The 48,884-nt window shown below is 46.0% G+C and carries 40 protein-coding genes and 1 pseudogene (1 of these 41 cut by a window edge); 10 read left to right on the forward strand and 31 right to left on the reverse strand.

The window, feature by feature from the left end:
- From B7991_RS08695 to B7991_RS08705, 3 genes are all read right to left on the reverse strand, one after another.
- Positions 1 to 789, reverse strand: partial view of a LysR family transcriptional regulator gene (locus B7991_RS08695; RefSeq protein WP_088630467.1) — the 5' portion only. Its footprint begins 93 nt before the window's first position; 789 of the gene's 882 nt are visible here — the first part of the coding sequence; its start codon is at positions 787 to 789; the stop codon falls past the left edge of the window.
- A 71-nt stretch (positions 790 to 860) separates the two neighbouring features.
- Positions 861 to 1,169, reverse strand: a complete 309-nt coding sequence (locus B7991_RS08700) for a type II toxin-antitoxin system RelE/ParE family toxin (protein WP_088630468.1) — start codon at positions 1,167 to 1,169, stop codon at positions 861 to 863.
- Positions 1,170 to 1,415: a type II toxin-antitoxin system prevent-host-death family antitoxin gene (locus tag B7991_RS08705; protein WP_088630469.1), complete on the reverse strand. Its 246-nt coding sequence runs from the start codon at positions 1,413 to 1,415 to the stop codon at positions 1,170 to 1,172.
- A 197-nt stretch (positions 1,416 to 1,612) separates the two neighbouring features.
- Here B7991_RS08705 and B7991_RS08710 point away from each other — a divergent pair, with 197 nt between their 5' ends.
- The 3 genes from B7991_RS08710 to B7991_RS08720 all read left to right on the forward strand — a co-directional run bounded on the left by B7991_RS08710 (position 1,613) and on the right by B7991_RS08720 (position 4,175).
- Complete coding sequence (locus B7991_RS08710) at positions 1,613 to 2,152, forward strand: flavodoxin family protein (protein WP_088630470.1); 540 nt, start codon at positions 1,613 to 1,615, stop codon at positions 2,150 to 2,152.
- Between the two features lie 35 nt (positions 2,153 to 2,187).
- Entirely contained in the window at positions 2,188 to 2,799 is a 612-nt protein-coding gene (locus tag B7991_RS08715; RefSeq protein ID WP_072827658.1) for a DUF1349 domain-containing protein, read from the forward strand.
- A 161-nt stretch (positions 2,800 to 2,960) separates the two neighbouring features.
- A complete protein-coding gene (locus B7991_RS08720) occupies positions 2,961 to 4,175 on the forward strand; it encodes an alpha/beta hydrolase (RefSeq protein WP_088630471.1) in 1,215 nt (404 codons plus the stop codon).
- An 83-nt stretch (positions 4,176 to 4,258) separates the two neighbouring features.
- Here B7991_RS08720 and B7991_RS08725 read toward each other — a convergent pair whose 3' ends face one another.
- Positions 4,259 to 4,924 carry an MmcQ/YjbR family DNA-binding protein gene (locus B7991_RS08725; protein ID WP_176421788.1) on the reverse strand — a complete coding sequence of 222 codons (666 nt, stop codon included), beginning with the start codon at positions 4,922 to 4,924 and terminating at the stop codon, positions 4,259 to 4,261.
- A gap of 205 nt (positions 4,925 to 5,129) precedes the next feature.
- On the opposite strand from B7991_RS08725, the pseudogene B7991_RS15125 reads away from it, so the two are divergent.
- Positions 5,130 to 6,289 (forward strand): annotated as a pseudogene (locus B7991_RS15125) (multidrug effflux MFS transporter).
- Positions 6,290 to 6,328: 39 nt separating this feature from the next.
- The gene (locus B7991_RS08740; RefSeq protein ID WP_254917903.1) at positions 6,329 to 6,811 is read left to right on the forward strand and encodes a cyclophilin-like fold protein; all 483 of its coding nucleotides are present in this window, start codon (positions 6,329 to 6,331) and stop codon (positions 6,809 to 6,811) included.
- Between the two features lie 371 nt (positions 6,812 to 7,182).
- Here the strand turns inward: B7991_RS08740 and B7991_RS08745 are convergent, their stop codons facing one another.
- Positions 7,183 to 7,752, reverse strand: a complete 570-nt coding sequence (locus B7991_RS08745; protein WP_073423837.1) for a sugar O-acetyltransferase — start codon at positions 7,750 to 7,752, stop codon at positions 7,183 to 7,185.
- Between the two features lie 599 nt (positions 7,753 to 8,351).
- Between B7991_RS08745 and B7991_RS08750 the strand changes: the two genes are divergently transcribed.
- A complete protein-coding gene (locus B7991_RS08750) occupies positions 8,352 to 8,651 on the forward strand; it encodes a hypothetical protein (RefSeq protein ID WP_254917904.1) in 300 nt (99 codons plus the stop codon).
- Between the two features lie 72 nt (positions 8,652 to 8,723).
- Here the strand turns inward: B7991_RS08750 and B7991_RS08755 are convergent, their stop codons facing one another.
- Together B7991_RS08755 and B7991_RS08760 are read right to left on the reverse strand one after the other, a co-directional pair.
- Entirely contained in the window at positions 8,724 to 9,887 is a 1,164-nt protein-coding gene (locus tag B7991_RS08755) for a hypothetical protein (protein ID WP_088630475.1), read from the reverse strand.
- A complete protein-coding gene (locus B7991_RS08760; RefSeq protein ID WP_088630476.1) occupies positions 9,884 to 10,732 on the reverse strand; it encodes a TIGR02147 family protein in 849 nt (282 codons plus the stop codon). The genes B7991_RS08755 and B7991_RS08760 overlap by 4 nt, the downstream gene beginning before the upstream one ends.
- 166 nt (positions 10,733 to 10,898) lie before the next feature.
- Here B7991_RS08760 and B7991_RS08765 point away from each other — a divergent pair, with 166 nt between their 5' ends.
- Positions 10,899 to 12,554: a glycosyl hydrolase gene (locus B7991_RS08765; RefSeq protein WP_088630477.1), complete on the forward strand. Its 1,656-nt coding sequence runs from the start codon at positions 10,899 to 10,901 to the stop codon at positions 12,552 to 12,554.
- Positions 12,555 to 12,628: 74 nt separating this feature from the next.
- Here B7991_RS08765 and B7991_RS08770 read toward each other — a convergent pair whose 3' ends face one another.
- The 3 genes from B7991_RS08770 to B7991_RS08780 all read right to left on the reverse strand — a co-directional run bounded on the left by B7991_RS08770 (position 12,629) and on the right by B7991_RS08780 (position 15,558).
- A complete protein-coding gene (locus B7991_RS08770; protein WP_088630478.1) occupies positions 12,629 to 14,128 on the reverse strand; it encodes an ABC transporter ATP-binding protein in 1,500 nt (499 codons plus the stop codon).
- 73 nt (positions 14,129 to 14,201) lie between these two features.
- Positions 14,202 to 14,933, reverse strand: a complete 732-nt coding sequence (locus B7991_RS08775) for an energy-coupling factor transporter transmembrane component T (protein ID WP_088630506.1) — start codon at positions 14,931 to 14,933, stop codon at positions 14,202 to 14,204.
- Positions 14,934 to 14,952: 19 nt separating this feature from the next.
- Positions 14,953 to 15,558 carry an MptD family putative ECF transporter S component gene (locus tag B7991_RS08780; protein WP_072829718.1) on the reverse strand — a complete coding sequence of 202 codons (606 nt, stop codon included), beginning with the start codon at positions 15,556 to 15,558 and terminating at the stop codon, positions 14,953 to 14,955.
- A 174-nt stretch (positions 15,559 to 15,732) separates the two neighbouring features.
- On the opposite strand from B7991_RS08780, the gene B7991_RS08785 reads away from it, so the two are divergent.
- Positions 15,733 to 18,090 (forward strand): RND family transporter, encoded by a 2,358-nt coding sequence (locus B7991_RS08785; RefSeq protein WP_254917906.1) that lies wholly within the window; start codon positions 15,733 to 15,735, stop codon positions 18,088 to 18,090.
- Between the two features lie 203 nt (positions 18,091 to 18,293).
- Here the strand turns inward: B7991_RS08785 and B7991_RS08790 are convergent, their stop codons facing one another.
- From B7991_RS08790 to B7991_RS08845, 12 genes are all read right to left on the reverse strand, one after another.
- Positions 18,294 to 19,229, reverse strand: coding sequence for an Rpn family recombination-promoting nuclease/putative transposase (locus B7991_RS08790; RefSeq protein WP_072829722.1), 936 nt, complete (start codon positions 19,227 to 19,229; stop codon positions 18,294 to 18,296).
- A 202-nt stretch (positions 19,230 to 19,431) separates the two neighbouring features.
- On the reverse strand, positions 19,432 to 20,499 hold the full coding sequence (locus tag B7991_RS08795) for a hypothetical protein (RefSeq protein WP_072829724.1): 1,068 nt from the start codon (positions 20,497 to 20,499) through the stop codon (positions 19,432 to 19,434).
- A gap of 17 nt (positions 20,500 to 20,516) precedes the next feature.
- Complete coding sequence (locus B7991_RS08800) at positions 20,517 to 21,503, reverse strand: fibrobacter succinogenes major paralogous domain-containing protein (protein WP_175545456.1); 987 nt, start codon at positions 21,501 to 21,503, stop codon at positions 20,517 to 20,519.
- 71 nt (positions 21,504 to 21,574) lie between these two features.
- Entirely contained in the window at positions 21,575 to 22,537 is a 963-nt protein-coding gene (locus B7991_RS08805; RefSeq protein ID WP_072829728.1) for a hypothetical protein, read from the reverse strand.
- 535 nt (positions 22,538 to 23,072) lie between these two features.
- Positions 23,073 to 25,172: a heavy metal translocating P-type ATPase gene (locus B7991_RS08810; RefSeq protein WP_088630479.1), complete on the reverse strand. Its 2,100-nt coding sequence runs from the start codon at positions 25,170 to 25,172 to the stop codon at positions 23,073 to 23,075.
- Between the two features lie 13 nt (positions 25,173 to 25,185).
- On the reverse strand, positions 25,186 to 25,413 hold the full coding sequence (locus tag B7991_RS08815; RefSeq protein ID WP_088630480.1) for a DUF1490 family protein: 228 nt from the start codon (positions 25,411 to 25,413) through the stop codon (positions 25,186 to 25,188).
- A gap of 235 nt (positions 25,414 to 25,648) precedes the next feature.
- Positions 25,649 to 26,077 carry a flavodoxin gene (locus B7991_RS08820; RefSeq protein WP_088630481.1) on the reverse strand — a complete coding sequence of 143 codons (429 nt, stop codon included), beginning with the start codon at positions 26,075 to 26,077 and terminating at the stop codon, positions 25,649 to 25,651.
- Positions 26,078 to 26,176: 99 nt separating this feature from the next.
- A complete protein-coding gene (locus B7991_RS08825; protein ID WP_088630508.1) occupies positions 26,177 to 26,737 on the reverse strand; it encodes a DUF3793 family protein in 561 nt (186 codons plus the stop codon).
- Positions 26,738 to 27,020: 283 nt separating this feature from the next.
- On the reverse strand, positions 27,021 to 28,139 hold the full coding sequence (locus B7991_RS08830) for a hypothetical protein (protein WP_088630482.1): 1,119 nt from the start codon (positions 28,137 to 28,139) through the stop codon (positions 27,021 to 27,023).
- Positions 28,140 to 28,421: 282 nt separating this feature from the next.
- The gene (gene feoB / locus B7991_RS08835) at positions 28,422 to 31,331 is read right to left on the reverse strand and encodes a ferrous iron transport protein B (protein ID WP_088630483.1); all 2,910 of its coding nucleotides are present in this window, start codon (positions 31,329 to 31,331) and stop codon (positions 28,422 to 28,424) included.
- Positions 31,331 to 31,615, reverse strand: coding sequence for a FeoA family protein (locus B7991_RS08840; RefSeq protein WP_015732083.1), 285 nt, complete (start codon positions 31,613 to 31,615; stop codon positions 31,331 to 31,333). Before B7991_RS08840 ends, feoB begins: the two co-directional genes overlap by 1 nt.
- 2 nt (positions 31,616 to 31,617) lie before the next feature.
- Entirely contained in the window at positions 31,618 to 32,052 is a 435-nt protein-coding gene (locus B7991_RS08845) for a metal-dependent transcriptional regulator (RefSeq protein WP_085491381.1), read from the reverse strand.
- A gap of 255 nt (positions 32,053 to 32,307) precedes the next feature.
- On the opposite strand from B7991_RS08845, the gene B7991_RS08850 reads away from it, so the two are divergent.
- Together B7991_RS08850 and B7991_RS08855 are read left to right on the forward strand one after the other, a co-directional pair.
- Positions 32,308 to 32,889, forward strand: a complete 582-nt coding sequence (locus B7991_RS08850; RefSeq protein WP_014546335.1) for a xanthine phosphoribosyltransferase — start codon at positions 32,308 to 32,310, stop codon at positions 32,887 to 32,889.
- A 12-nt stretch (positions 32,890 to 32,901) separates the two neighbouring features.
- A complete protein-coding gene (locus B7991_RS08855) occupies positions 32,902 to 34,209 on the forward strand; it encodes a nucleobase:cation symporter-2 family protein (RefSeq protein ID WP_088630484.1) in 1,308 nt (435 codons plus the stop codon).
- Positions 34,210 to 34,397: 188 nt separating this feature from the next.
- Here the strand turns inward: B7991_RS08855 and B7991_RS08860 are convergent, their stop codons facing one another.
- The 9 genes from B7991_RS08860 to B7991_RS08910 all read right to left on the reverse strand — a co-directional run bounded on the left by B7991_RS08860 (position 34,398) and on the right by B7991_RS08910 (position 48,807).
- Entirely contained in the window at positions 34,398 to 35,939 is a 1,542-nt protein-coding gene (locus tag B7991_RS08860) for an RNA-binding domain-containing protein (RefSeq protein WP_088630485.1), read from the reverse strand.
- 184 nt (positions 35,940 to 36,123) lie between these two features.
- Complete coding sequence (locus tag B7991_RS08865) at positions 36,124 to 37,311, reverse strand: deoxyguanosinetriphosphate triphosphohydrolase family protein (protein WP_254917907.1); 1,188 nt, start codon at positions 37,309 to 37,311, stop codon at positions 36,124 to 36,126.
- Between the two features lie 213 nt (positions 37,312 to 37,524).
- Complete coding sequence (gene leuS, locus B7991_RS08870) at positions 37,525 to 40,218, reverse strand: leucine--tRNA ligase (protein ID WP_088630487.1); 2,694 nt, start codon at positions 40,216 to 40,218, stop codon at positions 37,525 to 37,527.
- Positions 40,219 to 40,334: 116 nt separating this feature from the next.
- Positions 40,335 to 41,264, reverse strand: coding sequence for a hypothetical protein (locus B7991_RS08875; RefSeq protein WP_141099859.1), 930 nt, complete (start codon positions 41,262 to 41,264; stop codon positions 40,335 to 40,337).
- Positions 41,265 to 41,312: 48 nt separating this feature from the next.
- The gene (locus tag B7991_RS08885) at positions 41,313 to 42,899 is read right to left on the reverse strand and encodes a hypothetical protein (RefSeq protein WP_088630490.1); all 1,587 of its coding nucleotides are present in this window, start codon (positions 42,897 to 42,899) and stop codon (positions 41,313 to 41,315) included.
- 28 nt (positions 42,900 to 42,927) lie between these two features.
- Entirely contained in the window at positions 42,928 to 44,241 is a 1,314-nt protein-coding gene (locus tag B7991_RS08890) for a hypothetical protein (protein WP_088630491.1), read from the reverse strand.
- The gene (locus B7991_RS08895; protein WP_088630492.1) at positions 44,235 to 45,815 is read right to left on the reverse strand and encodes a hypothetical protein; all 1,581 of its coding nucleotides are present in this window, start codon (positions 45,813 to 45,815) and stop codon (positions 44,235 to 44,237) included. The genes B7991_RS08890 and B7991_RS08895 overlap by 7 nt, the downstream gene beginning before the upstream one ends.
- A gap of 16 nt (positions 45,816 to 45,831) precedes the next feature.
- Positions 45,832 to 46,977: a hypothetical protein gene (locus B7991_RS08900; protein ID WP_088630493.1), complete on the reverse strand. Its 1,146-nt coding sequence runs from the start codon at positions 46,975 to 46,977 to the stop codon at positions 45,832 to 45,834.
- A 318-nt stretch (positions 46,978 to 47,295) separates the two neighbouring features.
- Positions 47,296 to 48,807 carry a hypothetical protein gene (locus tag B7991_RS08910; protein ID WP_088630495.1) on the reverse strand — a complete coding sequence of 504 codons (1,512 nt, stop codon included), beginning with the start codon at positions 48,805 to 48,807 and terminating at the stop codon, positions 47,296 to 47,298.
- Positions 48,808 to 48,884 lie beyond the last annotated feature (77 nt).

Here is a 48,884-nt window from a genome sequence, read left to right on the forward strand (position 1 = left end):
GGTGAGTTCGGGCATGAGAGGCCTGAAGCACAGGCGCGAAGTACGGCTCGTATCCACAAGGCCGTCGAAAGTGAGCAGGTAGCCCGTGCCCTCTTTGGCAAGCACCGAACCGTTGTACGAAAGATCGAGCCCCACAATTACGTTCAGCTTCGAAATATCGTCGCCGAACCATTTCGGCAAATCCGCCACCATCGCCTGGCGCGACGCCATCAGCGGCTTGTCGAGCAAGTCCCTCGGCTCGATGAAATCCCGCTTGGCCAAAGGGTCGTCGCGACGCATCACCACGCCCCAGCGATCCACCGAACGCACCGCAAGGCAGTTGTACTTTTCCAAATCAACGTTATCTACAACCACCGCGAAATCAAAAATGCCCTTGTCCAACTTTTCCAGGGCGCGCTCGCTGTCGCCCGAATATAAGTTGTACTTAATCTTCGGATAGTCGTCCCGGAGAATCGCGATGCATTTCGAAAGAAAGTTCACGTTCCGCGATTCCGCGCAGGCAATGGCGATTTCACCCACCACCTCGTCTTCCTTAAGCGACTTGAAATCCTGCACCGTCCTGTCCGCCATCGAAAGGATATCCTCCGCACGCTCCCGCAAGAGTTCCCCCGCAGGCGTCAGCCGAATCGCGTAGTTCGTGCGCTCGAAAAGCTTCTCGCCCAGTTCCTCCTCCAACTCCTTGAGCTGGCGACTCACCGTCGGCTGCGTCACGCAAAGATTATCCGCCGCGCGCGAGACATTCCCCAACCGCGCCGCCTCCAGAAAATACCGCAAAACTCGAAGTTCCATACCCGAAAACTAATAAAATTCAAGCCCTGCGGGTATGAAATTGCAAAATAATGCCCGGAAGGAATAACTGATTACAATCTCAAAATCCTCAGATAGTCCATCCGGCTATTCAAAATTCGAATGACAAAAACTTTATCACGTTCGTTCCGGTAAAAGACCAAATACCCGCTGACAGAAAGGCAACGATACTTCGTCAAGCTATTTACCTTACCTCTTAACGAAGGGCCGATCTCGGGGAAAACGGCTAGGTTGTCAATGGCGTCAAGAATTTCAATGATTTTTTCATTTGCCACTTTAGGGCTGCCTAGCTCGGATTCTATATAAGCGTTGATGCCGTCTAAATCTTCGACGGCTTTTGGCGAAAATACGATGGAGGGCATCTAGACCTCGTATTTTTTCCGCACATCAGCGGCGGAAAGCCATCGTTCCTGTTCGGCGGAGCGTTCGCCTTCGGCAAGAGCCTTCTGTAACTTCAGTTCGGCGACCATGCGTTCGTATTCCTTGATGTCTATTACAACGTAACAACCGCGACCGTTCTTGGTCAAAAAGACTGGAGAATCTTCGGTCACGTTCTGAAGAACTTCGTTATAATTGCGCAAATCAGAAACTGGCAAAATACAGGGCATGGGGAACCTCCTTTCCTAAAATACAAAATTTTAAGAATAATTGCAAGTAAAATTCAACGAAGTATGCGCCGTATTGCGAGTTTTCCGCCTTAAATCTATGCCTAATAAGCATATCTAGTTATGAAAACAAAGTATTTGCAATATCTGAAAAATGGAGGTATATTTGAACATGTAAAGACTTCAACCGAGAGGAACCTATGAAAAAAGTATTGGTCTTGTCCAGCAGCTTGCGCAAGGGGAGCAACTCCGAAACTCTGGCGCAGGAGTTCGCGAAGGGTGCCGCCGAGGCGGGCAACAAGGTGGAATTCGAGTCGCTACGCGGCAAGAAGATCGGTTTTTGCATGGGCTGCCTCGCTTGCCAGAAGAAGGGCAAGTGCGTCATCAAGGACGACGCTCCCGCCATCACCAAGAAGATGGAATCGGCCGACGTCATCGTGTTCGCGACACCGATTTACTATTACGAGATGAGCGGCCAGCTCAAGACGATGCTCGACCGCGCGAATTCCCTCTATTCCAGCGATTACAAGTTCCGCGAAATTTACCTGCTCACTTCTGCCGCCGACACCGACGCAAAGGCTATGAACATTGCGAAACGCGGCATTGGCGGATGGATTGCCTGCTTTGACGGCGTGAAGCTCAAGGGCGCTCTCTGCGCCACAGGTGCCGAAAGCGCCGGCGATGTCAAGAAAGATTCCGCGCTCCTGAAAAAAGCGTTCGCCATGGGAAGTAAAGTTTAATAAAGGGTGATCAGCTATGAAAAAAGGTATTCCTCATGAAGCAAGTTTTTGACACTGCCGACCTGAAATGGACTCGCGAACCTGCAACTTACAAAGTTGGCGAGGATGAAATTTGCATCGTGACCGATCCGCATACGGATCTCTGGCAAAGAACTTATTACCGTTTTCGCAACGACAATGCGCCGGTTCTTCAGATTGAAACGGAGGAAAAATTTTTCTCGTTTGTCATGAAAACAGATTTTTCTGGAAGCCATCATCGCTTCGATCAGTGCGGAATCGCTATGTATCTTGATTCTGAAAATTGGCTGAAAGCATCTGTTGAATACGAAAATGAAAAATTCCAGCATCTTGGTTCGGTTGTAACCAACCACGGTTATTCCGACTGGGCTACGACTGCTATCAGTGCCGAAATTAAAACGATGTGGTTCCGCTTTAGCCGTCGAGAAAGTGACTATTGCGTAGAATGCTCGCAAGATGGAAAAAACTTCACGCAAATGCGCATTTGCCACATGTGGGAAGGTGCTGGAAAAATCCGCTTTGGTATTTACGCTTGTAGCCCTGAAGATTCCTCGTTCTTGGCAAAATTTTCAGACTTTGCATTGACGGAATGCCTGTGGAAAGCTCACGACGGCCAGCAACCTGATTGAATTTGTTTATTAAATATCCATGCCTAAAAAGCATAACAAACCATAGTAAATAAGCAATTGCTATTGTACAGGGAATAAATAATATTAAAAATGTAAAAGGAGATGCCCGCTCGGAGACGGGCATGACAAATTAAGTCGAAATTTTTATTAGGAGATAAATCATGAAATCCAAATTCTTAAAAGCAGCGTTCGCCGTGGTTTCCGCATGCACCCTGATGGCATGCACCCCCGAAAAAGCCCCTTCGGCTGGTTCGACAGGCTCACCAACCTTATCAGGGACCTTGTCGACAACAAAGTCCGCAACAGAAGCAGCACAACAGACAAAGGAAGAAAATATGAACAAGCTCACGCTCACCGCCGAATGGGACAAGGTATTCCCCAAGAGCGACAAGGTCGAACATTCTAAGGTCACTTTCAAGAACCACTTTGGCATTGAACTCGCCGCCGATATGTTCGTGCCCAAGGACACGAGCCTCAAGGTGAACGGCAAGTTCCCCGCAATCGCAGTCTCCGGCCCGTTCGGAGCCGTCAAGGAACAGTCCAGCGGCCTTTACGCCCAGCAGATGGCGGAACGCGGATTCCTGACCATCGCATTCGACCCGAGCTTCACTGGCGAATCGGGCGGCGAGCCGCGCTACATGAACAGCCCGGACATCAACACCGAAGACTTCATGGCGTCTGTAGATTTCCTCTCGACCCGCGACAATGTTGACCCGGAACGCATCGGCATCATCGGCATTTGCGGCTGGGGCGGCATGGCGATTAACGCTGCCGGCATCGATACCCGCGTAAAGGCGACGGTCGCCTCGACCATGTACGACATGAGTCGCGTAACCGCGAACGGCTACTTCGATTCCGCAAACAACGCCGACGCCCGTAACGAAGCCCGCAAGGCTCTGATGGCCCAGCGCACCAAGGATTTCAAGAACGGCACGTATGACCTGGCCGGTGGTGTTATTGACCCGCTCCCGGACAACGCTCCTTACTTTGTCAAGGATTACTACGCTTACTACAAGACCCCGCGCGGCTACCACAAGCGCTCCCTCAACAGCAACAAGGGCTGGGCCGCCTCCGCAGGCACCTCGCTCATGAACACGAAGCTCCTCGCGTATGCCGACGAAATCCGTAACCCGGTGCTCATCATCCACGGCGAAAAGGCCCACAGCCGCTACTTCGGCGAAGGCGCATTCGAAAAGATGACCGGCAAGAAGGCGAACGTCCCCGCAAAACTCGACGCCACCAAGAACTGGAGCAAGACCGTCGGCAACAAGGAACTCCTCGTTATCCCCGGAGCCTCCCACGTGGACCTCTACGACAACCTGGAAAAAATCCCCTTCGAAAAGCTGAACGAATTCTTCAAGACGAACTTGAAGTAAAAATGATCGTTTAAACAAAACGTTATTCCGGCCTCAGAGCCGGTATCTGAACAAAAGCGGCCTGCGAATTGCGGGCCGCTTTCTCACGCCAGCGTATAGCTTTTATCCAGCAATTTTTTGATTTCGGTTAGCGACACAGTCCCATCAAGAATGACCGTTACCCAGCTTTTCTTGTTCATATGGTATGCGGGGAGGTAGCCGGGCTTTTTCAGGAGTTCCGGCAATTCCTTCGGGACTATCTTGAAGTTCGCCACTTCGATAATCTCGTCGCCTTTGAGGCCAACTTTTGATTTTTCGACAGTCCCCAATAGGCAATACCATTTCTTGTTTTCGTGCTTGCGGATGGCGGCGAATTGCGGAAACCGTTCCCACAGATATTCGGGCTTGTCTCCATATTTTTGCACCGCGTAGCCAATCAGGTCGTTTGCTGATTTTCTTTTGAAAATCTGCGTTTCGAAACATTCGCCGATAAATTTATCCGTAATAGTGAAAACTTCTTTGCGGATGCGGCCCACGAGGGGTCCCTGCACTGACAGCACCGAAAACAGTAGGTATTCTTCGCCGGAATCGTTGTCGAACACCTTGACAGAAACTTTCTTGCCCCGTTCCACTCTGATTTCTAGACGGAATTGCCCGCCAAGTATTTCGCGGACGAGTGCATAGTTGGAGCCTTCCTTCGTGAACCCGAACGGAATGAGCTTCTTGACAAGGAGTTTCTTGCCGTTGAATTGTTCTTCGATGCCTGTCACAAACGAAAAGATAGATAAAATTATTTTTTTGCCTTTGTCAAGAACTTGCCAACGGAAAAATTTTTTCCTAAATTCGCTTGCGAAATCAACGTGTAGCGGTCCCGCATAAGTCCAGTTGTAAGGCTTTGCGGGCTTTTTTTATGGCGATTCCGTGCGGTTTCGTCAAGAGGAATTTATGAGCGGAAAACAGAAATTCACTTTCCTTATGCTGCTGCTTGGACTGCTTTCGGCATTTGGCCCCTTCGTGACGGACCTTTACTTGCCGGCCCTCCCGAGCCTAGCAGACTACTTTGCAGCAAGCCCCTCGATGGCTCAGCTGAGCCTCACCATGAGCATGCTCGGGCTTTCGGTGGGGCAACTCTTTGTAGGCCCGCTGAGCGACAAGTACGGCCGCAAAAAGTTGTTGCTAGTTTGTCTGTTGCTTTTTGTTTGCGGGACTGTTGCCTGCATTGTCGCGTCGAACATCGTAACCTTCAACGTGTTTCGTTTGTTGCAGGGCATGGCGGCATCCGGCGGAATCGTGATAGCACGTTCCATTTCGGCAGATTCCTACCGTGGCCCCGTCCTCACCAAGTTCCTTGCGATGGTGAGCGCTGTGAACGGAGTCGCCCCGATTATAGCCCGGTGCTAGGCGGATTCTTGCTTAATTTCATGAGCTGGAAGGGAACTTTCGCTGTGTTGCTCCTGTATGGAGCGCTGTTGCTCTTTATGTCAGGGAAATTCCAGGAATCGCTCCCGGTAAAACGCCGCAGCAAAAAAACTGTCTTTGCTAGTTTTAGCTTGTATGTAAAAATATTCAAGAACCGCGCCTACGTATCGTATTTCTTGGTATGCACATTTCCAATGATTATCTTGTTCGGGTATATCGCGTCTTCGCCCTTTATCTACCAAAAAATCTACGGTCTTTCGCCCGTCGGCTTTAGTCTGTGCTTTGCGCTGAACGCCGTTTTCACGGCCATCGGTTGCGCGTTGTCGGGTAAAGTCGGCAACGAATTCAAGGCCCTTAAAATCGCGGGTACGGGAATGTTCGTTTTCGCAATTGCTGTTGCTGCCGCACTCATGACGCACGCTTTACTCCCGCTTCTGCAGGTCGCCTTCATGGGGCTTACGTTCATGTTCGGCATGAGCCAGCCCCCCGCAAACGCATTGGCTTTGAATGCGGAACGCGCAAATGCAGGCACCGCAGCCGCAGCCATCGGGGCATCGGGCTTCTTGATGGGCGGAATCGTTTCTCCGCTGGTCGGCATGGGCGACATTGCCACAAGCGTCTCGATCGTCCTAGTTGTGGGTGCCGTTTTGACGCTTGTTTCGGTTCTCGCCATCGGTTCACTATGCGCAAAAGGCATAGTGAGTCATAGCAAATAAGTATTTTGAATCGCTCGCACAATTATTTATATTGTATGTATGCGAAACATTGTCCTTATAGCGTTGTTCTTTCTCGTGGCCTGCAGCGATGCCGCGAGCCATTCGTCGCAGCCCGAAACCCAGACGCCGAAATCATCCGCAAGTTCATCTGCCCAAACGGAGGCTCCCGTGAAACTCAAGATCCATGTGAACGACACCACCTTCACGACAACGCTCGAAGAAAATTCCTCGGCCAAGGCCTTCGCCGAATTCCTCGCGCAGGGCGACATGACGCTCGACATGCACGACCACGGCAGCTTCGAGAAGGTGGCTGACCTGCCGCGCAGTTTCCCACGCAACGACAAGCAAATCGACACCGACGCAGGCGACATCATCCTTTACCAGGGCAACTCCATCACCATCTACTACGACAAGAATTCCTGGAATTTCACGCGCCTTGCCCGTATCGACAACGTAAACAAGAAACGCCTCCAGCAGATTCTCGGCAAAGGGAACGTGAAGGCTACATTTTCGGTGGAATAGATATATATTTAAGCACATGCCTGGTACACAACCTTGTGTACCGATGAAAGAGAAAAAATGCATAAACCTCTTGACAATCGCGTTCTGGCAACTTATATTTAGTGCACAAGTGTGTAGTGGTTACAGGGCGATGTAGAACTTTGGTGTTGAAGTCCCCAGTAATGTTTAAGATTTTAAACACAAGTCCTTTATGATGGTCAAAATCGCCATTCTAAGCCACGGACTTATCCACAACACGAAAGTCATACTTTCCCGATTCATCGTTATACATACGGGCACTCATCATACCGGTGCCATTATCTATGCCTGGAAACGTCATGGATGCAATCTCATTGAAATCTATGCGCATGTTCTCCTCCAAAAACTGGAAGTTATTCTTCAATATTCTTTATGATTTTTGCTGGGTTTCCTGCAATCACCACATGATCAGGAAAAGATTTAGTTACTACAGAAGCAGCAGCGATTACCGTGCTATCTCCTATGGATACACCCGGAAGAATCGTGACTCCACCGCCGATCCAGACATTATCGCCAATGGTGACCGGCTTAGGGATACCAATCTTTTCTCTTCTTGATTCTGCGTCCAACGGATGACCGATTGCATATATACAGGTTTTAGGTCCGATCATACAATGTTCTCCAATCCGAATCGGAGCTGCATCCAGGAACACGCAGTCAAAGTTTATGAACAAGTCATCGCCCGCAAAGATGTTATATCCGTAATCACAATGGAACGGGGGCTTGATGGCTATCCTCTCCCCGCAGTGCCCGAATAGTTGTTTTAACAATGCTTTTCTTAAGGACTCATCTTCCGGAGAACTATTAAAACGAGAACAGAGGATACGAGCGTTTTTCTTATCCTCCATGAGCTGCGGGTCATTTGTAAAAAAAGATTCTCCATTTGTCATTCTTTCTCGTTCAGTTTTCCTGCAATTTTCCATCATTCCCTCCACAAATCCCGATTTGTCTTAGTCTATTACTAGTCGATTATATTCAAGATTTTGTAATTTTAGTTACTTTTGTATGTGATACCCGCCGTCTGCAAATACAACACATCACTATCTTTCAGCATCTGCTTGAATTCTTGTGAAATCACTCGCATAATAGACCTCCAATAACAAATATATACTAATACTAATTGGCGATAAAAGGCAAGTCGCCGAACTCAAAGGCAAAGTCCAAAAGAAGGCTATAGAAGCATTCATCTGACAAATACATTTTTACAGAAAAAGATGTTCCCTTTTGAATCCATCTTTTCATATTTTACTCCAAATCAACGACAACTTCATCATTTTGATAGAATTTTAAAGGTTGAAGATGTTTTACTTCAATGTTTATTTCCGCAGTTTCATAGGCAAAATTGTTTACAAAAGTGCGGTGCTTGATTGCCTAAACAGTCATGTATAACATCTTCTAGGGGAATCAATCCCCTTGGCAGGCTTCACTATGCGCTTCGTGCATACTGAGCATGAAAAAATGGTATTTTGCGGGAATTGCGCATTTGTTTATATTAAAGGTGTAGATAAAAAAGGAACAAACCATGAAACTAGGGACGATTATGACGATGCTTGGTATGGGTGCGGTGCTTGCCGCATGTGACTGCTGTCCGCAGGGCGAGGCGAAGGCGCTTTCGCAGGACAAGGAACTGCGTGCCGTGATGGACAACTTCACGCAGAACGAGGTTCCGGCGGCGACTCCGCTTGTGGAAAAGCGCGAGGTGGAGTTGATTCGCCTGGTGTCGCTTGTGACGCAGCAGTCGGGCGCTCTTTTGCAAGAAGAAGTGGCGACGGCGCTTGCGCAGGGGATTACTCCCGAAGAAATTCTCGAGGCGATTTACTGATGCACATTGTGATGACGGCAATGGTCAAACACTCGCGTTTAAAAGACCAGCCTTTACAGCATCATTAATCGCTTATTTGAAATCAATTCCTTCAAACACGATTTTGTCAACTTCTAGATAAGTTCCGCTTCTCATAAAAATGCTAAACAGACCGATTTCGTGGGAAATCTCCTTCCATTCCACTTGATAGGAGCTTTCTTCAAGAACTTCCTTGCCGGGGTGCAGAATGATTTCATTCCAGTTTTCAGTCGCTTTGGCCTTCCATAACGATTTTTTAAAGGTATTTTCTCCAACTTCACGGTAATGTTCCAAAGCGATATTCAATTCACAGTCGCCTCTTACCGTAAGGCGAATCGCCGTGAGATTGCTCAGGTCGAAAAATCCTGTATCAAGTCCTAGATGAGTTCCGAGCAAAACGAAGCCTGTATCTATTGCGAATTTAACAGCGAGATACTTTCCATGATCTTTATCTTCTTTTAATACGGATGAGAAACTTTCAGCACTATCAGGTATTGCAAAATTCGCTTTGCCAACAGCATTAAAATACCATCCGTAGTTAGGATAAGTTTTGGCAAGGTTATTCAAACTATCTCCATCGTCAAAGTCTTCGAAAACATACTCAACAGACTTTCCTGGAACAGGAACGAGCGTATCTGCGGATTCGTTTGGCGCAAGCGCCACTTCTGCGACGGTCGAATCTCCAGCAACAATAGTAAAGGACCCTGCCGGCACATGCGCAAACACATACTCGCTACCGAAGCGGTTTGCAAAATAGGGGGTCGATTCCAGTTGAACATTTTCTAACAGGCCTTCGATTTCTTGGGTCGAAACGCCAGTACGTACAATGAGCGAAGCCGAAGGCAACAATGCAATTTTCTGAACCGAGGTATCTGCAAAATCGACCGGCGACCAACTCATGAATGCGGAATCTTTGCCCGCAAGGGCTTCTACAAAACAGCCTTGGTCTGTGCAGATGCCAAGTTTGTCATTAAAAGAAACTCGTCCGTTTGAATCCGAAAGGGCGCTATCAATGACCGAGAAGGCGTCTTTCGAATATACCTTCATTTGTGCGCAAGCGAACGGCTTATTTAAACTGTCAACGACTTTGAAGGCAATTCCATTTGTCGTTTCACTTGTGGCACCTGCGGTATTGCTTTCTGAACAACCTAAAAACAGCGACAGGCAAAGCAAGGCGCAAAACGAAACACAAAACGAAGTTTCCATACCTTTTTTCATTGTTCTTCCTTTTTCATCATCGGAAACAACTGAAAGTTTAACTGATAAACGCTATCGCAAATTTGCGGAGGCATCGCATTGACTACGTTTACGATGGCTTTTCTCGTTTTGGCGAGGATTTCACGAATTTTATCAATTTGTCGCGAATCAAGAGCCATCGTGAGCGTGCTGATATCGCGCTTTTCTTTGGGAGTATTCTGGATGGATTTGCCGGCCAGTTCCGCAATGCTGCTTTGGTAATCGCTGATACAGGCACTCAGCCAGTGTTCCATAGTCTTGAGATGAGCTTCGGTCGGAACCACGCGACCGTCATTGCGGGCATGCGCAAGTCCGAGCTGCAACAAAGCATCGACAGCGTTTTCTACTTGCGAAGCGGAAAGCTTTGGAATGCAGCATTCCCCAAGGGCGGCAGCATCTTGTGTACCGCGATAATTGAATACATCGAGCGCCGAGCGGATCATCGGATAATACCATTGCTGAAAATAGCGGTACCGGGCTTCGTCGAGTTCTCGGCAAGCTGCAGGTCGCATTTTTTGAAGCGTTTCAAAATGGCTACGCACATCCTCATCGTTTTTCGCCTTGCCGTAAGCAATCATTTCGCGGAAGTATTCCGCCTTGGCATCCTTGAAATGGAAAAAATTAACGAAAACATCTATGCATTTCGGAGAAATGTGGCGTTTACCCTGCAATATTTTCAAAAGCAGGCTTGCGTCCATGCCAACCGCCGCAGCAAACACTCGATAACTGAACGAGGAATCCAGCGATTTTTCGAGTTCATAGAACTCTTGCAGGAACTTACGGTAGTCCGAATAGTCGTAGATGTTGATTTTGTTTTTTGCAAACATAAAGCTCTCGCCGGATATAAAATGACCCTATTTGAAAAATCGTTTCATTTCCTGACGTCTTGTAAAAAAAATATACAATTCGTGGACATTTTTGTCCACACCATTCGAAAAAAACAATTGATAAATATACTTGGGGAATATAATTTCGTAAAATGGAGGAACCCTTATGATTAAAAGAAAAAACTTCCTTATTTTGATTCTTGCTCTTTCGAGTATGGCATTTGCAACTAAGTACGAAGCTGAAGCAGCGACTCTTTCCGGAGGAGCAAAAAATGTCAACGCATCCGGAGTTTCGGGAACGGGTTATGCCGACTTGCAAGAAGGAAATATTTCTTTTAATGGTGTCACCGCAGAGAGTGCGGGCAAGTACCAAGTAACCATCCATTACAAGGCTGGGGATTTCAAAGCAAACTACTTGAAAGTAAACGGTGCAACCGCAGGCACCATCGACTTTAACGCCACTACTTCATGGGCGGATGTCACGACAGTCGCAACACTTAAAGCTGGGACAAACACAATCTCTATCGAGAAATACTGGGGCTGGATTAGCGTGGACTATATTGAGGTTGAGCCTTATCAATCCTCCCCTTTCAAAATATCAGCAATGCCAGTTACCCCGAACGCCACCGAAAGTGCCGTCAAACTCTACAGTTTTTTGCGAGAAAACTTTGGCAAAAAAACGATTAGCGGTATGATGACCGGCGACATGAGCGGTTACACCATGGGAGCCGACTTCAAGACGCACGACGATGTAAAATACACATTCACACGTACGGGAAAGTACCCGGCTCTTGTCGGTTTAGATTTCTTGTTTGCAAGCGGTCCGAAGGCAAATGAAAGTTGGAACAAGGAATACACGGACAAAGCAATTTCCATCGCGAAAGGCCTTTGGAAAGCGGGCGGCATCCCGGCATTCACTTGGCACTGGAAAGATCCGCTAGACAAAAAAGATGCCTTCTACATTCAAAGCGCTGCGAACGGAGGCGAATACACCGATTTCGATTTCTCTACAGGTTTCAAGCCAGGCACCACCGAATGGAATACCGAAAGTGCTGCTTACAAAGGAATCGTAGCCGACATTGACCACATCGCCGATTACTTTCTTGAATTGCAGAAAGAAGGTGTAGCGGGAATCTTCCGTCCTTTGCATGAAGCGGGTGGAAAGTGGTTCTGGTGGAGTATCAATTCCGGTGAACAGTTTGCAGCCCTCTATCGCCTCGTCTATGACCGCATGGTCAAAGTCAAGGGTGTAAAAAACATGATTTGGGTCTATAACCCTGAAGGAAGCACCGTAAACTCTTGGGATCCGGGTAGCGAATATTACGATGTACTCTCCATCGACATCTACAATAGCGCAAACGACCATTCCAGTAACGCAAGCGCCTTTGACAAATTCAAAAACGCATCGAAAAGCACGAAAATTATCGCACTCAGCGAAAACGGCCCCATTCCCGATGTGAACAACATGCATACCGACGAAGCCGTATGGAGTTGGTGGATGCCGTGGTACAGCACCTGGAGCGGAACTTGGCCCGGCCAAACAAAAGATGGTGTATGGAAAAGCAACATGAATGACGAGCGTATCATTACTCTCGAAGACATGCCCGGTTGGGACAAGTACATAGCAACAATCAAGCCTGACACAAGTACCACCAGTATCGCAACCACGCCACGCATGGCCGGGACCGCAACCACCGTTGGGATTTTTGACATGAACGGTCATTATTTGGGCGTCACCACGCAAGGACTTCCGCAAGGACGGTATGTTGTGCGTAAAAAGATTCAAGGCCACACCGTGAACATGGTGTATTTCAAGAAATAAGTTTACTGGGCGGCGCGACAAAAAAACATTACGCATTCACGCTAAATCGGATGTCGAAAACTCGGCATCCGTTTTCATTCCACCATTGCCTTGACAAGCTGTTTCTCATTCCCTAACAGCGGATACTGTTCTACGACTTTTCCGTGTTCCATGCGAACCACGGATTGACAACTATTCAAAATAAATTCAGGGTCATGCGTAATCACGAGTAGCGTTTTTCCGCTTGCAGCAAGTTTTTTAAGCGTTGCAGAAACAGCAAGCATTTGCCTATAATCAAGGCCACTTGTCGGTTCATCGAAAACAACAATTTCGCAGCCGCTTGAAATTCCGCTCGCTACAGCGACACGCTGTTTTTGCCCGCCCGAAAGAGCCATCGGATGATTGTCCGCATATTGCTTGAGATTGAGCCCCTCAAGAATTTCAAGAGCAAGTTTTTCATTTTGCGGTTTCATGCCCAGCAAAACCTCGTCCAGAACGCTTTCAGTAAAAAGCTGGTGGTTCACGTCTTGCATAATTAGGTATGCGCCGCGTTTGCGTGCTGCACGCTTTTGACGCCAGCACCCCTGCAAGCCGCACAGCACTTGGGCAAGCGTCGATTTGCCCGCACCATTATGACCAATCAGCGCTGTAATTTGTCCACATGGGAGTTCAAGACGGTCAATATCCAAAATCGGATGCTTGCGATGGTAAGAGAAAGTGAGATTGGTGAATGTTATGGATTCGGTCGAAGAAGGAGATTCCCGGTCGAGCCGGGAATGACAATTTTGAACATCCATCACAATCTTGTCATGCCCGTGAAAACGGGCATCTCCATTTTCACTCAACATCCCTAGATTCATGCAGCGTAGTCCGAGGCTTGCCGCATATTCCGGGCCTTTGGCTTCAAGTTCTGCGGGAGTCCATTCGTACGCAATTTGCCCGTTTTTCACATAACAAATTCTGTCGGCGACATCACGCAAATAGTAAAGGCGATGCTCCACGATAACGACCGTCTTCCCCGCCTTTTTCCATCGCGAAACAATTTCCTTCAAATCCGCAATCGTCTTGAGATCCAGATTTGCAGAAGGTTCATCGAGCACAAAAATTTCAGGTCCTGTCGCCGAAACAGACGCACACGCGATTTTCTGCTTTTCGCCGCCCGAAAGGTTAAAGATGCTACGGCCCAGCAAATGCTCTAAATGAAATTCCTGAACAACATTCTCCACGCGCTGTTTGATTTCTTCGGGATTCATTCCCAAATTTTCGCAACCAAACGCAAGCTCGCAATCCGTGTCAATGTTGAAAAACTGCGAACGCGGATTCTGGAAAACGGAACCCACAACCCTTGAGATTTCGGCAAGCGTCATATCGGCAGTATTCTTGTCGCCGAGCAGCACATCGCCATCCATCGTTCCCGAATGGTAATGCGGGATCAAACCGTTAATGAGTTTTGAAATTGTCGTCTTTCCGCAGCCCGATTCACCCGCCAGCACAACGCACTCGCCCGAACAAATCTCCAAATTCAAGTTCTTGAGAATCGCATCGTCAAGGGAATCAGAGTAAGAAAAGGAAATATTTTTTAGGGAGATGTTCATTTTTCCACCTTGTCATGCCCGCCAGAGCCTGTGCTGAGCAAAGCCGAAGTAAGCGGGCATCTCCTTTTCAATGCTATACGGAAGGGAGATTCCCGGTTAAACCGGGAATGACATAAAACAAAACAACAGCAACACAATACGCAATTACAACAAAATCCACCCAGCGGAATCCAATCGTTGCAATGCAGGTGCGTTTCGTATCTGCCGAGAGTCCACGCGTCACCGCCGCAATCGAAAGTTCATCACCAATTTTCGTAACAGAAACCAAAAGTGGAACTAGTCGATATTCAAGAAACGCCACCGGATTTTTCAGCGTTCGCAAACTGAACAAGCGAATTCCGCGCATTCTCATGGCATTGCCAATCGCACGGGATTCATCATACACCGTCGGGAAAAATCGAATCATCACAATCAAGGGTATCGTCACCTTGTTCGAAACATGCATTCGCGACATGCATGCCAAAAATTCATTGACCTTGGTAGTTGTTATCACATAATAAAGCACAGCGCAGGCCGGCATAATACGGTACATCAAAAACAACGACGCAAGAATTATCGTACCCGAGGTACCAATATCCAAATTTTTCACAAAATCAAAGAAAAAGCCAGCAGTCAAATAAACAAAAAAGAAAGTGCAAACAAATTTCCACTTTCCCTCAAGCAACAGCAAAATAGACGCTACAACAACCATCAACAAGCTATAGACTAGCGGAGCGGAAAAAATCATCCCATTCGCCACCGCCGCTAAAAACAATTTTGTACGCGGATCTAATGCAAACGCTAGATTCCTAGATTGCTTCGTCACTTCGTTCCTCGCAATGACGCTATTTTGCAAGTCCGATGCGTTCAAAATGCTTTTTCATCATGCGACGAGCAATAAAGCCACCCACCACAGCACCTGCGGCACCAAATCCAAAAAGACCAATCAAAGGCCAATAGCTGCTAGAAAGCTCCGCCAAATGAGCAATATAAGCCTTATCACAAATAGAACTGCAATACGCCAAATATTCTTCGGTCGAAGACCAAAGTGGAATCATCATCGAAGAAGGTACAAAACTTATCATCACATTAGCAAGCAGGCAACCGACAAAATTTTTATGGAACAGCTTTAAGCAAAGGCCCGCCAAAACGCCATATATCACACAAAGTAAACCAAAAGAAATTCCATGACCAGAGATTGTCATGACAACGCCGAAAAGCGTGCAAAGTAGCACACAGCAAAGTAAAGGTCTTTCGACTTTCGAAAAGAAAAGGAATAGCGGGACGCTCGTCACCAAGCTCACTACGCATGTGGAAACCACAATAAACGCAGGAATAAAACCGATACTCGCTCCAAGTCCAGAAAGAACAAGGTAAAGTGCACCAAAAATGCCCACATTCACGAGGTCACGCACCAATGTATTCGAAGATTTTTTACCAGTAGTTCTCATAGCCGCCAAAACTTGAAAAATCCCACAAAAAATGCTACTCCATTTAGACGCAGTTTAGCCCCGTTTAACATTTTCCACACATACTATATCATCACTTGTTCCTAACGCGTCCGATTGGAGTAGAAAAACAAAACTCGTTATGTTATTTTCGGGCAAAATTTTTGGGGAGGAAACATGCAAGTTTCTCGCGTTAATAAAGTTTTCGCCCGTCTGGGGCGTTTTCAAATCAAATTCCGTTGGCTGATTTTACTTGCAACAATTCTTGTAACTTTCATTGCATGCCTCGGACTTCCGCAACTGCAAATGACCAGCAGCGAAGAAGAATGGTTCGACGACTGGGATAAAGTCAAAATCGATCAAGCTCACTTCAACGAGATTTTCGGCAGCGATGACGGCTATATGGTGATGGTCCGTGCTAACGATGTTTTTGCGCCCGAAGTTTTAAGCGCCATCGACCGACTTTCAAAACGCCTCGAAAATGAAGTCCCTTACGCAGACCGCGTCGTTTCACTCACGCATAACTTATCCATCCCCATCGCAAACAACGAGGGCTTTGAAGTCATCGACCCGTTCGAAAGCGGCATCCCGACAGATTCAGCACAACTCGCCGCCAAGAAATCGCTCATCATGAGCCGCGAATCGCTCGTGAACAACATCGTCTCTGACGACGCCAAAGAAACCTGGGTCATTCTCTCGTTAAAATCGTACGAAGGCGGCGTTGATTTCGGCAAAGACAGCATTGCACCATTTGCTCGCAACGTCATTCTCTCCGAAGAATTCCAAAGCGATAAATTCCAGTTCTTGCCGACCGGTATGAGCTACACCGAAATGGAAGAAAACGAAGTCATCTCGCGTGAATGCGCTATGCGCATTATCTTCGGCTTCGCCGTCATGCTCGCATGCCTTATTTTATTCGTACGCTCTTTGCGCGGAGTCATCGTCCCCGCCATAGCAACCGTCGGAGGAATCGCCTCAGTGCTCGGCGTAAACGCTTGGTTCGGCATCATCGGCGACGAAAGCATGGTCGCACTCCCCGTACTTTTAGGCATGGCACTTTCGGTCGGCTACTCCATCCATTACATTAATTCGTTCCGCATGCACTTTAGGCGCACGGGCAACCGTCGTGAATCCGTGATAAACGCCGTCGAAGAAACAGGCTGGCCGATCCTCTTCACTGTTATCACTACAGTCGCCTCGCTGATTTCGTTCCTGTTCGCAGGCATCCGCCCGATTCGCTGGATTGGCGGCATTTCGGCAGGCATCGTGTTCATGGTTTATTTATACGTAATCATCTTGATTCCGATTCTCATGAGCTTCGGTAAAAATACAAAGCCCGACCCAACGCAGGTGAAAACGGCAGGCGCCACCAAGGCCGACATTCTCTTTGAATTTTTCGGTCGCAAAGTTTGCAGACACAGCGGTATCGTATCCGCCATTTCTGCCGCAATAATGTTGTCGCAAATTCCAGGCGTGATGAACATTGATGTAAACATGGACTACACAAAAACGATGGGCGAAAAAATTCCATTCGTCACAAGGCTCATGGACATGCTCAGCGGAAAACTCGGAAGCCTTTACGATTTCAACGTGATGGTTGAATTCAACGACAACGACGCACTGAAAGATCCCGCCAACATGAAACGTATCGAAGCGCTAGAGCAAAAGCTCGGCACGCTCCAGCTTACAAAAATTTCAGGCGACAAGCCCCGCGTGCAATCCGTTACGAGGCTCGTAAAAGAAATGAACCGCACGCTAAACGCCGACAGCACGGAATACTACAAAATTCCCGACGCACAAGACATGCTCACGCAACTGCTGTTCCTCTACGAAATTTCAGATGCCGACGCGCTCTTTGAACGCATGGACGAAGATTACAAAACAACATTTATCCACATAGAACTTTCTGGATACGACGCCAAGAAAATCGTTGAAGACCTCGATTCTGCAAAATCGTACGCAGCACAAATTTTCCCGGACGCTAAAACTTCAATCGTCGGTGAAGTCGTGAACTACGCTGAAATGAACGGCAAGCTCGTAAATGGACTGTTGCGTTCGTTCGGAGGTTCATTTGTCATCATCGCCATCATGATGATTCTCGCATTCGGGAGCATCAAGGCAGGCCTCATCGGCATGATTCCAAACGTCGCCCCCGTGCTTTTAATCGGTGGCGTCATGGGCTATTCGGGAATGCCGCTCGACATGATAACGATGATCGTGATGCCGATGATTTTGGGCATCGCCGTTGACGATACCATCCACATGAACAATCACATCAAATACGGCTACGAACGCACCGGCAGCTACAAAAAAGCGCTACTGCTCTCTTACCGCGAAATCGGAAAGACGATGGGCATGACGACATTCATTCTCTGCGCGATGTTCTTCGTGTTCATCTTTAGCCCAATGGGCGCACTGCACAATGTCGGATTACTCTCCATCATCGGCCTTGCCGCCGCCCTCGTCGCCGACTACACGCTCACCACCGCTCTCGTGTACGTCACCAAGCCCTACGGAAAAGAGAAGCGCAAATAAGCAAGTCCGCTAACGCAATGTCATCCCCGACGTCATTCTCGACCGAAGGGAGGGAATCCATTATTCTTTCAGCAAAGGTGGTATAACACCACCATTACGCCACTTTTTCTTAAAAATTTCCATAAAAAGGTAGTCTTTCGACTACCTTTTTGTAAACATTTTTGAATTTTAGAGCTATAGACTTAATAAACCCTACAAAAAAATCACTTTCCGTGAATTTGTTCTTCCGTAAGATTGAATCTACGAACGAGAGTCTCTAAGGGAACCCCATCTTCATAAAGTCCCCTAGCCGTTTTAAGCTTTTCTTCTTCAGCTTTTTTCCGTTCTTCATCCACTTCCTTGCGAGCATCAGCAAGCCTTTGACGAAAAACATCACCGGCACTCACAAAACCGTATTTTTGTCCAACACTTACAAAAGCCATGTCAAGCTCCTTGAGAAGTTCTTCATCAACATACTCCTTCAAATATATGTTTATTTTCTGCAATAAACAAGACACCTCGTTGCGTGGCATTTTTCGCAAGTTTTCACGGAATTTAGGCAAAACATCTAACATTTTTTCCTTATTGTACGCATACTTCATTGCGACAACGCCCATTCCAGCAGCAACGTCTTCGCAAGTCAAACAATCGCTATCGGGTATATCAGCCATATTCACAAAAGCGCAATGGAAAGGCAAGACAGAACCACGAAAAAACTCTGGATAACCATCTTCAAGGCTCTTGAGCGGATTCCAATTTTCTCGGCCATTATAAAAGATAATCGCCATCGTTGGAATTCCGCGGAATACATGATTCTTATCATAAATTTTCATCACAGAATTCACATAACGAGCAATCTGATCAAGAACATTTGGGTCCCGTCCCGATTTATGTTCTAACAGAATTCCTACCAAAATCGGAGCACCTGTCGACACATTCACACGAAACGCCAAATCCGCTTCACCCGTATCGTCAACCTCTGAATACGAATCTGGAATACGGACAAGAGTGTCCATATTTATAGCCGATATGAATACGCCAACATCAAAATTTACTTTGCTAGCAAGTTCTAACAGATTTCTAAGATGTCCAACATCAGAAAACAGCCAACGAAAAAATGGATCGTGGTTTCGCCTCGTCACATTATTTCCTTCGCTCATATAATTCCTTTCTCAAGAAGAGAATCAACACAAACACCTGAGTAAAAACTCAGACTTCATTTAGCAAAGGATATAAATAACGATATAATAAAAATCAGCCGCATTTAATCGGCTGAAATCAATGTATAAAACTAAACAGATAAAAACAAGAGGTCAAAGAGATTATCGTTCATTTTGCAAACAACCGTTTGCAAAAGATTCTTCAATCATGATCTTTCCAAAAATTTTTGCAGTTAATACCACAAAGACTTAAATCCTCTATATTTGACCTAATTTCAAAAGAACACGTTTCACATTTAAGCTTTTCAGGAATATAATGAGGATAGCAATCGTTTTCATCAAAAGATGTATCATCTAATTCATATTTCAAAAATGTGTTCTGCCCACAAACAGGACAATCATAAACTTTTAACAATAATTCATTACAAGCACCCTCTACTTTTGCATTCACAAACTTCATTTTTTCATAATTACAATTTACTTTGGCCCCCCTTTCTAAAATAGAACAATTATCATCTATTTGAATTATTGGATTATGATAAGCAGCACGTCCCATTTCCTTCAACAGTGCTATTTTTTCGTAATTTACGGGAGGATTATCAATTTCATTAATCAAAGAAGCAATCGGATCAACACCACATTTCAGATTCTTATAAATCCACTCTTTATTTTCCGAATACCAATCTAAGTCCGTTACCTGTTTAACAAGGGGAAGAATTTTCCCGCAAATAAAACAATCTAATTTTGGATAAAAAAGATAATACAAGCCCCTATGCCATATACGATTTCTTAAATCATTCAAAAAATCCAGAGTTTCATCATTTTCTTTAACCAAAAGAAACTCTATTTTCTTGATAACATCATCCTTCGGATTTTCTTTTTGAATAATTTTTAATCTTTTCAACGCCTCAGAAAACTCAATTGATTGACAAAAGACATCAGAACAAAGTTCTTTACTTTTTATTTTCCTGTACAAAGATGATGTAAACTTTTCATTCCATTTCACAGCTAGTAATTCATCAATTTTTCTAAGAAAATCTTTTAAAATCAATTCAAAGAAATTCTGAAAATGAGTTATTGTTGTAAAGTAGAGTGACTTGTATAGATTACTATCAAACTTTTCTGGTTTGGCCAATTTGGAAATTTTAATTGGATTTTGAGATTCTTCAAACGAAACTCTATAGGTTTCAAAATAGGCATGCAAAGCCGTTTTTAATGATAAAAAAGCAGCATTATCGTCCGCAATCCAACCTTCTTTGTCTTTTTTCATTTGCACTAAGCATCCATTTAATCTTTTACGCAACGTACTGAATAAGCATTTTCTTGACTATAAAAATTGAACCCACCATAACTACTTGCCATAGGAAAATCAGCTACAGTCGATGAGTTTGTGGTCCTAAAAAAAGTCAATCTGCCATATCCCATAAAAGATCCATCCTTATAGCGCATTCCAGCAGGAAACGCAGAAAAGCCAAATTCATCTGTTCCGTTCCCTCCATCCTCAGGTTTACCCCATCCTTTTTTTGTTTTTAATTTTTTAACAGCCTCGCCAGAATTCCACTTTCCAGCAACACTATAATATAAGGTTTCCCATTCATCTTCAGAAGGCAAATGCCATCCATTTGGACAAGCGACCATCGCCGCTTTATATGTATAAAGCCGACCATACTTTCGACAATAGCTAGGATCATCATCATAACACCAACTTCCATAGCCATCATATATTTCATAGTTCAAATTTTGAGCCATCCATGTTTGATAACCAATACTTACTGTTTTATAAGTTTTACCATCACGAGGATCTCTAAAAGATTTTGAAGCACCAACAGTCGTCTTTTTTTCATTTTTCTTTTGCCGAACAGAAGAACTCAAAAAATCTCGTAAATACATTGCGAAATCGTTATATTCGACTTGGTCACAGAAACCAGAACTTGTCGTTGTTTTACAACTTTTCACATTCGCGCCATAATATATAATCTGTCCATAATAACGATACTCTCCTAATGCATAATAAAATTTTGTCATATAAATAAGTCCATCGGCATCCTCAATAAGATTACCTTCCTGACCAAATCGTCTCCCATAATAAGGAGCATAATTATCATTACCATTATAAAATTCAATATTTTGAAGAGACTTTTCCAACCATTGACACGAAATCTTTTTTATAGATGTTCCAGAATCATAGGAAGTTCTACGACTTTGAAAATAGCATTGGTTTGCGAGAACAAATGATTGCAAAGCAAATAGCATGACAAGCAATAGAATTTTCATTATTTTCTCCATTATGAAAAAAAGTCCAAGCACATAAGCTCTTTTCTAAAAGGAATAAAAATTCGTTCGTATTATTCACTCAAATCATAAGCACACAAATATTTTACATCACTATAAATACTTTCTTTCACACTGTAAATAGAATATGTAATTTCTCCAGTCGATGAAATATTGTGGTAAATAGTCCTTTCTCCAGCTCCGAATTCTATAAAATCAGGTTCGGAATAAAAATATATTGTATTAGTTCCTACGATAGACTCTATTTTCTTACCTAATGACAAAACATCTGCGAAACTAAATACACGCCATCCATCATAACGTTTACCCATCTTTTCTCTATCATTCCAACAAGACGAATAAAGCCCCGTACCTTCAGGTTTCGTCATTGCTCCGCATTGATGCAAACAATAAAAGTAACTGACACTAGAGTTATTTCGATCATTTCTCAACATTGCATATGATGGGAAGCCCTGGTATTCTGCTACATAAGCCGAAGTATCATAGAACACGCCTTTATAAACCTTACCATTCCAAGTCTTAGTGCTTATTGTAATGCCAGATTCTTGTTTAGACGTGTCATATAGAGTGATAGACGTATCTCTCGGAATTTCATTTACTATAGATTCCCTTTGATGATAAACGGAGTCAACAATCCTAATCAACACAGAATCTTTTATCACATTGAAAACGGTATCTGTTGTATTAACATATACAATAGAATCTTTTTTCATTACAGAATACACCGTATCTGTTCTAGTAAGACGTAGTGTATCTTTAGAAATCTTATAAACCGTATCTTTTGATGTCTTGTAAACGGTATCTTTCTCTATTTTATAAATAGTATCTTTTGAAACTTTGTAAATCGTATCTTTCGAAGACACTACAAGAGAATCTGTTATATCGTGCACAATAGAATCTTTAAATACAGCAAACATATTTTGCACATCTTCATCCGAATAACCATAAACATTAGTTTCATCCCCACATCCAACCATAAGCATAGTCATAGTCAAAGCTGCAATTACTTTTTTCATAGTCTTCTCCATTCTGCCAAAGGCAGCCTACGAGCAGCACTATTGTTCAAATAATCATAGTCTCCTCGGAAAATCCAGAGACCAAACCAAGCAACTTCATACATTTTTTCGGAAAACAAAAAAGGCATGGTATCGCTCGGCTTATGTATTGAAGGCTCTGGTAAACCCGCAATCCTAAGCACAACGGAAATTGTCAGTCTCAGAAACTGAACAAAACCGCGGGCATACGCCCAACGACCCACACCCGATCGGTGTGAGTGTTCGTCTTATTCCCGGATAGCAGAGCTTTCGCTCAAGAAAAATTTACCAGACTTTTCAATACCGGAACAAGAGTACAACTCTAATTCAATATGTCAATAGTAATATAGATTCTTTACATCATCTTTGCACGTTCAAAGTTCCAAGCAAGGCTAGAATAAACATTTTTCAATGGTTAAAACCGAGTAAACGTAAAAAAAGTATTCCCAAAAGCAAAGGGAATACTTAACAAGAGGGAGATTCCCGGTCAAGCCGGGAATGACAAATCCCTTGGCGTTTACTCCACTTTCAGCTTGGTCATGCTTTTTGCGCAAATGCCCATTGTCGATACGTTGTGCAAGAATGCAGACGTTGTCGGCGAGAGGAGCCCGAGAAAACCGCCTACAAGCAAGCTTGTATTGAAAACAACTATAAAGCGGTAATTTTCGGAGATGCGTTCCATCAGTTTTTGGCTCAAGAGACGCAGTTCCACGAGGTCTTCGAGATTCTCGCGGCGGAGCGTCACATCAGCTGTTTCGCGGGCAATGTCCGAAGCATCGCTCATCGCGACAGAGACATTCGCTGCAGCAAGAGCAGGAGCATCATTGATGCCGTCACCCACCATAATCACACGCTTGCCTTCGGTCTTCATTTTTTCCACATAATGGTGCTTGTCTTCTGGCAAGACCTGCGCAAAGAACGTATCGATTCCCAAATGTTCCGCAACACGTTCTGCCGCATTCAAGCTATCGCCCGTCAGCATCACCACATTCTTGATACCGCTTTCGCGCAGCCCGCGAATGGCATCCACCGCTTCTTCTCGCGGCGGGTCGCCAATGCAAATGGCACCCGCCAACTCTCCGCCAATGCCGAGATAAATCACGGACGCAGCACCCGCCTGTTCGTCAATAATCGCCTGGTTCGCTTCAGAAACATTGACCTTTTCGTCTTCGATGACAAAGTGTTTGCTTCCGATGACCACACGCTTGCCCTTGAGCGATGTTGCGATACCGTGTGCCACGATGTATTGCACATCGGCATGTTCTTCGGCGTGATTGATATTGCGTTCCATTGCTGCCTTGACAATCGCACGAGCCATGCTATGCGGGAAATGTTCTTCGATGCATGCCGCAATTTTCAAGATTCGCTTTTCGGAATATTCGCCGAACGGGATAATCTTTTCGAGACGCGGTTCTGCCTTCGTGAGCGTTCCCGTCTTGTCGAATACAATCGTATCGGCAAGAGCAAGCTCTTCCAGGTACTTGCCCCCCTTCACCGTCATGTCCATATCCGCCGCTTCACGTAGCGCAGAAATCACGGAAATCGGCGTCGAAAGCTTTATCGCGCAAGAGTAATCCACCATCAAGATAGAAACCGCACGCGAGATATTCTGCGTCAACAAGAGCGTAAGCCCAAAGCCAAGGAAGCTGAACGGCACGATGCTATCGGCCAAATGTTCCGCACGGCTCTGCACGCTCGCCTTCAAGTCTTCGCTACGGTCGATCAGTTCCACGATTTTCTGGATTTTCGTATTGCTGTTGACCGCATGGACCTTCACGAGAATGGCACCTTCTTCAAGAACGGTCCCGGCAAAAACGATTCTGCCGGCAGTCTTCATCACCGCCTTGGATTCGCCCGTCATCGTTGATTCGTTCACAAAGGCTTCGCCTTCAATCACGCGACCATCGACAGGAATCATGCTACCGGAGCGGATGCGAACAAGGTCATCGACCTGGACATCCTTCATATCCACCAAAGTATCCACGCCGTCTTTTACGACCCAAACCTTATCAACCTTGACAGCGAGGCTTCCCGTCAAAGCCGTACGCGTACGCGCCTTGGTATAATCTTCCAGCAAGCCCGAAACACCCAAAAGGAACATGACCGTACCTGCGGACTCATAATTTTTCTGGAGCAGGCTAGCACCAATCGCAGCCCCGTCCAACACATCAACGGTGAGTTTTCCGCTCATAAGCGTCGAAACGCCACGCGCCACATAACGCAATCCGCGAACAACCGTAATTGCCGTGCGAATCGGAAGCGGTAAGAACCAACGCGACAAATAGCGTCTTGCAATCATTCCCGTGAGGCTTGCTTTAAAGCCATCGTCCAAAGCTTGCAACTGGTATTCCGTTTCACCATCGCATTCAGGCAATTCTTTGGGGTTGAGCGTACTTACAAAATCAAGAATCTGCTTACGGCTCGTCTCGAAATCGCCCGCCTTAGCGGTGTATTCAAAAAGGAGGCCGCCATTGACGCTACGCACCACAACACTTTTAACGCAAGGCTCACTCAAGCAAGCCTTGTGAATGCGCGCTTCATATTCACGTTCAAAAGCGTACGCCCCAGCACGCAAGCGAAGGCGACCCGGCTTATCGTAAACGATTCTGAATCTCATAAGCTTTCGCTTCTTACTTGTCGAGACCTGCTTCTGCCTTGGCGTCGTTGCAAATGTCGGCTGCCTCGTCCTTCATATCCTGGAAAGCAGCCTTGGCGTCAGCCGTGAACTTCATGCCATGAGCAAGTCCCTGAACAGCGAGTTCGCGGGTCTTCTTTGCCTTGAGCACTTTCTTAGCGACAGCGGAACCCACAGCGCCAGCAATGACGAGCCAGAATTTTTCGTTTTTGAACATAGACATATGTTTCTCCTTATTAAAGAAAAATCAGCGGAGCAACTTGCCCGCTTTTAAAAATTAGATACTCTCCCCTCCAATTGCAAATTACAAACAAATTAAATACACAACTCTCGCAACCCCGCACCGCAGTTGAGTTTCACGAGATTGATGCTAACATTGTTAGTGATTTTCTAACAATGTTAGACTCTCTAATTTTGTTAGAGAGTCTAACATTTCATGGATCATCGAGACTCAACAATTACGAAAGTGCAAGGACCTTACCGAGTTCACGGCACTTTTCCTTGCCAGCATCATCCGGAGCGCCTTCAATAGCGAGCGGTTCATCAGCAAGCACAAGGCCTGCATTTGCGGCATCTTCTTTCCACGGATTCATCCATTCGCCACCACCCCAGCCGTAAGAGCCGAAAAGCACGACTTTCTTACCCGAAATCTGAGCCTTCAGCTGATCATAAAGCGGCTGGAATTCGCTATCTTCAAGTTCTTCGGCACCCATTGCCGGGCAGCCCAAAGCAAACTTGTCAAATTCCTGGGCCTTATCGGTAGAAAAAGCAGACGTATTGAAAAGCGTCACATCGGCGCCAGCTTCCTTTGCGCCAGCAACCACTTCATTCGCCATAACTTCGGTGTTACCCGTACCTGTCCAGAAAATAACAGCAATTTTGTTCATTTTATGTTCCTTTTGTTATCGGTTAGTTTTCAAATCATTTCTGTCATGCCCGCCAGAGCCTGCCCCGGACAAGTTCCGGGGAGCGGGCATCTTCTTTCATCAACTTGCAACTGTCAACTGCTCCAAAGTTTCACCCAATTCAAATCGTTCTCGTAAAATCTTTTGACATTTTTTGTATACTTCAAAAATGTGCATGGAATTTGGCACGTCGTTATAGACCTTCCAGCAGCCAATCAGCTTGTAATTTTTACCGCCGTACGTAATAAAATCTTTCACGTCGTCAAGCGGGTAGCCCAAAAATACGCCCACTTCATGCGGAAAGCACACCGAACGCGTCATGCGAACCTGAAAAAAGTTCAATAGCGATTCAGCATCAAAGCAACTGTAGCCAAAACCTTTCAAAAAATTACGTACTTCGCAAGAGCATCCCAAATTCTGCAAAGCGCTATTCCGGTAGACATAAATAAAATAACGCCCACAGCGTTCAGCAATAACGCGAGCAATAACGCCCTTAGGGTTCAAAGCCTGATTCCAACGAGCAAGGATATTGCAAAGCAAAACACCATCAGCAACATCAACACAAAAGAGATTGCCCAACTTGTGCCCCGCAAGTGTCGGGGCACATTGTCGAACCAAGCAGAAATCAAGGTTTCTATCCATGAACAACCTAAGTATTTAGTATAAAGTCAAAAATCCCGCCGTTAGCCTTCGCCACGGCGGGATAACCTATCTAGCATATATGAGGTAACGAAATCTATATGCTAGCCGAGCTTCTATGGCAATAGTCTCTGGGATATATTTTAGAATTTTTCATTCTCTAACTCAACTCCAAATAGACTCAAAACAATCCCTAAAGTTAGATTAATCTAATAAAATTTGTCTATACAAAAATCCCGCCACGACATTCATCGAGGCGGGGGTTTTTCATCCTATGGCAAAAAGTTTAGAATGCGAATACAGTTTCAAGACCGAAGCCAAGACCTGTATCATCACCAGCGTTGTCACCGACCGGGATGTTGAACATGGCAAAGCCAGTCACTTCAAGGCCTTCAACCGGAGTGAAGTAAGCGCGGAGACCAACGTTGAACATTTCGAGTTCGGCATCCTTCACGATAGAATTTGTATGGTATTCCAACGGGAGACCAAGAGCGATGGCATCGTTAATCTTCACACCCGGTTCACCATAGACAAAGAAGTATTCCGGGATTTCTTCGCCATGAACGGTCGGAGTCTTTTTGTCAAATGCAGCGTAGAACACAGTTGCCTTGACATTGAACGTGCCGAGATCCAAAGACGGTTCACCGAGAATAGCGTGTGTAGCCTTCGGAACCTTTTCACCAAGAGCATCAACATGCAAGCCATAAACAGCATGCAAAGCAAATGCGCCAAACTTCAGATTTGCATCAAGGCCGGCATGCAATTCATTGTGCTTAGCTTCCTGATAAGACTTGTAATCAAAGAACGGACGCAGCACATGTTCGCCAAGGCCGAGTTCGTAAGCAAGGTGGAGGTCGTATGCATAGCCGACGCATTCACCACTTTCTTCGTCACAAGCCGTATTATCGTTATCACCGCGAACAAAACCGAGACCAAAAACAAGGCCGTTATAGTCGATTTCGAAACCGCGGATATCATGTTCCGCCATACCGGCGGCGTTATCGGCCGGATCATCGTAACCGTAATAGTTCAGGAAAGCGCCTTCCGAGAAGGTCAAGTCACCGAACTTCACGGCAAACTTATCGCTATGCGTATACTGGACAAAGGCTCCATTGTAAACGGCACCCGGATCCGTCGTCGGACCATCAGCTTCCAACTGTACAGATGCAGACCACTTTTCATTAAATTTAACATCAACGTTCAAGTCAAAAGTAGAAGCGTAGCTGTGGCTCTTATAATCTTCATTAATCACATCGCCCGTGTACGCGTCAAATTCCACTTCACCAGAGAACTTGACTTCCGGGCCCTTAGATGCAGCTTCTGCTTCCTGAGCGAATGCCGGAATGGCAAGGATAGATGCAGCTGCAAGGCCAAACAAAAGGTTGGATGTTAAACGAGTTTTCATTTTGTCTCTCCTATGACGGATTATTTTGATTTTTTGTAACACTCCGTCAAGCGTTTTACATTTTGTGTTACAAAACTCTAGGCTTTTCGCCCTTTTTACTCTTCTTAAAGCAAAGAGCGTGCCAATTATTTTTCAGTTCGTTCCATTCAGAATCATTTTTTTCTGCGCCCATTGTTAGTTTCTCCTATCTTTGTTAGTTCAGTCTAATTAAGAGCGTTTAATTAAGGGCTGGCAGGTTTTGGGCCTACCAGCCCTTAATAATGATTCTTGACTCAAATGCAATTAGTCTTCGAAACGCCCTTTCTTATTTGCGCTCATACCAAAGAGCTTAAGGAACACGAATGTTGCCACAAGCACGATGATCGAGCTTACAATCCAGAACACGTTGCCACCGACCGGCACCTGGTAGAGGAGTACAGCGACAGCCCAAGCGAGGACTGTCTGCACCACAGCCATCAGCACACCGAGTCCAAGGCCGATTTCGCGAACCACGACACCCATCGCAGCAAGACACGGCACATAGAGCAAGATGAAGATGAGGAATGCAAACACCTGCCAGTTAAATCCATCGACCGGGTTTCCGTTCTTGTCCGGGTTGTGGAAGTAAGAGCGGAGGTTGGCATAGATGTCAGCCGTTTCGCTCAAGTCGCCTTCTTCGAGAGCGCCGATTTCATCTTCGCTCAGCGTGAGACCAGCGGCAGCGAGCTTTGCAAAGACTTCTTCGCGGGCCTTGTCGGCACCTTCATCTTCGCTGAAGGTTTCGATAGAAGCGTACTCTTCGCAAGTAATCGCTTTTGCATCAAGAATCTTATCAAGCGTGACCTTCTTGAGTTCTGCGGCATTCTGCGCTTCGAGTTCACCAGATGTTCCGAGAATGTCCGTGAGAGAGCCGAAGACTTCACTCAAGTTTTCCGGAATCGTGCCAAGAGCTTCCTTGAATGCACCGAGAATATCCGGAGCACCACCTTCTTCCTCTTCTTCGGCAGGGCATTCGTCCACGCCTGCGATAAGGGGTTTTTCTTCAGCGGCGGCAGGTTCAGCAGCAGCACTGTCTGCGACAACCGCGCTATCAGCGACTACGGAATCAGCAACAGCGACTTCACTGGATCCTTCGCTCTGCTCAGGATGACGAGCGTCAGCACTATCAGCAACTGCGACCGGTTCTGCAGCAGGCGCCGGGGCTTCAGCCACCTTTTCAACAGCAGCGAATTCGGCAGCCTTCGGGGTCTCGGCAGCAGCCGAAGCATCGCCAGGGCCGGCCATAGAGTACAACGAGTTCATCGTACCAATCACAGCTTCCTTAGCAAGGAGGCCCGTGAAGAGGGACACAGAAGCCGGCCAGTTATTGGCTTCAACACCGAATGGTTCAAAAACCGGGGTAATTGCCTTACCGATTACAGAAAGCAAGCTGTTTTCGGAATCACCGTTACCCGCCGTAAATTCGCTTTCCGTCTGGACCTTGGATTCGTCAATCACAACACCTTCAGGGAGCGGGACTTCCTTTTCGTCCTGCACCATGGCGTAGCCTTCTTCGCTCTTCACGATTTCGGTCTTTTCACCATTGATTTCGGTGTAAAGTTTGTCCACAAAACCAAAGCTGTTGAGGAAGCCAAGTATTGCAACCGCAATCGTAATCACCTTACCGGCGCGAATCACGTAGTCACGCAAACGGAGCCAAGAGTGGATCATGAGCGACTTGAACTTCGGTAAGTGATAAGGCGGCAGCTCCATGACAAAGTTGCTAGCCTCACCCACAAACAAGGAGCGGCGAAGAATCAAGCCGTACACGATCGCAAAGAGAACGCCCGCGAGGTAGAGGGCAAACACGACCGTCCCTGCCTGCGTTCCAAAGAATGCAGCTGCAAACAACGCATACACCGGGAGGCGAGCGCCGCAGCTCATGAACGGCACGAGGAAAATCGTGAGGAATCGTTCACGCTTGGATTCGAGCACGCGAGAGCCCATAATGCCCGGCACGCCGCAACCAAAGCCAACCATCATCGGCACGAATGCACGGCCCGGGAGTCCGAGGAATCGCATAAAGCGGTCCGCGACAAAAGCCGCACGTGCCATGTAACCTGAGTCTTCCAAGAACGAAAGGCAGAGGAACATGAAGAAGATGACCGGAATGAACGTCGACACCGTCTGGATACCGGCACCGATACCATCGGCGAGGATTGCAGACACAAAGCCCGGCGCATGGAACACATCCGTGAGCAAGTAGCCAAGGCCATCCACAAAGATAGCGCCAAACAGCACGTCAAAGAAATCAATGAACGCAGAACCGATCGTCACTGCAACCCAGAAGACCAGGTACATGACCAAGAGGAATATCGGGAGCGAAGCCCAACGGTTCAAAAGCACGGAGTCAAGCTTATCGGACCAGGTTCTCTTAGAACGGTTCGAAAGAATCGTCTTGCCTGCAATTTCGTGAGCCAAGCTGTAGCGTGAATCCGCCATCGCAAATTCGCTTTCTTCGCCGAGAATCTGCGTAACTTCGGCCTTGTTAATCTGGACCTTGGCTTCTGCAAACTTGTCTGCATAGCTCTTTTCGTTGCCCAAGTACATGAGCGAAACCCAGCGGGCATCCGCATCCAAAAGCTTTGCAACCGGCTCAACCTTCGGCTCCAAATACTTGATAGCAGATTCAACCTTCTCGCCGTAATCAATCGCCTTGGGCGTCATCTTCTTGCCCGCAACAACATGCGCCATTTCGCTGATGAAGTTCGTGATGCTTCTTTCGTTCACGGCAGAAAGCGGAATCACCGGCACACCGAAACGTTCAGCGAGGATATCCAAATCCAAATGCAAGCCGCGCTTTTCCGCGATGTCGATCATGTTCGCCGCAATCACCATCGGGATCTGCATATCGACAAGCTGAGAAGTCAAGAACAAGTTACGTTCAATGTTCGAGGCATCAATGATATTGACAATGAGGTCCGCTTCGCGAGTGAGCAAGTAGTCCACAGCGGCGCGTTCGTCTTCGGCATTCGCGAAAAGCGCATAAGTACCCGGCAAGTCCACCACGCGGATATGCTGGTTACCGAGTTCAAAAAAGCCTTCCTTCTTTTCGACAGTCACGCCCGGCCAGTTACCAACACTCTGGCGAGCACCCGTAAGGGCATTAAAAAGAGCCGTTTTACCGCAGTTCGGGTTACCGGCAATTGCAATAGTAAAAAGCTTCGGAGCCATTAGACCCTCTTCAATTTAAGAACGTTCGCTTCTTGTCTGCGAAGCGACAAACGATACGACAAAACACTCACCTCGATCGGATCACCGAGAGGCGCTATCTGCAAGACTTCAAGCGTTACACCACGGACAAGTCCCATAGACAAAAGCTTGGACTTGTAGCGGGCATCGCCCTCATTGTAGCCGACAATTTCAACCTTGTCGCCCTTCTTGAGATCCGAAAATTTCGGTTCCAAATCCCATTTTTTAGTTTGCGACTTGCCGCCGCAACCACAATTACAACCCATTGTTATTTTCCTTTTTTTGCCTTTAATGCATTCGCCTTTTTCGCAACGACACCTTCATTTCCTTTTTTCATGAAGTCTTCGATTATCGAAAGGGTTTCAGCCGAAAGAATATGTTCCATGCTGCAGGCGTCCTTGTCCGCAATAGCTTCGGAAACGCCGAGACGGATTAAAAAGCCCTTCAAAAGAATATGGCGGTTCAGCACATCGGCAGCCGCCTTACGCCCTTCTTCGGTGAGTTCCACACCGCTATAGGGTTCCTGAGTCACAAGGCCCAGCTTTTTAAGTTCAAGAATCGCTTTTGCCACAGAAGGCATCTTCACAGAAAGGGCGGCGGCAATATCCTTGACACGGGCAATCCCGTTTGCCAAGCGAAGCATATGCACCATTTCCAGATAGTCTTCGAGGCTCTGGCTGAGCTTTACGTGATTGTTTTCCATATTTGATGATCCTTTAAACGTTAACGTCGCCTAATTTTATTAGACAAGACTAAAATTAGTAAGCCAAGGCTAATTAGTCAAGGCTAAACTTTTATACTTTTTTACTATTACCCTAGCAAAAGCCCCGCTATAACGGGCGTAAATCCTTATCTTTTACATATATATGGAGAATTTGACCATTTCTAAGGAAATTTGGGCATGCCCTTATTAATATGCGGTCTTTGCAAAAAATTTGCCTTTTGCTAGATTTCATGCATGAACTTCCTTGAGCAAAAAATCCTTGCCGATGGCGTAGTCAAACCCGGCAACGTCCTTAAAGTTGACAGTTTCTTAAACCACCAAATTGACATCCGCCTGATGCAAAAAATCGGCGAAGAGTTCAAACGCCGTTTTGCCGACGTCCAGTTCAATAAGGTACTCACCATTGAGGCAAGCGGTATCGCCATCGCGGCATTTATCGCCTACCTGAACGACGTGCCCGTGGTATTCGCCAAGAAGGGTCAGACCGTCAACAGCACCGACGACAAGTACGTAGCCAAGGCATACTCCTTCACGCACAAAAAGTTCAACGACATTTTCGTTTCGCGCCCGTACCTCAAGCCGACCGACAAAATTCTCATCGTGGACGATTTCCTCGCCGACGGTGAAGCCAGCAAGGCGCTCATCGACCTCGTAAAGCAAGCAGGCGCCGAACTCGTCGGCGTAGGCATCGCGATAGAAAAGGGCATGCAGCCCGGTGGAGCAAAACTCCGCGCCGCAGGCGTCCGCCTCGAATCCATCGCCATCGTCGATAGCATGGACCCCGAAACTGGATTCATCAAGTTCCGCGAACAGTAAACGAGGCTTGCCATGAAGACTTCGGACAACATCTACCAGCTCGACGGACGCGTTCCGCTTTTACAGGCAATTCCATTCGGCTTGCAGCACGTGCTCGCCATGTTCGTGAGCAACATCACGCCGATCATCATCCTTGCAAACGTCGTCGGGATTGAAAAAGGCCTTACCGCCTCGCTCATCCAAAACTGCATGATTATCGCAAGCATCGGCACGCTCATCCAGCTCTACCCTGTCTGGAAAATCGGCTCCCGCCTCCCCATCGTCATGGGCATCAGTTTCACATTTCTCTCCGTCTCCATTTCCATCGGAGTATCACAAGGCATGGGAACGCTCATGGGCGCCGTCATCGTTGGTGGTATCGTCGAAGGACTTCTCGGCCTCTGCGCCAAATACTGGCTCAAGCTCATCCCACACATCGTCGCCGCCACCGTCGTGACCTCCATCGGATTTTCGCTACTCCCCATCGGCGCCAATTCATTCGCGGGCGGTCAAGGAGCTGCTGACTTCGGCTCTGCACAGAACTGGATTGTCGGAAGCGTTACGCTTCTCACCTGCTTACTCACGCAAGTTTTCGCCAAGGGATTTCTCCGTTCGCTCTCCGTGCTCGTCGGCCTCATCGTCGGTTACATCCTCGCGCTCTTCATGGGCATGGTCGATTTTTCAGGCATCACAAGCAACGGCTTTTTCGCACTCCCCAAATTCCTCCCGTTCACCCCGGAATTTAACTTGGGCGCCATTCTCTCCGTCATCGCCATCTATCTCGTGTCCGCCACAGAAACCGTCGGTGACTCCAGCGCCCTTTGCAGCGGTGCCCTCAAGCGCCAGATCCACAAAGTCGAAATGGGAGGCGCCATCAGCTGCGACGGCTTTGTCAGCTCTATTTCCGGACTTTTCGGTTGCACACCGATTACATCCTTTAGCCAGAACGTCGGCCTCGCCTCGCTCTCTGGCGTTGTGAACCGCTTCGCCATCGCAACAAGCGCAGGCATCATGCTCCTCGGCGGCCTCTTCCCGCCCGTAGGTACCCTCCTCACGACCATCCCGCAAGCCGTTCTCGGCGGCTGCACCATCATGATGTTCGGTTCCATCCTCTTCGCAGGATTCGGCATGATCGCAAAAAGCGGTTTCTCGCAGCGCAACATGATTATCGTTAGCTTGTCCTTAAGCACCGGCCTAGGATTCACATCCGCATCGCAGATGTTCAAAATTTTCCCGCAGATCATCCAGACCATCTTCGCCGAAAACTGCGTCGCCGTGGTATTCATCCTCGCTGTAGTCTTGAATTTGGTATTGCCTAAGGACAAGGAAGAAGGGAAGTAAAGGGGCGGCGATACGCCGGGAAATCTATAGTAAACGTCCGCCTTCGAGCGGACATTTTTTGTGGAAGAAAAATCACTCAAAAAGTGACATTTAGAGAGTTATACCGCAAAAAAGTGCTTATAATTCTCTAAATCTCATATTTTTTAGCACATTTAGAGAATTATAGCGAGGTTTTTGTTGGAAATTCATTATTCATCCACAAGTTTCCAAAAACCTCCATTAGAGGGGCCTTCGTGAACTAAAATATTTTTCATTTTTTCCAAATTTTTCAACACAGCTCTTTTGGTAATTCCTAGCCTTCCAGCAATCTGCTCAGTTGTCAACTCAGGATTTTTCCTCAAAAGTTTTTCTATTTCAAGCGATGTTTTAGAACGCTTTTTTGGTGAACTTTTTGGTGAACTTTTTGGTGAACTTTTTGGTGAACTTTTTGGTGAACTTTCTGATGTATTCAGCACCACAATATCCCCGCAGCCTTCGTGAACAGGGATAAACAGATTAATGTATTCTCGCTCACTATTTGTCTCAATGACCGCTCGTGGCGACCCGTTCTTTTTCAATTCACGCTGGATAGTCGGAATTCCTGTTGAGCGACCTTCCGTCAATTCCATTTCCTTCAAGAAATCGCCTAATCGACGATTACGATAGCGCCTAGATATCAGTCTATTCCCAGCATTTATAGCATCCATCGGTATTGTACTATTTGGTCCTGGGAAATTGAGAATATGAATGCCCTCCGGTTCAACGGATATCTCCACCGGTTCATATTGCTGATAATCTCGATGGTATAGAGCATTCACAACCGCCTCTTCCAATGCGCGAACGGGATAATTGAAAAAGCGAAGGCTCTCTGCAACATCTTTCTGCTTTACGACATATTCCCGAATAAGTGTATTTTTCAGATATGTCAATACGCCATTCACCTGCTGCGGAATACTTCCATAAATAGTCGTCTCACTGAAATTGTCAGGTCCATCAATTCGTCCTTCAGGAAAAATTACAATATCGGTCTGCGCATACTTGAAAAACTTTTCAGGGTGTTCACAGAACATCATTGCAGCAACATTTTTGAGCATTCTATTTTCAGTCGGACCAGTCATCAAATCCATCTGTTCGAGAGTCTGTTCTAGCGGTTGAGTAAAAAGGTCCTGTTCCAATTTACTGTTGACCTTCGCCAAATAATCTCGAAGTAACACCATAGATATATCAGACAAAGCAATATTTGGATTGGGTCGTTCATCAAAGGGCAGGCGATTAGCCATATCGCGCAATTGGTCCAAAGATTCGCCTTTTGCAACCACAGAGCTCGTTCCCGAACGAATGTAATACGCCTTTTCGCATTTCCCTTTAACCGCAACATCCGTAGAAATTGCATAAGGTCTAAAGACTCCGCTAGGCGCCCATATTGCAAGCACCCGCTTTCCATCAATAGATTCTATAGAAGTTCTTGGCTGATAAAATGGATCAAACTTATTATTGAATCCCACCATATCTTTTAAGATACCATCTATCCTTTCAATATCAATTCCAACAACAGGTCGTTTGGCGACACCCCTTTCATCTTGTTCTACACCAACAAGAATATACCCACCACCAAGATTGTCGAAATCATTGGCAAACGCGCAAATGGTATGGTAAATTGAATTTGGGTTCCAACCCTTTTTGAATTCGATTCTTTCACTCTCAATTCTCTGTTTGTTCAGCAGAGCTTCTATATCTATTGGCATTGACATACAGCCTCCTTGCAACATTTTGCAACTTGTTGATTTTAGAGGCGTCCCCGCAAAAAATCCATAAGGGATAAAAACAGAAACGCACCTCGCCTTTGTATAGCGAGATGCGTCGGCGTTTAATGTACCTAATATCAGAAATGTCGGCAAGGGGAGTAATAAAATTTTACATAACGAAACAAGTTCATTACTTTTCCCCAAAGCTCACGCCGAACGACTTGGGCATCACGATTTCCTTATAGGCGTTCATCAGGTAGTCATCGGTCATTCCCGAGACGTAATCGGCGACAATGCGCGGGAGCGATGTCGTTTCTCTGTACTTTTCGCCCAGTGATTCGCACCAGTGATTGATTCCTGTTGCTTTTTTCACGCCAGACTGGAGTTCATCAAGGCATTCTTCCAAGACAGTCCGGAACATCATCTTGATTTTTTCATCCTGGGTTGACTTTTTCGGATTCAAATAGATGTTTTTGTAGTTCCAGTTTTTCAGCTGATTAAGCGCATTGAAAACTTCCGGCGAAAAGATAAGCGTTTCTTTGTCTAAACTATTATTGACAAGGTCTGTAATAAGCGTGTTGACGATTTCGCTATTTTTGCTTCCGAGAATTTTCGTGATTTCTTGGGGGATGTCTTCGCGCTTCACTAGTTTCAAGATGATGGCATCTTCGATGTCGCGGCCAACATACGCAATCACGTCCGAAATTCGCATGACGCATCCTTCCAATGTCATCGGGACCATCTCTTTCGATTTCAGCGTTCCGTCCAAACTATTTCTGTATTCTTCCAGCAGTTTTTCTGGAGTTTTGCTGCGGTTGCAGCCGTATTCATTTTTTAGGATTTCGCCATTGTGGCAGATGATTCCGTCGAGCACTTGCGCGGTAAGGTTCAGCCCTTTGCCGTGCGCTTCGAGATCATTGAACAGTCTAAAGCTTTGAACGTTGTGTTCAAAAATTCCTTCACCGCGCTCTTGCAAAAACTTCGAGACAATTTTTTCGCCATCGTGTCCAAAAGGCGTATGACCCACATCGTGACCTAGCGAAATCGCCTCAATCAAGTCTTCGTTCAGATTCAAAAAGCGCCCAATGGTCCTTGCAATTTTTGCGACCAGTTGCACGTGCAGCACTCGGTGCGTGATGTGGTCATTTTCAACAAGGTAAAACGCCTGTGTTTTGTCAATGTATCGGCTATAGCAATAGGAATGGATAATTTTGTCCGCATCGCGGGAAAAATTCGGGCGAATATCGTCAGGCAATTCGTGATAGCGGACCGCAGCAGCAGACTTGCAGGCGTATTTTGCAAGCGAGTTTTCCTTTTCCATCAAGCGGGATTCAATTTGTTTCTTGACCGAGGCGTTCCATTCCATAAAAAGTTCCATTAGATGACAATCATTTTCCGTTTCACAAAATATATAAAAACAGCAAAAAGAAAGCCCTGAAGGTGGACTTCAGAGCTTTTTCTAATATTTAGGATTTTTTAAATCACTGAATCCTTCCGCCTTCGGCGTCAGGATGACGTAATTGTTACTTTACCACGATGTTCACAAGCTTGCCCGGAACCACCCCGGAACAAGTCCGGGGCAGGCTAATCCTTATGCCGGCTTCACGACGATGTTGACCAACTTACCCGGCACAACAATCGACTTGACGACAGTCATTCCCTTGGTAAATTCTTTAACGCGGTCGTTGTCCATGGCGAGCTTTTCGAGGGCGGCCTTGTCCATGTCCTTAGCGACAGATGCCTTGGCGCGGACCTTGCCGTTCACCTGGAACACGACTTCGACGGTATTTTCCACAGCCTTGGAGTGGTCAGCTTCCGGCCAAGCGACATTCGTGAGCGAGCCTTCGTGACCGAGGATGCTCCACATTTCTTCGGCGATGTGCGGGGCAAACGGGTGCAGCAACTTCACGAACGTTTCGCACGGTTCGCGGTAGCGCTTGTCCATCTTCATCATTTCGTTGTTGAAGATCATCAACTGGCTGATGGCGGTGTTGAAGCTCATGTTCTCGATGTCATTCGTGACCTTGATGACGGTCTGGTGCATCACCTTCTCGATAGCTTCCGGAGCGGTTTCATCTACAAAGACCGGGGCTTCATCGCTGTCACCGACAACAGAACGCCAGGCGCGGCCGAGGAAGCGGTTCATGCCTTCGATGCCCTTGGTCTGCCACGGCTTCACAGCATCGAGCGGACCCATGAACATTTCGTACAAACGAAGGCTGTCGGCACCGTAATCGCGGACAACGTCATCCGGGTTCACGACGTTCTTGAGGGACTTACTCATCTTAGCCACAATCTGCTTGAGTTCGATGTCAGTACCCTTCTTGAAGTACTTGCCGTTCTTTTCTTCGACTTCGTCAGTCGGGACCTTGGAACCAGCGGCATCTTCGTATGCAAAGGCAAGAATCATGCCCTGGTTGAAGAGTTTCTGGAACGGTTCATCGGTAGAGACGAGGCCGAGATCGAACAAAACCTTGTGCCAGAAACGGCTGTAGAGCAAGTGAAGCACGGCGTGTTCGGCACCACCCACATAGAGGTCGACCGGCATCCAGTACTTTTCAAGTTCCTTTGCCACAAATGCGTCGCCATTGCAAGCATCGATGTAGCGGAGGTAATACCAGCAAGAACCAGCCCACTGCGGCATGGTATTCGTTTCGCGGATACCCTTGCGGCCGTTCTTATCGACGACCTGAAGCCATTCGGTAGCGTTGGCGAGCGGAGACTGTCCGCCGTCACCCGGCTTGTAGTCCTTGAGTTCCGGCAACAGCACCGGCAGTTCGGAATCATCGACGGTAGAGATTTCGCCATCTTCCCAGTGGATAATCGGGAACGGTTCGCCCCAGTAGCGCTGACGGCTGAAGAGCCAGTCGCGGAGCTTGTAGTTCACCGTAGCCTTACCGATCTTGTTGGCTTCGAGCCATTCGATGACCTTGGCGATACCCTGCTTCTTGTTGAGACCGTTCAGGCAGAGCGTTGCATTTTCGCTGTTGATGTAGGTGCCGTCGGCAGCCCAGCAAGCTTCGCCCTTGAGCACGAGCGGCTTTACATCTTCGGGGCAGCTTGCATCCGGTTCCATAATGCAGATCACCGGGAGGTTGAACTTCTTTGCAAAATCGAAGTCGCGGGTATCGTGAGCAGGCACAGCCATGATAGCGCCAGTGCCATAGCCCGTCAAAACATAGTCAGCGACCCACACCGGAATCTTCGTGCCGGTAAGCGGGTTCACGGCGTAGCTACCGGTAAACACGCCGGTCTTTTCCTTGGCGAGTTCCGTACGGTCGAGGTCACTCTTCAAAGCGGCGGCGTGCACGTATTCTTCCACGGCGGCCTTCTGTTCGGCAGTCGTGAGTTCCGGCACCATAGCGTGTTCCGGAGCAACGACCATGTAAGTTGCACCAAACAACGTATCGCAACGGGTCGTGTAAACGCGGAGTTTCTTTTCGGTCGGCTTGCCTTCAGCATCGGCGATAGCAAAATCAACTTCGGCACCGTAGCTCTTGCCGATCCAGTTCTTCTGCATGTCCTTCACGCCCTGCGGCCAATCGAGCTTGTCGAGGCCCTTCAAGAGGCGATCGCCATAATGCGGGATGCGCATGAGCCACTGCTTGAGGTTACGGCGTTCCACTTCCTTGGTGCCGCACTTTTCGTGGCTGCCGTCATTCAAGACTTCTTCGTTTGCGCACACAATCTTGCAGTGCTTGCACCACCACACCTGAGCGTCGGCGTAATAAGCGAGGCGCTTGCCGTCGCGGTACTTGCGGACTTCGTCCTTACCCTTGGCTTCAACATCGGCCGGGATCGGGAGTTCTTCAATCGGGCGGCCCTTCTGCTGGTCTTCATCAAACCAGGTGCCATAAAGGCGCTTGAAAATCCACTGCGTCCACTTGTAATACTTCGGGTCGGTGGTGTTGACTTCCTTGTTCCAGTCGTAAGAGAGACCGAGGCGCTTGATCTGGCGGCGGAAATTGTCGCAGTTCTTCTTGGTCGTAATGGCCGGATGCGTACCAGTCTGGATGGCATACTGTTCAGCAGGGAGGCCGAAAGCATCCCAACCCATCGGGTGAAGCACATTGAAACCACGGCTGCGCTTGTAGCGGCAAATGATATCCGTTGCAGTGTAACCTTCCGGGTGGCCTACATGGAGGCCAGCACCACTCGGGTACGGGAACATATCCAAGCAGTAATACTTCGGCTTGGACTTGTCTTCGCCAGTCTTAAACGTCTGATGTTCTTCCCAGTAGGCTTGCCACTTGGTTTCGATTTCTTGCGGATTATACTTTGCCATTGTAATTGTCCTTTAATTTTTTTCGGGCTAAAATATAGAACTTTTGCGTAAGGCGAGCACCAAAGAAAAAGGGATTGCGGCATGCAATCCCAAAGAGTCAGTCGAAAAAGAGAGGGTTATTCGGCGGGAGTCGTATCGGCAGGCACCGTCACCGAATCAACAGGCGTTTCAGGGTTTTCATAAACAGCAGCAAATTCTTTACAAAGAGACTCTAACGAATCAGTCGAATACCCCTTCTTATGCAATTCAATATCCGTATTTGTCATTATCTTTTTCCAACCAGTTTCTGTATAGATATAGCAACTAATAACTACCGGTCCATAATTTACACCATGATATTCATAGTTAATAAAAGAAATATAGGAATCCGCACAAACATCGCCAATTTCACCATCTGTCCCTTCACATTCATTTTCTCTGCTAGAACTTGAAGACGAATATGTTTCTACCGAAGAAGAGGACTCCACCACTTCCTGCGGAGAATCTTCTACTTTTTTCCAGACGCCGTTGCCCTTATAGATAAATTTCATGGCATTAGATCCTGGCATAGAGTTCATTGCGGCAAAGATTCCAAGTTTAGGGTATTTTGTACATGTGTCCCCCACTTGCACACCTGCGGTATCGCAAGTAAGGCTAATATTACCTTTAACCCAAGAGCCCTTTTCGCACCTAAAGTAGGAATTGCCTCCATACTTTGCATTCCCGATCCATTTCGTTTCTACCTTTCCCTCGTTCTCAGCATCGCACTTAGAAGAAAAGCAATCATCGGTAATTATGCCGAGGTTTGTGTTACAGTGACTGTACATGTCGTCTATAGGCGAAACCGAATTTTTTTCAGAAGAAGAAGACGCAATACTAGAAGACATCGCCACAACAGATGACGAAGATTCTAGCGCACTCGAAGCCCCTGGCGCAGGCTCAGAATATGCAACCGGCACATCGAAACTTACAGGATTCGATTCGTTACAAGCCAGCAGCGTAAACGACAAAAATGCGGACAAAGCTATTGCCGTATTCGAAAAGAAATTTTGACGAGAATTTTTCATAACACGCTCCCCTATGGTAATCATCTCACTTTCATAATATACAAATTTTTATTCGGCGGGAATCGTATCGGCTGGTGTCGCAAGAATTTCCTCGCAACTTTTTTCAGAAGGAGTACCCCACCACTTTGCAACCCAGCCGTCCTCGGTATAGACATTACAAACCAACGTGGTATATACTATCCCAAATGTGGTATTCCCGCCTTGTCTAGAAATGCTACAAACATCGCCCAACTTAGGTTCCGGCTTATTTTGCTCATTACAAATTCCTTCAACCTCAGCGCTATCCTTTTCAGCCTTAAGTTGCCTCACTTCCTCATCAGAAAGTTTTTTCCACTTATTGTCCATGCACTTAAAGGTCCATGTTGTTTTTGACGCCTTGGGATTCCCAGGATTGCTGCTACAAACAACATTCTGATATTTTCCTTCGTTGTTGCCAGCGCACGCTTCCAGCGGGTCGCGGCATTTCGTTTCCACCCATTCGCCCGATTCGCAATGATAATACACATCCCGATCCCAAACCTGTCCATCAGGATACACGGTAACCGTGTCAATTACAGTTTCATACAAACCCTCATTCTGCAAATTACACTCTATCGAGGGCAATTCAGTCGCAGATGACGAATTTTCACCATCGATTTTCTTCCAAAAGGAGGCATATGTAGTCGGCTCAAGTTCTTTTTTATAATAACTTTTTTCGTCGCCAGCGTCAATCACACAGGTGTCTTTATCAGCAAATTCCGCAAAACAAGCGTATTGGACATCATCTATTTCTCGCCATCCGTACCAACTTGTACATTGGAAATACTCCGTTTTTCTATCGGCACCAACCGTCAATTTTTTAGCATATTCACTACCAGCACTATTACATTCATCAGGAGTCCAATTTCCATCGCCAGCATAAGTATAGATAGCAGTAATGCCCATAGGATTCGGAGGACGAGACACAGTTTTTATACAAGCGTCACCGACTTGTACATTAGCGGTATCGCAAGTAAGTGTAATATCACCTTTTACCCACGAACCACTTTCGCATCGATAATACGCCGGACTACCGTATCTGTCGGATGCAGTGGCATGACCCGCTTTATATTCCGTAATCACCTCGACCTTTCCTTCATTTTCAGAGGAACATTTTCCTAATTTCAGGTTTATTGATTCGCTAGAATCAACAGGGACAGGTTCTATTTCTTTCCAGACTCCATCGCCCGCATAGATGTAATAAGCATGGGTACTACCACCAAATTGGAATCCACCCTTGAAAGTCGCTTCTGAACAAGTGTCACCAACAGCTACCCCAGCAGTATCACAAGCAGCCCACGGTTCGACATTTGTCCAAGAGCCCTGTTTGCACCGAGCATAAAGCACCTGATATCCATACTTTGAATTACCATGTTCTGCAGCTATAACTCGTCCCTCATTTTCAGCATTACAATTCTCTTGCAGACATAAAAAACCTTCAGGAATACTTATTCCCTGACATTCCGATCCTGAAGACAATTCCAGCGCAGGTTCAGAATACGCAACAGGTTCGTCAAAATTTGTAGGGTTCGACTCGCTACAAGCCAACAGCGAAAACGGCAAAGTCACGACAAAAGCCGTTGCCGTATTGACAGCAACACTTCTAAAGTTCATCATCACCAACTCCTTTTTTTTCTAAACTTTTTTATTCTGTCCGTTCAAAGGCATAATCCTTAAACACCTTCTTGCCAGAAGTACACTGATAAATAGCGCCACGTTCAAACCGTGACCGCGAATCCATACAGAGACCCCAGCATGGGAGATTACGCGTTGGATATATATACACCTTAGGCAAAACAACTATTTCCGCACCTTCGTTTTCTGGTGTACACGGACTATTTTCATCATCGGATGCGTTCAGCAACCATAACCCACTTTCATCATGCCGATAATAAGCATACAACTTCCATCCACCATCTTCAACAAGTCGATAAGAAACATACAAATTCCATGATCCATTTTCATCATATCGGTAATAACGTTGAGGCACACAAACTCGAACATCCTTGGAATAACAAACTTCCAATAAGCCTCCTGCAATATCTCCGACAGAAGCTTCCTTGGGCAAATCCAAGACGTCAAACTCATCATCAGACAAACCCTCTTTTCGTGCGTCTGTATACTGACGAGGAATCAAGTCTGTTTCAACCCATTTGTCATCTCCGCAATAATAAAGTTTTTCATCCCGCACCCCATATTTTTGATAATCAAAACGCGAGCAATAACCAAGTACAGGATCATAATCAATCTTCTCCCATTCGTGCGGACCAGATAGATAATTTTCCCAATTCAATATATAAGCTTGAATTTCACCATCTCGTTCAAATACGCAAGTATCTTCACTGTGAACAGTACTACTCGTAGCGCAGTTGTAATCGAAATCACTAATTTCACTCCAAGACTCTGTTTCAAATTTATAATACTTTGTCACTCGGCCATTTTCCGTCACCACATCAATTTTTTTCACCGAATTACACTCACCAAAGCTATCGCCATCGCAGGGTTTAAATTCATTCCAAATACCACCACCTACATACTCATACAAAGTAGAATAACTATACGGAGACCTAATACTAACACCATCATGTGATGTTAAATCACATAAATCGCCCACCTGTACTCCGTCAGTACCGCATTTCACCCATTCGCCTCGTCTAATCCAAGTTCCTTGTTCGCACCGAAAATACTCATGATACCCACGAGTATCCATCATCGATGTTCCTTCTTGATAATATTTCGTTTCAACTTGGCCTTCATTTTCGGCGGTACATGGAGTTGCAGGCAATTCCGAAGAATCCGTAACAGACGACGAAGTTTCCAGCGCAGGTTCAGAATATGCAATAGGATCGTCGGCATTTGTAGGGTTCGACTCGCTACAAGCCAACAGGGAAAACGGCAAAGTCACGGTAAAAGCCGTCGCCGCAACGGCGGAAATACGATTAAAATTCATCATCACCATTCTTTATTCTTTGACCACACATCATACTTAAAAAAGTAATAGTACACTTCCCCATCAACTTCATACGAACATGTATCACCAGTGATTGGCTCCTCTATTGCGCATTTTTCATAAACAGCAGCATACTCCTTACAAATGTGCAGATCTCCCTCGAGCAGATCACCCTCGAGCGAATCTCTCGAATAACCCATTTTTTCCCACCAATCCTCCAGAGTTCCGCCCATTTTATTCCAACCTTTTTCAGTATAGATATAGCAATCAATAATAATCGGACCAGCAGTTATCCCCCCATGCAAGAGTTGTGAGACATAAGAAGGGTAGGCATCAGCACAAACATCACCAATCTTACCATCAGTCTCGTAACATTTAATTTTTTTCTCAGAACTCGACGACGAGGATTCAACCATCGACGAAGACGACGGTGCAACAGAAGACATCGCCACAGCAGAATCCGCAGGAGCGTTCACAAGTTCCTCGCAAGTCGAGTTAACGCGGCCGTTAGCCTTCAAGACCCAGCCTTCTTCGGTATAGACATAGCAATTTAGAACATTCGGCATTATTCCGAAAGCCACATTTCCGCCAGAAACGATACTGCAAATATCTCCTATTTTCGTATCGTCCTTGGTGCAATGCGCATTAATCTGAGCCACCTTAGATTCCTCAGCAGACAATTTTTCCCATTTCTTGTCCTTACATACAAAATCCCATTCTGTCTTTGCGGCCTTAGGATTACCCGGTTGCTGCGAGCATACGACATTCTTCATTTCGCCTTCATTGTCCGCAGTACACGCGTCGAGTGGGTCACGGCAATCAGTCTTTACCCACTTTCCCGATTCGCAGTGATAATAGGAAGTCCATTCCATTACCTTCCCATCGTAATACACGGCAATCGTATCTAATACCGTCTCGTACATTCCCTCGCTTTCGGCAGGACATGCACTCACTTCCGCGGTGTCTGCAATTACAGGGCGTTCAATATCATGTATTTGCCATTCACCCGAAGAACAGGTATAATGGTAAACCTTATCATCGATCGTTTTTTCAGCACGTTCTCCATCAGTACATTCCGTTTCAATCTTAGGCGCATTCAAGACTTCTTCACAAGAACTTTTTTGATTTTCGTCATAAAAATCGTCAGCACCTTTTTTTGTCCAACCATTTTCAGTATAGACATAGCAGCTCAAACGAATTGGGCCTCCCATAGAGACATATCCGAGATATTCAACCGGGCAAACATCGCCAATTTTCACGTCGGATTTAGCACACGCATCATCGATGCTGCCGGTTTCAACTTCATTCCAGGAACCTTGTTCGCATTTAAAGCTTCGATTAGAGCCATACTTTAGATTTCCAATAAACAATTTTTGAACAGTCCCTTCGCGTTCCGCATTACAGGCCGGGAAAGAATAAATACCTCCATCAATGTGAACTTGCACGGTATCACCAGATTCTCCCGGCGAAACCACCGATTCATTCGAAGGCGAAGTAGTATTCTCGTCACTACAAGCCGTAAGCGAAACCATTGACAATGCAGCCATTGCCGCAATCGCAGAAAAAGAAATTTTATTATACATATCCATGGCTCCTTATTTAGTCATAAAAGCTAACGTTTTTTTCACCCACTACTTCCCATTTACCCGACGAGTTTTCGGAATCATATTTGCATTGGTAATCAAGCAGTCGTTTGTAACAAGGTAAATCACCGCTAACTATAGGACCAGCATCAATAGTAACTTTTTCCCCATCATTCGATTCATTGCAAGCTTCCGTAGGGCTTGCCAAGGTTGACCTTTTATAACGAACATCAACCACGACAGCACCAGGTTTCCAACTATATTTGCATGTGTTTTTATTGCAAAAATCGGTAACCGACACATTCTCGCACCTATAAATTTTACCATCTCCTAGTTCATATTCAGCGCCAAGATTTCCTTCAGTACACTCAATTTCTTGGAACCTGCTATCATTTTGTAAATCTTCATCCGTCTCCAAAGTCCAGGTCCCATTTGAGCGATATCGGTAATGATTCTCGGCCACACAGTAAGCTGAGGCTTGTGTCTCGACTCGGACCACACCATAATCAAATCTTTCGCGAACTATTAGGGAAGCTCCATTAACGCAACGTTCCAGCGCACCTTCTGCTCGGTCGCCTACCGAGGCATTTTTGGGCAAATCCAAAACATCATATTCTTCATCACTCAAACCCTCTTTTCGGGGGTCTGTAAATTGTTGAGGAACCATAACGGCACGGAACCATTTACCCCAAGCACAGTAATAATAATCCGCACCCGATTTTTTATACAATCTACTATTAATAGCGTTTGTAGGACACATACCAAATGTAGAATCAACTTTAGATTCCCACCAAGCATCATGAACATACATAAAATTCCTTAAATAGCCGTCATCATCTTTATACGAGCACTCATCACCGTCAACAGGATTAGGCTTAATAGCACCGCATTTTACATCTGCTTCGGTCAATTCACTCTCAGAAGGATCCTCTTCTGACGACGAAGACGATTCTTCTGATGACGACGAAGGTGCGGAACTGCTAGACAGCACCAATTCACTCGAAGACGACTCTGCCTCAACAGAAGGCGTCGAGCTGCTTGAAAGTTCAGATTCTTCCGGAACATTGGTGATATCTGAGTTCTCGTCACTGCAGGCAGTGAACGATATCATTGAGATTGCAGCCATTGCTGCAATCGCACAAACATGATTCCCATTAAACATAAACACATCTCCAGTGCAATGTCAAAAAATATTTTACGACAAAATACTCAATTACATGTACAAAAGACACATTCGAACTTTTTTGTAAGAAAAAAATTCATACATGTCCCTACTCATTATAAAATAAAAATCTACGTCAAACAACGCAACATTATTTTAAAAACAAAAATGGCGTTTTTGAACAAATTTAAGCAATTTTAAAATTCAAATAAAAAAAGTTTCAAAATATAAAACAAAAACTTGTTTCTATAAAACAAAGAAGCCCTGGAAAGGATTCACCCATCCAGAGCTAAAACTACAAGTCTGCGCTTTTAGTTTTCACTTATCAATTCTTGCCATTTCTTCCGTTTCAACCTTAGTCCAAATTCCATCGCCCTGATACACAAAAGACACAATCTCACCCGTAGGATTCATGCCGGCCTGGAATACGTTTATCGAATTCTGCTTAACACAAGTATCACCCACAGCCACGCCCGCGGTATCACAGGTAAGGCGAATATCGCCTTCAACCCAAGAGTCTTTTTGACACTTATAATACGACATATGCCCATACTTGGAATTTCCGCTCCACAGCGATAAAACACGACCATCATTCTTAACATTGCAATCTTCCGCATAAACTTCATCGCCAATAACAGGAATCGGTTCACTGCAAACATCCTTCAGCACTTCACCTGATTTTTCCACCAAAAAACGCGTTTTGGCACCTTTGGTCTCATAATCACACTTCAAATTATTTTCAGAGCGTTCAACATCATGTATTTGCCATTCACCCGAAGAACAGGCATAATGATATACCTTATCATCGACCTTTCTTTCAGCACTTTCACCATCCGTACATTCCGTTTCAATCTTAGGCGCATTCAGGACTTCTTCACAAGTTCCAGCGTATGCAGGATCATACCAGTCGTCATATCCCTTATATGTCCACCCCTTTTCGGTATAGACATAGCAACTCAAACGAATTGGGCCACCCAATGAGAGATATCCGACATAGTCAATTGAGCATATATCGCCAATTTTCGCATCGGTTTGATTACACTCAATATCGATTGCACTTTTTGCATTCCAGGAACCTTGTTCGCATTTAAAGTATTGATCAGAGCCATACTTCGGATTCCCAACAAACAGTTTTTCGACCGTTCCTTCGCGCTCCGCATTACAAACTGGGAAAGTATGATAGCGATCATATATATAGATTTGCACGCTATCACCACCTGCAATCATTCTAATAGAGTCTGAAGATGCAGAATGCTTAATATAGTACAACAGCCATTCACCAGAAGAACAGGTATAGGAATAAACCTTATTGTTTTTTTCAATTTCTTTTGGTTCTTCACCATCCGTACATCCCGTTTCAATCTGAGGCGCATTTAAGACTTCTTCACAGAAACTTTTTTGATCTTCGCCATAAAAATCGACACCCCCCTTATTAGTCCAGCCATTTTCTGTATAGACATAGCAACTCAAACGAATCGGGCCACCCATACCGACATATCCGTAATATCTAATTGGGCAAACATCGCCAATCTTCACATCGGATTGAGCGCACTCAACATCGACTGCACTCGTTTCGTCCCAGGAACCTTTTTCACATTTATAGTAGCGGTCGAAACCATACTTTGAATCCCCAATAAACTTCTTTATGGAAGTTCCTTCGCGTTCTGCATTACAGGCCGGGAAAGTATAAGTAAAACCTCCAATATTAATTTGCACGGTATCACCAGATTCACCCGATGACAAACCAGATTCACCCGAAGGCGAAGTAACATTCTCGTCACTGCAGGCAGTGAACGACATCATTGATATTGCAGCCATTGCTGCAATCATACAAACATGATTCCTATTGAACATAAACACATCTCCAGTGCAATGTCAAAAAATATTTTACGACAAAATACTCAATT

The sequence above is a fragment of the Fibrobacter sp. UWB3 genome, from assembly GCF_002210405.1.
In the GTDB taxonomy this organism is placed as follows: domain Bacteria; phylum Fibrobacterota; class Fibrobacteria; order Fibrobacterales; family Fibrobacteraceae; genus Fibrobacter.

Bases quoted from the DNA above. Each gene is read 5' to 3' on its own strand.
- B7991_RS08700 (WP_088630468.1), bottom strand. From the start codon at position 1,169: ATGCCCTCCATCGTATTTTCGCCAAAAGCCGTCGAAGATTTAGACGGC.
- B7991_RS08705 (WP_088630469.1), bottom strand. From the start codon at position 1,415: ATGCCCTGTATTTTGCCAGTTTCTGATTTGCGCAATTATAACGAAGTT.
- B7991_RS08710 (WP_088630470.1), top strand. From the start codon at position 1,613: ATGAAAAAAGTATTGGTCTTGTCCAGCAGCTTGCGCAAGGGGAGCAAC.
- B7991_RS08715 (WP_072827658.1), top strand. From the start codon at position 2,188: ATGAAGCAAGTTTTTGACACTGCCGACCTGAAATGGACTCGCGAACCT.
- B7991_RS08720 (WP_088630471.1), top strand. From the start codon at position 2,961: ATGAAATCCAAATTCTTAAAAGCAGCGTTCGCCGTGGTTTCCGCATGC.
- B7991_RS08740 (WP_254917903.1), top strand. From the start codon at position 6,329: ATGCGAAACATTGTCCTTATAGCGTTGTTCTTTCTCGTGGCCTGCAGC.
- B7991_RS08745 (WP_073423837.1), bottom strand. From the start codon at position 7,752: ATGGAAAATTGCAGGAAAACTGAACGAGAAAGAATGACAAATGGAGAA.
- B7991_RS08750 (WP_254917904.1), top strand. From the start codon at position 8,352: ATGAAACTAGGGACGATTATGACGATGCTTGGTATGGGTGCGGTGCTT.
- B7991_RS08755 (WP_088630475.1), bottom strand. From the start codon at position 9,887: ATGAAAAAAGGTATGGAAACTTCGTTTTGTGTTTCGTTTTGCGCCTTG.
- B7991_RS08760 (WP_088630476.1), bottom strand. From the start codon at position 10,732: ATGTTTGCAAAAAACAAAATCAACATCTACGACTATTCGGACTACCGT.
- B7991_RS08765 (WP_088630477.1), top strand. From the start codon at position 10,899: ATGATTAAAAGAAAAAACTTCCTTATTTTGATTCTTGCTCTTTCGAGT.
- B7991_RS08770 (WP_088630478.1), bottom strand. From the start codon at position 14,128: ATGAACATCTCCCTAAAAAATATTTCCTTTTCTTACTCTGATTCCCTT.
- B7991_RS08780 (WP_072829718.1), bottom strand. From the start codon at position 15,558: ATGAGAACTACTGGTAAAAAATCTTCGAATACATTGGTGCGTGACCTC.
- B7991_RS08785 (WP_254917906.1), top strand. From the start codon at position 15,733: ATGCAAGTTTCTCGCGTTAATAAAGTTTTCGCCCGTCTGGGGCGTTTT.
- B7991_RS08790 (WP_072829722.1), bottom strand. From the start codon at position 19,229: ATGAGCGAAGGAAATAATGTGACGAGGCGAAACCACGATCCATTTTTT.
- B7991_RS08795 (WP_072829724.1), bottom strand. From the start codon at position 20,499: ATGAAAAAAGACAAAGAAGGTTGGATTGCGGACGATAATGCTGCTTTT.
- B7991_RS08800 (WP_175545456.1), bottom strand. From the start codon at position 21,503: ATGAAAATTCTATTGCTTGTCATGCTATTTGCTTTGCAATCATTTGTT.
- B7991_RS08805 (WP_072829728.1), bottom strand. From the start codon at position 22,537: ATGAAAAAAGTAATTGCAGCTTTGACTATGACTATGCTTATGGTTGGA.
- B7991_RS08810 (WP_088630479.1), bottom strand. From the start codon at position 25,172: ATGAGATTCAGAATCGTTTACGATAAGCCGGGTCGCCTTCGCTTGCGT.
- B7991_RS08815 (WP_088630480.1), bottom strand. From the start codon at position 25,413: ATGTCTATGTTCAAAAACGAAAAATTCTGGCTCGTCATTGCTGGCGCT.
- B7991_RS08820 (WP_088630481.1), bottom strand. From the start codon at position 26,077: ATGAACAAAATTGCTGTTATTTTCTGGACAGGTACGGGTAACACCGAA.
- B7991_RS08825 (WP_088630508.1), bottom strand. From the start codon at position 26,737: ATGGATAGAAACCTTGATTTCTGCTTGGTTCGACAATGTGCCCCGACA.
- B7991_RS08830 (WP_088630482.1), bottom strand. From the start codon at position 28,139: ATGAAAACTCGTTTAACATCCAACCTTTTGTTTGGCCTTGCAGCTGCA.
- feoB (WP_088630483.1), bottom strand. From the start codon at position 31,331: ATGGCTCCGAAGCTTTTTACTATTGCAATTGCCGGTAACCCGAACTGC.
- B7991_RS08840 (WP_015732083.1), bottom strand. From the start codon at position 31,615: ATGGGTTGTAATTGTGGTTGCGGCGGCAAGTCGCAAACTAAAAAATGG.
- B7991_RS08845 (WP_085491381.1), bottom strand. From the start codon at position 32,052: ATGGAAAACAATCACGTAAAGCTCAGCCAGAGCCTCGAAGACTATCTG.
- B7991_RS08850 (WP_014546335.1), top strand. From the start codon at position 32,308: ATGAACTTCCTTGAGCAAAAAATCCTTGCCGATGGCGTAGTCAAACCC.
- B7991_RS08855 (WP_088630484.1), top strand. From the start codon at position 32,902: ATGAAGACTTCGGACAACATCTACCAGCTCGACGGACGCGTTCCGCTT.
- B7991_RS08860 (WP_088630485.1), bottom strand. From the start codon at position 35,939: ATGTCAATGCCAATAGATATAGAAGCTCTGCTGAACAAACAGAGAATT.
- B7991_RS08865 (WP_254917907.1), bottom strand. From the start codon at position 37,311: ATGGAACTTTTTATGGAATGGAACGCCTCGGTCAAGAAACAAATTGAA.
- leuS (WP_088630487.1), bottom strand. From the start codon at position 40,218: ATGGCAAAGTATAATCCGCAAGAAATCGAAACCAAGTGGCAAGCCTAC.
- B7991_RS08875 (WP_141099859.1), bottom strand. From the start codon at position 41,264: ATGAAAAATTCTCGTCAAAATTTCTTTTCGAATACGGCAATAGCTTTG.
- B7991_RS08885 (WP_088630490.1), bottom strand. From the start codon at position 42,899: ATGATGAACTTTAGAAGTGTTGCTGTCAATACGGCAACGGCTTTTGTC.
- B7991_RS08890 (WP_088630491.1), bottom strand. From the start codon at position 44,241: ATGGTGATGATGAATTTTAATCGTATTTCCGCCGTTGCGGCGACGGCT.
- B7991_RS08895 (WP_088630492.1), bottom strand. From the start codon at position 45,815: ATGTATAATAAAATTTCTTTTTCTGCGATTGCGGCAATGGCTGCATTG.
- B7991_RS08900 (WP_088630493.1), bottom strand. From the start codon at position 46,977: ATGTTTAATGGGAATCATGTTTGTGCGATTGCAGCAATGGCTGCAATC.
- B7991_RS08910 (WP_088630495.1), bottom strand. From the start codon at position 48,807: ATGATTGCAGCAATGGCTGCAATATCAATGATGTCGTTCACTGCCTGC.